Origin of the sequence: Brucella pseudintermedia (assembly GCF_008932435.1) — a bacterium.
GTDB classification, from domain to species: Bacteria; Pseudomonadota; Alphaproteobacteria; order Rhizobiales; family Rhizobiaceae; genus Brucella; species Brucella pseudintermedia.
Genome location: NZ_WBWE01000010.1, coordinates 173015 through 213883 on the forward strand (window position 1 = coordinate 173015; position 40869 = coordinate 213883).

Below are 40869 nucleotides of genomic sequence, written 5' to 3' on the forward strand. Positions count from 1 at the left end.
CGCGGGCAAGTTCGACGTGGTCGTCGGCAGCATGAGCATCACCCCGGAGCGTGAAAAGGCCGTCGATTTTGCTGGCCCATACTACCGCGGTGGCCGAGGAATCTTCGTGGCCGAAGCTTCGCCAGTCAAGACCATGGACGAACTGAAGCAGGGCAAAACCATCGCCGTTACACTTGGCGAAACCAGCGACAAGTGGGCGCGCGAGCAGGGCGGCTGGACGGTTCGCACCTATAAGGGCATTCCGGAATTGCTGCTCGAGCTTCGCTCGGGCCGTGTAGACGCCATTGCTTCGGATGATATCCCGATCCTGATCGCCATCAAGGAAAGCGGCGAAAAGGTTCGCCAGCTCGACACCCCCGAGCTTCAGGGCACCGACAATGTCGGCATTGCTCTGCGCAAGGGGAATCCCGAACTGAAGGATGCGATCAACAAGGCCCTCGACGACATGAAGGCCGACGGCACCTACGAGAAAATCTCCATGAAGTGGATCGGTCGCGACATCCGCTAACCCTATGGAACCCTTGCCGGGGCGACAGTTAGAATGAACGTCCCGGCAACATATCTTTCCGGCTTGGTTGTCCAGACAGGAAAGGGGAGATGATGAATTTCTCTTTGATGGCGGAGGTCTTTCCATATTTTCTGGAGGCCGCCCTGATTACCGTCGAAATCTCGGTGCTCGCCATTCTTATCGGTTTGAGTGTCGGTGCACTTGCCACTGCCGCGAAACTGTCACGCTTCTGGCCATTGCGTTTCATCGGAACGGCTTACGTGAGCGTGTTTCGCGGCACACCGTGCCTGTTGCAACTTTTCGTTCTTTATTTCGGCGGACCGCAGATCGGCATCAACCTTGAGCCCTTCGCTGCCGGTGCCATCGGTCTCGGACTCAATATCGGCGCCTATTACGCCGAAGCCATGCGAGGCGCCATTCTGACGGTGGATGGCGGCCAGAACGAAGCTGCTCGCTCCATCGGCTTCAGCAGCGGGCAGTCCATGCGCTTTGTGGTGCTGCCGCAGGCAGCCCGCCTCATGATCCGCTCTCTGGGGGTCAACACGGTGATGCTGATCAAGGGTTCCGCCCTGGTTTCGGCGATTTCCGTCGTTGAATTGACCTATACGGCCCAACGTTTCATCGGCTCGACCTATCGTCCGTTTGAGATTTTCGGCATCGCCGCCGCCATTTACATGGTCCTCATCTATATCGTTGCACGCTTCGTCGATTTTCTCGAAGCCCGCTATGCGCTCAAATAGGCGGTGATTTCATGCAACTCGATTTTTCCATCGTCCCGCCCTATACCGAACTCCTGATGACCGGCGTCTGGTGGACGCTTATCATTGCAGTGTCGTCATCGATCGTCAGCTTCTTCGGCGGCATCGCCTTTGCCTTGCTTGTTCTCTACGGACACTGGCTGGTGCGTTATCCTGTCCGCTTCTTCATCTGGCTTTTCATGGGAACCCCGCTGCTTTTGCAGCTCTTCCTGCTCTATTACGGCCTCTCGCAGATCGGCATCAACATTCCTGCCGTGTGGACCGGTATTATCGGCCTTGGCCTGCATTTTGCGGTCTATAATTCCGATCTGTTCCGCACGGCGATCCTGACTGTCGATCCGGGGCAGAATGAGGGCGCACGTTCGTTGGGTTTCGGCAGCGCCCAGACCTTGCGCTACATCATCGTGCCACAAGCCGTTCGCAATGCGCTGCCGCAGGTGGGCAATAATCTGATTGCTCTTCTGAAAGACACGGCGCTTGTGTCGGTAATCGGCATTACCGAGCTGGTTCACGCATCGCAGCAGGCGATCAGCGAAACCTACAGCCCGTTTGAATTCTATATCACTGCCGCAGTGATCTTCTACGTACTCAATCTCATCCTGGAAGCCGGATTGCACTGGATGGAAAAGAAAGTCGAGGCTTACCGATGAGCAACAGCAAACCCATGGTGGAAGTGCGCGATGTCCACAAGGCTTATGGCGCACTCGAGGTTCTCAAAGGCATCAACCTGTCGGTTGAACGCGGCCAGATCATCGCCATTATCGGTCCTTCCGGTTCCGGTAAAAGCACGCTGCTTCGCTCGATCAATCATCTGGAAACAGTCAATTCAGGCCAGATACTGCTGGATGGTGTTCAGGTAAACCAGCCATTGAGCGGACGTGCCTTCGAGCGGCATATCAATGCCGTGCGCCAGCAAATGGGCATGGTTTTCCAGCACTTCAACCTGTTTCCGCATCTCAATGTGATGGAGAACATCACGCTTGGGCCTATCAAACTGAAGGGCAAGAGCAAGCAGGAAGCACAGGAACTGGCCGTTTCGCTTTTGAAGAAAGTCGGTCTGGCCGACAAGGCTTCAATGTATCCGTCGCGTCTGTCAGGCGGACAGAAGCAGCGTGTGGCAATCGCCCGCGCGCTTGCCATGCAACCGAAGGTCATGCTGTTTGACGAAGCGACTTCAGCGCTCGATCCGGAGCTGGTCGAGGAGGTCAATCAGGTCATGAAACAGCTCGCGCAGGAGCATATGACCATGCTGATCGTGACCCATGAAATGCGCTTTGCCGCTGAAGTTTCCGACAAGGTGCTGTTCATGGACAAGGGCGTGGTGGTCGAGGAAGGCAAACCGGACGTGATCTTCACCAATCCGGAAAATGAAAGAACGAGAGCGTTCCTGAGAAAGCATCTCAACCAGTAAATCGACGCTAAACCAGATTGTGAAGATCCGTCTGTGCCTTGCCCAAGGTACGGAGACGGAGAACTATTGAGCGAGGAAAGACCGTGGCAAGCCCCAATGAATGGAATCCGACGGAACGGGTGCGAGAACTCTCCTATCGCATGGTGAAATGGCCAAGCGAAACCGGAACACCGGACGAGGCAGCGTTCGGCCCGAAGCTTGCCGAGCTCTTGCGCGAGATTCCCTATTTCCAGAAAAATCCCGACGATATTGCCGTCATCGACAGTCATGGTTTCCCGATGACCAAAAACGTCATCGCGGTCGTTCGCGGCAGGGGACGGCGGACTTTGGCGCTGGCTGGCCATTTCGACGTGGTGGAGACCGGCAATTATCGCGATTTGAAGCATTTGGCTTTTGAACCGGACGCCTTGCTGGAAGCGCTTCTGGCAGATCTTACCAGTCGACCTCTCGCACCGAACGAGGAAAAGGCTCTCGCCGATTTTCAGAGCGGAAACTATGTCCCCGGACGCGGCATGCTCGACATGAAGAGCGGGGTTGCCGCCGGTATCGCTGTATTGGAACGTTTCTCGCAGCAGCCGGATCGGGAAGGCAATCTGATCCTGTTCGCCACCCCTGACGAAGAGCGCGGGTCGCGCGGAATGCGCAGTCTGCGCGACGCCCTGCCGGAACTTGCCGAACGCTGGGGCCTCGATATCGTTGCCGGTATCAATCTGGATGCAACAAGCGATCAGGGTGACGGCGCAGAAGGCCGCGCCATCTATCGTGGTACCATCGGCAAACAGCTTCCCTTTGCTTTCGTGGTCGGGCAACCGTCCCATGCGAGCTATCCGTTCGAAGGTGTCAGCGCGCATCTCATCGCGTCGGAAATCATGCGAGCGGTCGAAGCCAATGCGGCTCTCTGCGACGCGGGTGACGGTGAGGTTTCGCCGCCTCCTATCTGCCTTGAAGCGCGGGATTTCCGTGGTGGTTATGAAGTGACCACGCCGGAACGGACGTGGGTTGCATTCAACTGGCTGACCCATTCCGTCTCGCCCGACGCATTGTTCCAGCGGTTCAAGGCGGTTGTGGGCGAGGCTCTGGATCGTGCAATCACCCATTTCAATGTCGAGGCGAGCCGGTTTGCAAAGCTGGTCGGCAGCGAGGCGAACGTCAATCACAAGGGCCGAATTCTGACCACAGCGGAGTTGCGCGAGGAGGTTCGGCGCGTCGGCGGCGATGCGGCGCTGGAACGGATCGCGGTGCTTGAGGCTGAACTTTCAAGCAGCGACAACCCGCTTCTCATTACGCGGGAACTTGTGGACCGTATGGTCGCTGAGGCGCGTGTTACCGGCCCGACGGTGATTATCGGCTTTGGAAGTCTCGTCTATCCGCATGTTCGCATGGGAGATGAAACGGCAGAGGAACAGCGTTTTGCTGAAGCTCTGGAAACCGCACGTTTGGAGGCGGAGCGTCAGTTCGATACGACAATCCGGTATCGTGAAATCTTTGCCGGTATTTCCGATATGAGTTTCTTCGGTCATATGCCGGATGCGGCGGATAGTGAAGTCATCGCGGCCAACACACCGGCAGCGCAGTTCATAGACCGCGCCAATCCGAAGGCGCTTTCGTATCCTGTGGTGAACATCGGTCCATGGGGCCGCGAGTATCATCAGCGGCTGGAACGGGTCTACGCTCCCTATGCCTTCACGGTGCTGCCGCAGTTTCTTTATGACATAGCCGCACGCTTCCTAAAGGCCGGCGGATAAACCAGTGTGGGGCTACCCGAAGGATATGGATTCCGACAAGCTCGTATTGAGCTGCGTGAAACGGCGTGCTGATCGAGTCCGGCGCGCCGTTTTTCTGAAGCGACGGCCGTCCATGCCGCCTGTTCCGCCCGCGTTGCGGAAGGTATAGAGCTGCTGGCCCGGCGAATGTGGCAAATCTTGTAATTTTCGGAACGCTTGGGTTCAGCCTGAGTTCATGTGGATTACGATAACGGATTTGTGAAGTCGCCGGAATTTGTCCCAATTCAGTGGGTACCGCTGGCGGCGTGCAGTGTCTTTGCCTGCGAATCCGGGGCAGACGCACATCAATTCTGCCTTCCAGAAGGAGAAGGATATATGTCTATTCGTTCGAAGCTTCTTGCCACGGTGGCGGTGCCGGTTCTCTCGGCCTCCATTCTCGCGCAGCCCGTGCTCGCGGATACCCTGACGGCTCCAATCCTGTTGGCACAGGAGAACGGAAACCAGCCGTCCGATGAGCAATTGCTGCAGCAACAGCGCGAGGCCGACGAACAGCAAAAGGCGGCGGAGGAAGAAGCGCGCCGGGCTGAGGAGCAACAGCGTGCTGCCGAGCAGGAAAACCGTCGGCAGGAGGAAGAACAACAGCAGAAAGCGGCTCAGGAAGAAGCCCAGCGTCAGGCGGAAGAGCAGAAGCGTGCTGAAGCAGAGGCTCAGCGCCAAGCAGAGGAACAACAGAAGGCAGCAGAGCGCGAGGCGCAGAAGCAGGCCGAAGAACAGGCCAGACAGGCTTCCGAGCAGAAAAAAGCCGAGGAAGAGGCGCAACGTCAGAGCGAACGGCAACAGAAGGCTGCGGAAGAAGAAGCGCGGCGGCGCGCCGAAGAACAGAAGAAGACCGAGGAAGAGCCTGCTCGCAAGGCCACTCAGTCTCAGGAACAGGCCGCGCCCGTCGAAAAGCCGGTGAAGGAAGCTCCAGCAGTTGAGCCGGAAGTGAACCCCGAACAGCCTGCACCCGAAAAGCCGAACAATGATACTCCGGCTCCGCAAGCGGAAAAGCCAGTCAAGCAACCGGCAGAAGCATCTCCGGCGGTGCCTCAGCAGAAAGAACCGGTAGAAGAATCCATCGTTGAACATCCCGAAGAAGTTCCCCCGCAGGAACCGCAAGCAACAGAGTCTCCGCAGAATGATGCTCGGCCCGCACAGCCGGTTGAACAGCCACAACCGGCCAAGGACCAGCAAAAGCCAGCGCCGGAAATAGTCGACCAGCGCTCGACCGAAGAAAAGCAAGAGATTGCCAAGGATCCCACGAAAACCGACGACACGGTTGTCTTGCCGGTTGAAAACGGCGCCGCCATTCTCGACAGCGACAAGGATGCCGACAATTCCGGGGGAAGCCAGTCGCGTGAAGAGCGCCGCAAGCAGCGCGAGCAGCAGCGCTCCGCTGAGGAAAACACACCGCCGCCCGCAAACGATGCGGCTGCGCAGGTCGCTATTCCGGAAGAGGTTAAGGCAGCGCTGCCGCAGAAGATCGAGGCAAATCTCAAGGAAGAGGGCACTCGTATCAAGGACGCGCCCGTCTTTGCCGTGCCGGAAACCACCAATATCGTCAACAACACCGTGGTCAACAATACGGTCGTCAACAATACGACAGTGAATAACGTGACGAATAATGTCACGAATGTCAAAGTAATCGAGGAAGTGGATAATCGCGTTATCCTCGACGTGGGAGACCGCATTTTCGTGCGCGGCGATGATCGCCCGAGGCTGCGCCGCGACGCCGAGCAAACCTATTATGATGAATTGCCCCGCGGACGCACCCGCGAAACCATAGTTCGCCCAGGCGGGAACCAGATCGTCACGATTTATGATCGTTACGGCGATATTCTTCAGCGCTCCCGTATTGATCGCGACGGCAACGAATATTTGATGATCTATGCGCCTGAATATGATGAGAATCCGCGCGCTTCGATCATCGATGTTGGCTATGAACTGCCCCCGATGCGCCTGACCGTGCCGGTAAGAGATTATATCATTGACGTTGCGGACGATCCGGACCGCGATTTCTACGACTTTCTCGCCATGCCGCCGGTGGAGCGCGTGGAGCGGGTCTATACAATAGATGAAGTTCGTCACTCTGCCCGTTTGCGTGACAAGGTGCGCCGCATCGATCTGGATACGATCCACTTCGCGACGGGCAGCGCCGAGGTTTCGATGTCGCAAGCCAAGACCTTGCGCAAGGTTGCGACTGCCATGCAAAAGGTACTGGCAAAGGACCCGGGCGAGACCTTCTTTATCGAAGGACATACCGATGCGGTCGGGTCGGATCGCTCAAATCTGGTCCTGTCGGACAAGCGCGCTGAATCCGTCGCCAGCCTTCTGACGGAAGTTTATGATATCCCGGCCGAAAATCTCGTGACACAGGGCTACGGCGAACGCTTCCTCAAAATTCGCACGCAGGCAGCAGAACAGGAAAACCGCCGCGTCACGATCCGTCGCGTGACGCCGCTTGTCCGCCCGGTTGCACAACGTTGAACAAAAATACCCGGATGCAGTCCTCGCGTCCGGGTATTTCCGTGGAATTGATGTGGGTCAGGCAGTCTTGGGCTGGGCCGCGCTTACTTGCGCGAGCAACAGTTCGCTCACCGGGCGCGGCTTGACTGCCTCAATCTGCACCATGAGTTCCGCGATTTTCTCCGCTTCGCAGACACCGCACTCGTAAATCTGTATGATTTCTCGTGCCATCTCGTCTTTATGGGGAGAGGTGATGGGGCAGCGCGCCAACGCTTCGCACGATTTCACATAAGCCGCTTGCAGCTTTTCCAATTCGGCGGGTTTGAAGCGCCCCAAGTAGTAGTCTCTCGTAAATGGCATGCTATGCATTCCGCATGTGGCTGGCTGACAGATCACTCCACCCGCCGCCTATAATCCGCGCAATCAACTCTATTAAATATAGCCGATTGCAAAACTTTATATGCAAGAATTGTTTACTTTATGTAAAATATTGATCTGTGGCAAGTGCGTGGGAATTACATAGCTGTCCTTCGTCCGGTCGTTTCAGACCGCAGACTGACCTCAAGTACGTGTGAGTTCGAGCTGGGCTACGATTTCCGCAATTTTTTCCGGATCGTATTCACCGGCTTCATATGTACTTATGATCACACGCGCCAGTGTTTCCTTATCATCGTGGGTGGTGGGACACCGATCCAGAAAAGCGCAACAACGATTATAGGCGGCCTGAAGCACCTGAAGATCGCCGGGCGCATATGTTCCTTGATATCTATTACCGCGAAATGGCATTGGGGGCCTCCCCGTTTTACTGATTGAACCGCTAATTTGAGGGGAAAGCAACCAATCGTTTTGTGACGGAGCTATCAGACGCATCACGATAGTTTTTTTTTGGCAAAGGCGCTTTTCCCGATACAAAGAACGATAAACACCGGTCCCCCTATCTCGGCTGGAAAAGCGCTGTAAGTTCGTTGAAAGCTGGTTGAAAGCTTGCCTGCGCTAACCATTCAACACCGATTGAGGAATCGGGATCAGGAGGAGCCCGGCTTTGCCGGGTCGACAAGAGCTCTCGGAGGAGCATAAATGAAAATCTCTATCAATTCATGCCGTCATCTGTTTGGCGCGGCCGTTATTGGTGGCGCGATGGTGTTTGGCGCAGGCGCGGCCCATGCAGAAAAGCTGACCGTGATCGTGGGCGGCATGGAAAAGCAGATTTACCTTCCCGCAGTGCTGACGGAAAAGCTCGGCTATTTCAAGGATGAGGGTCTTGATGTCGAGCTGATCAACAGCCGCGCTGGCGTGGATGCGGAAAACGAGCTTTTGGCCGGTGCGGCCCAGGCCGTCGTCGGTTTTTACGATCACACGATCGACCTCCAATCGAAAGGCAAGTTCATCCAGTCCATCGTCCAGTTCAGCCAGGCGCCGGGGGAGGTGGAGCTGGTATCCAGCAAATATGCCGACCAGATAAAGTCACCAGCCGATTTCAAAGGGCATACGCTTGGCGTCACCGGTCTCGGCTCTTCCACTGATTTCCTGACCCAGTATCTTGCCATGCGCAATGGCTTGAAGCAGGGCGATTACACGCTGCTGCCGGTCGGAGCGGGCAATACATTCATTGCTGCTTTCAAGCAGGATGCCGTGCAGGCCGGGATGACCACCGAGCCGACCGTCGCCAATATGCTCAAAAGCGGCGATGCCAAGGTGCTGGTCGATATGCGCACGCCGGACAAGACCATCGAGGCGCTCGGCGGCCCCTATCCGGCAGCATCGTTCTATGTGCAGAGCGCCTGGCTTGAAACGCACAAGGAAGATGCGCAGAAGCTTGCCAATGCTCTGGTCAAGACCATGCGCTACATCGCTTCGCACAGCGCCGAAGAAATCGCCGACCAGATGCCCAAGGATTATTATGTCGGCGACAAGGACCTTTATGTGAAGGGACTTGCCGAGGGCAAGGCGCAGTACACGCCGGATGGCCGGATGCCGAAGGATGGCCCAGAAACCGTGCTCAAGGTTCTGGCAACTTTCAAGAAGCCGCTTCAGGAAAAGCAGATCGACCTGTCGAAGACCTTCACGACCGAGTTCGTGGACAAGGCCAACGCGACGCTCGACGCTGCGAAGTAAGCCGCTCGACTGACGTTCGCATCAACGTCAGTCCCGCTGCCTTCAACAAATTCAACTGCATTGCAGGCGCGCAATAACAAATTATTGCGCGCGGGCGGTGCCACGTTCCGCGAGGACCCCATGCTGATGGAAGCCCCTAAGACCATTGCGCGTGAGAAAGCTGCTGCAATCGCGCTCAACAATGTGACCCGCCGTTTCGTCACCCCCGATGGCAAGATGATGACGGCGTTGCGCGATTTCACGATGAATGTCGCGCAAGGTGAATTTGCCTGTGTCGTCGGCCCGACCGGCTGCGGCAAGTCAACGACGCTCAATCTTGTAACTGGTCTCGCCAAGCCAAGCGCAGGCGAGGTTCGCCTGATGGGGAAGCCGATCGAAGGCATCAGCCGCGATATCGGTTTCGTGTTTCAGGCAGATGCACTTTTTCCCTGGCTCAATGTCATCGACAATGTGAGCGCCGGTCCGCGCTATCGCGGCATGGGCAAGGAAGAGGCTTATGAAAAGGCACGCAGCTGGATCGCCCGCGTCGGCCTGGCCCGCTTTGAAAAGCACTATCCGCACCAATTGTCCGGCGGCATGCGCAAGCGCGTGGCGCTGGCGCAGACCTTTATCAACGAGCCGAAAATCCTGCTCATGGATGAACCGTTCAGCGCGCTCGACGTGCAGACGCGCACGCTGATGCAGGGTGAGTTGCTCGATCTCTGGCAGCAGTCTGGCGCATCTGTCATTTTCGTCACGCACGATCTTGAGGAAGCCATTGCGCTGGCTGACAAGGTCTATGTGCTGACCGCCGGTCCCGCCACGGTCAAGAGTGTCTATGACATCGATATTCCGCGCCCTCGCGTCATGGAAGACATCCGCTACGACAGCCAGTTTGTCGATATCGCCAAGGTCATCTGGGACGATTTGCGCGAGGAGGTGCAGATCGGCCAGAAGCGCGTCCTGGCGAACGGAAACTAGAGCGCATTTCGATCCGATAAATCAGATCGGCGCTCTAATGGTTTGTTTTTACGCGCATCTTGTCCGAAAACCGTTTCACACTTTTCGGGATGCGCTCTCATCGGAGAATACGATATGACAACACAAACTCTCTCCGCGTCAGTAAACTTGCAGGCGAATGCAAGTGGTGAAGAGCTTGCACGCACCGAAGCAAAGTTTCGCGCCGATGTGCGCCGCCGCCGCACGGTGGTTATTCTCGTGCGCCTGGCCATTCTCGTCGCCGTTCTGGGCGGCTGGGAACTGGGTGCACGCACCGGCCTGATCGATCCATTCTTCTTCGCAAGCCCCTCTGGCATTGCCGACCAGATATGGATATGGGTCACCGAAGGCACCTCACAGGGACCGCTTTCCGAACAGATCATCGTCACGCTTGAGGAAACAGCGCTCGGCTTCCTGATCGGCGCGGTGGGCGGCGTCATCTGCGGCATTCTGCTTGGCCGCAACAAGTTCCTTGCCGATGTGTTCTCGATCTATATCAAGATCGCCAATTCCATCCCGCGCGTCGTGCTGGGTTCAATCTTCATCATTGCGCTCGGTCTCGGCATGGCCTCCAAGGTGGCGCTCGCCGTCGTCATGGTGTTCTTTGTGGTCTTCGCCAATGCGTTTCAGGGCGTACGCGAAGCCGACCGTTCGCTGATCGCCAATGCGCAGATTTTGGGTGCATCGCGATCGCAGATCACGCGCACCGTCATCGTGCCGTCGGCCATGAGCTGGATTCTGGCAAGCCTTCATGTGAGTTTCGGTTTCGCGCTCGTCGGCGCGGTCGTCGGTGAGTTTCTCGGTGCCAAGAAGGGCGTCGGCCTGATGATTTCAACAGCACAGGGCACGTTCAATGCCAATGGTGTCTTTGCAGCCATGGTCATTCTGGCGGTCCTGGCGCTTGTGGTGGAATACATCATCACACTGGTCGAAAACCATCTGGTGAAATGGCGTCCGCAGGCGCTTTCCGAACAGGGAAGCTGATAGCCGGATAAAGCCAATTGCGTCAGGCGGCGGGCAAGGTGACAGTCACCGTAAGCCCGCCGCCTTTCGTTTGCGAAAGCGCGACATGGCCACCCGCTGCATCCGCGACCTCGCGCACGATGGCAAGGCCGAGCCCGCTTCCATCCGCGACCGTGCCTGGAACACGATAGAAACGTTCGAAAACATGTTCATATTCGCTCGTCGGGATGCCGGGCCCGTTGTCTTCGACCCGGATATGGATTGTCTGCCCATCCTGATCGACCGCAAGTGTTACCCTGGCGCCTTCGGGCGTATAGGTGAGGGCGTTGTCCACCAGATTGACGATCATCTCGCGCAGCATCGTGCCATCGCCGGAAATGATCGGCTTGGTTCCCTTAAGCTCGAACCCGAGATCGATCTTGCGGTCGAGTGCCTTGCCGGCGAGGCTTTCCAGAATTTGCGGTCCCGCTTTGGCAAGATCGACACGATCGGCGCGCGGGCGCCTGCTGCCGGGTTCCGCACGCGACAGCGTCAGCAATTGTCCGGCCAGCCTGGATAGCTGCATGGCCGTTTTCTTGATGCCCGCCAGAACCTCCTTGCGGTCATGTTCATCCGCTGCCCGTTCAGCAAAGCTGGCCTGTGTAGAGAGCGTCGCAAGCGGCGTGCGCAACTGATGGGCCGCATTCTGGATGAAACGGTGCTGTGCCGACATTTGCCTGCGCACTCGTTCCATATATTGGTTCAGCGCCGTGACGAGCGGTCGAAGTTCGGTCTGGACCGTCCGCGGATCAAAAGGCTCCAGTTCGGAAATGCGATTGCGGACTTCATTGCGAAGCCGGATCAGCGGACGCAACACAAAGCGCAAGCCCAACAGCGACAGGGCTCCGGCGACGACGATGAGCAGCGATTGCTCCAGCACGGAGTTCAGCCACAGTTCCCGCTGCATGGCTGTATAGCCCGCAAGCGTCACGCCCACGACGACATCGACCGTCTGCGGCAGATCGGGCGGCGCTGCAACGGGATGGCGCAGAACGACCAGACGCAATGGATGATTGCGATAGGTGCCCTTATAATGAAGCGGATCGTAATTGGCGATCTCGGTCGGCTTCGGCAAATCGGGAAACCCCGCCAGCAGATGCCCATCGGACGTCTCGACACGATAATAGACCCGGTCGCCATATCCCGTTGAAAACATCTCCAGCGCCACTGGCGGAATGACGGCATCGATGGCATTGTGTGAAGCGGCGGTTGCTTCGCCGATGGCGCGGGCAGAAGCCGTCAGCATCCGGTCGGACACGATGCCTGCCATGTTTTCCGCGGCGCGCCATGCGGTCCACAGATTGATCCCGGCGACAACAAGCAGCGGGATCACGATCCATGAAACGAGTTGCGCGCGCAGGCTTTGGGAGAGGCGCGTGAACAGCTGTTTCATCTCAACTCGCTTCGCGCAAAAGATAGCCGAGTCCTCGCAAGGTTACGATTTCGGCTCGGCTACCCTCCAGCTTCTTGCGGAGCCGATGAATGTAAATCTCGATGGCGTTTTCGTCGGTCTCGCTGTCGAAATCGTAGATACCTTGAACAAGCGTTGTCTTGCTGACAGTGGTCCCGATGCGCCGCAAGAGCTGTTCCAGAACTGCATGTTCTTTAGGCGCAAGCGATAGCGGATCATCTCCAAGCGAGAACAGCCGGGTATTGGTGTCGAAACGTAAGAGGCCGCAGGTGACGACGGGCGCGGTTCGCTGGCTCGCGCGGCGAAGATGGGCACGGATACGCGCTTCGAGTTCGCTTAGCTCAAAGGGTTTCGCCAGATAGTCGTCAGCACCGGCATCCAAACCGCGGATACGACCGTCCAAACTGGCATTGGCCGTGAGGATGATGACAGGTACTTCGTTGCCCTTGCTGCGGACTTGTTCCAGCACATCGAACCCGGTTTTGTCAGGCAGACCGAGATCGAGGATCACCAGATCGTACTGGGTGAAGGCGAGCGCCTGTTCCGCATCGGCCCCATCGTGCACCGTATCGACGTTATAGTTCGACTGCTGCAGGCTTTTTGCCAGCCAGTTTGCGAGGGTGAGATTATCTTCGACGAGCAGGATGCGCATGGCTGACGATGATAGTGATTTCAGTCCCAGGTCAAGAAGCTTCGCCGTTGAATCGATGGATGAGGTGAATATCTTCCGGCTCGCGCTCGAAAAGCACAGGATCGGGCCTGGCTGCGATTTCCGCGCCCTGCTTCATATAGAAATCGATTGTCCGCCGCGTCGGCGTCGCAGAGATATAGAAACCTTTGGCACCTGCTTCCTTCGCTGCGGCCATGCTGTTCCGATAGAGTTCGCCCGCAAGGCCAAATCCACGGACTGCTTTGTCGACATGCATAAAACCGAGCTGATGGAATTCCGGATAGAGGCCGACGGGACGCACATCGGTAATCGCTATAGCAACCAAAGCACCATCCACTTCGGCACCCAGAAAAATGCCGTCGTGATCGTAGCAGTCGAGCAGGATCGGCGTGTAGATTTCCGCTTCGCCTTCCGGCCAACCGCGCACATCGTAGAACCTAGGCTCCAGCACAAGCTGACCGTCTTGCAGGCGATACATTTCCTCAATGATCTCGCTGCGATCGATATGCCAAATGTCCATCACTTCGCTTCTTCCAAGCGGACGTATGATAAAATTTGCGAGCTTCTTTGTCTGCACCATGGACGCTGCCCCGAAAGTTCAATTCGCGCACGCACTATCGCTTCATTCATCAATACTCAAGGGAAGCGTGCAGCCAGGATCAGACTTTCCAATTTGCAGTATGAAACATGCCATATTGCAAAAACTGGCGATAATTTTGACCACTATCGGGGCTACTCCTCGCCATTCGTCTCGGGTACTGCTCAGTACAGGTGCGAGGAGTATTGAGGCGTGCGGGAGGCGGAAGCCAACTTCGATCGGGAAACTGGACCGGAACGGCAAATAGAGGGCGGCAAACCGCCTGAAAATGTGCAATTTTGCTTCAACTTTCCGATCTGCCCTTGCAGGAGCAAGGCCCGAGTTCTATCAGCATCATCAAAAATTGCAGCCCAAGGGAAGGATCGGCAACCTTGATGCCGAAACCTGCAGCCGGCCACCATCTGGTGCGGCCGCGGTAAATGAGCGATGGAGCCAAATTGAAGAACCATCACGATATCTGGGATATCGTCGACGCCAAGAGCGCCGCATATTTTGAACTGAGCGATACGGTTTGGGATAATCCTGAAACAAACTACGAAGAATATAGATCGAGCGATGCCCACGCCGCAATGCTGGAAGCTGAAGGATTCCGCGTCGAACGCGGCATTGCAGGACTGCCAACGGCTGTCATGGGCGAAGCTGGTGAGGATGGGCCCGTCATCGCCATTCTGGGCGAATTCGATGCCCTGCCGGGAATGAGCCAGGTATCAGGGCTGACTGAGGAGAAACCTGTCGAGGCAGGCGGTCACGGACATGGCTGCGGCCACAATCTGCTTGGGGCGGGGTCGCTGCTCGCCGCATCAGCCGTGAAGGAATATCTCGCTGCACGGGGCATAAAGGGCCGCGTGCGTTATTATGGCTGCCCGGCGGAAGAGGGCGGTTCGGCAAAGGGTTTCATGGTTCGCGAGGGGCTGTTCGATGACGTCGATATCGCCTTCTGCTGGCACCCTGCACCATTCGCCGGCGTAAACGATCCGGTTTCGCTCGCCTGCAACGAGATCAATTTCCATTTCAGCGGCCGTGCAGCCCATGCCTCGGCATCGCCGCATCTTGGGCGCAGTGCGCTTGATGCGGTCGAGCTGATGAATGTCGGCGTGAACTATATGCGCGAGCATATGCCATCGACGGCTCGCATTCATTATGCCGTGACCGATACGGGCGGCTTTGCACCGAACGTCGTGCAGGCCAAGGCAACCGTGCGTTATCTCGTGCGCGCCCGCAGCCTGCCGGAAATGCAGACGCTTCTGGAGCGCGTCAAGAAGATCGCCGAGGGCGCCGCGCTGATGACCGAAACGACGGTCCGCAGCGAGATCGTTAGCGGCGATGCCGATCTGATCGGCAATACGCCGCTGGAGCAACTGATGCAGATGCAGCTTGAGCGTCTTGGCCCTCCGGACTTTGACGACCAGGACCGCGAAACGGCAAGCCGGTTCCAGAAAACGCTTTCAAAGGAAGACATTTCCGATGCCTTCCGCCGCTTCGGTGTCGAGCCCAAAGAGGGCCTTTCGCTTTGTGAAGATATCTATACGCCCTATAAGGGCGACAATACTCTCGTCGGCTCCACCGATGTGGGCAGTGTCAGTTGGGTTGTTCCGACAGTGCAGATGCGCGGTGCGACCTGCGCGATCGGCACGCCCCTTCATTCGTGGCAGATGGTGGCCCAGGGCAAGCTCCCGGCAGCGCACAAGGGCATGGCGCATGCCGCAAAGATCATGAGCAGCACGGCCATCGAACTGTTCCGAGATCCGGCGCAGATCGAGAAAGCAAAGCAGGATCACCAGAAACGGCTCGGCGGAACCGTTTTTGTCAATCCGATTCCAGACAGCGTTCAACCCGCTCTGCCCGAAAACGCGAAATAATGCAGACAGGCAGGCAGTTTTTGACATTCGAAATGACATTTAATCCCTCTATTCCCACAGGGCCTGACGCATCATGAAGCAGATGGGCTTTCTCGATATTCTGAGTTTCGGTCCGGATGGCTGGGGCTATGTGCTGATGATGGGCGCGCTTGTGAGCGTGGCGCTTGCGGTTCTGGGCTTTCTGCTCGGTGCCGCCATCGGCGTGTTTGCCGCCTGGGCGAAGATTTCCGGCGGGCGCGCTCTACGCGCGGTCGCTGACGGCTACACCACGATCATTCGCGGCATACCGGACCTTCTCGTCATCTATCTTTTCTATTTCGGCGGCAGCGCTGCCGTTACCGCTCTCGGCAAATATTTCGGCGCGGAAGGTTTTGTCGGCTTTCCCGGTTTTCTGGCGGGTGTGCTGGCCATCGGCATTTCCTGCGGTGCGCATCATACCGAGGTATTTCGCGGTGCATTCCGCGCCGTCTTCAAGGGCGAGATTGAGGCTGCAACAGCCTGCGGCATGGGCCGGATGCTGAAATTCCGCCGCATCATCGCGCCGCTTGCGCTGCGCCACGCATTGCCGGGGCTTGGGAATGTCTGGCAGGTTTCACTCAAGGAATCCGCTCTGGTGTCCGTTGCCGGAGTGGTAGAGCTTCTGCGCCAGGCGCAGATTGGCGCGGGCTCGACAGGCCTGCCCTTCAACTTCTTCCTCATTGCCGGGGCGCTCTACCTGCTGATTTCGTCGGTTTCCGGCGGGCTTCTGCAACTGGCCGAGCGCCACTTCTCGCGCGGTGTCAGGAGGGCAAAATGAACCTTGAATTCTATTCCGATGCGTTCTTCCAGATGGTGGGCGGCGTGCCGCTAACGTTGAAGCTTGCGGCAACGTCCATCGTGCTGGGCGCCGTGCTGGCCCTGTTTTTTGCCCTGATGCGCCTGTCAGGCATCACGGTGCTGGACTGGATCGCCCGCATCTACGTCTTCGTGTTTCGCGGAACACCGCTTCTGGTGCAAATATTCATCATCTACTACGGTCTCAGCCAGTTTCCGGCCATTCGCTATTCGTTCCTGTGGCCGATCCTGCGCGAACCCTACTGGTGCGCGATCATCGCGCTGACATTGAACAATGCGGCCTATGCGAGCGAGATCATCCGCGGCGGCCTGCTGTCAGTGCCGCACGGCCAGATCGAAGCTGCAAAAGCCTGCGGCATGTCGTCCATCACCTGCTTCCGCCGCATCGTCATGCCGCTTGCGATCCGCCAGGCGCTGCCCGGTTACGGCAATGAGATGATCTCGATGATCAAGGCGACCTCGCTTGCGTCGATCATCACGCTCATGGAAGTGACCGGCATCGCGGCAAAGCTGATCGCTGAGAGCTATAGGGCCATAGAAATCTTCGTGATCGCCGGTGCGATCTACCTTGCCATCAACTTCGTACTGACGCGCTTGCTGATGTTCGCGGAATACAGGCTCACCCCTTATCTGCGCCAGCCAGTCGTCAAGGTCTCATCCGAAGGACAAACATCGTGAGCAAAAACGTTTCCCCCAATGCACCGGTAGCGCTGAAAGTCGAAAACCTGCGTAAGAGCTTCGGTACGAATGAAGTGCTCAAGGGCATTTCGCTTGAAGCACGCGAAGGTGAGGTCATTTCGATCCTCGGTTCTTCTGGTTCCGGCAAGTCGACTTTTCTGCGCTGCATCAATCTGCTGGAGACACCTTCGTCAGGCACGGTCACGGTTTCGGGCGAAACCATCCGGATGGCGAAAAATGCGAAGGGCGAAGCCTATCCAACGGACAAGAAGCAGGTTTCGCGCATTCGTTCGGAACTGGGCATGGTGTTCCAGAGCTTCAATCTGTGGTCCCACAAGACCATTCTGGAAAACATCATCGAAGCGCCGATCTATGTGCAGGGTCGTCCGCGCGCGGAATGCGTGGCGGAAGCAGAAGCTCTGCTGGCGAAGGTTGGCATTGCAGACAAGCGTGATTTCTATCCGGCCCATCTTTCGGGCGGACAACAGCAGCGCGCCGCGATTGCCCGTGCGCTGGCGATGAAGCCGAATGTCATGCTTTTCGATGAGCCGACTTCTGCGCTCGACCCGGAACTGGTCGGTGAAGTTTTGCGCGTCATGCGCGGTCTGGCCGAAGAAGGCCGCACCATGCTGGTGGTGACCCATGAAATGGGCTTCGCGCGCGATGTTTCCAACCGGGTCGTGTTTTTCCATCAGGGTCTGGTGGAGGAAGACGGCAAGCCCGAAGACGTGTTCGCCAACTCGAAGTCGGAACGCTTCCGCAAATTCATCAGCCACGAGAACGCTGCCTGATTACCGAAATTCTGCATTCCGGCACAAGCCGGACAGAAACACCCGCAATAGGATAAATGTCATGAAGACCATCGGACTTTTCAAAGCCGTGTTCATTTCCGCCCTTGCTCTGACAAGCATTCCGGCTCATGCCGAGGAAAAGAAGTGGACGAAGATCACCATCGCCACCGAAGGCGCTTTCCGCCCTTACAACTTCACCAAGCCCGATGGGTCGCTGGATGGCTACGAAGTCGAACTCTACAAGGACCTCTGCGCCCGCATGAAGGTCGAGTGCACGATGGTTGCGCAGCCTTTCGACAGCATCATTCCCGCGCTCAATGCCGGCAAGTTCGATGCAATCATGGCTGGCCTCACGGCAACGCAGAAGCGCGAAGAGACCATCAGCTTCTCGGTATCCTACGGCCTGACGCCCCAGACCTTTGCAACGCTGAAGGACAGCCCTTACGCAAAGCTGCCGCATACCGGCGAAACCCTTTATCTCGCCAAGGATGAAGCTGCCGCGCAAAAGGCAATCGATGACGTATCGGCTGAAATCAAGGGCCGTACCGTCGGCGTTCAGACCGCTTCGCTGGGCCTGACGCTGCTCGACAAATACTTCAAGGACAATATCGACATCCGCGAATACAAGACCACCGAACAGCACGATCTCGACCTGAAGTCGGGCCGTGTCGATCTGGTTGTAGCTTCGCTCGCTTATCTCACCGACGCTGCCAAGAAGCCGGGCAATGAAGACATCGTCATGACCGGTCCTTTCTTCAAGGGTGGCATTCTGGGTCGTGGCGTTGCCGTCGGCTTGCGCAAGGACGATGCCGAGCTGAAGAAGATGTTCGATGAAGCCATCGAAGCAGCAAAGGCTGACGGCACCATCAAGCGCCTGTCGGAAAAGTGGTTCGGCTTCGACGTTACGCCGTAATTTCTATACCATATGCAAAGCGCCGCCCCCGGGCGGCGTTTTCATGCGTGCAAACCTTCACATCAAACCGGCGAGCGCTTATAAGTTCGCCAGAAATTTATAAGAGCCACAATGAGCTGTGAGAATGTGATGGTAAAGATCGGTTTCGTGACTGTTTCCGACCGTGCAAGTCGCGGTGAATACGAAGATCTGAGCGGCCCAGCCATGGAAGCATGGATAAAGAGCGCCGTCGTCACACCTTATGAAACAGTCCGCCGCGTCATTCCCGATGGCTTGGAATCGGTGCGCGACGCGCTTACCGATCTTTGCGACAACGAAGCTTGCGATCTCATCCTGACCACAGGCGGCACGGGCCCAAGCCCGCGCGATGAAACGCCGGAAGCCATGCAGGCCGTCCTGCATAAGGAACTGCCCGGTTTTGGAGAACTGATGCGCCGCGTCAGCCTTGAACAGACCCCGACCGCGATCCTGTCCCGCCAGACGGCAGGCAGTCGCGGCAAGAGCTTCATTCTCAATCTACCCGGCAAACCGGCATCTATCGCCATGACCTTGCAAGCGATTTTTCCGGCGGTGCCTTATTGTCTCGACCTTATTGGAGCGGGGCGTATCGATACCGATCCGGCGGTCGTAAAGGCTCATCGGCCGGGTTGAGACACCACCCGCAGCCATTTTGCGCCGCTATTAGAATACATCATATTCCTGCTGTCGCGACGAAAATGCGCAACCCAGCTTTGCGCTTTTGCATGATTTCCTGACTTGCTTTTCCCTCAGCCCGGACTGAATAATAGGGAAAAAGAAGGGGAATTCAGTGAAGCCATTCGACGAGATGCTCAACCATGGCGGGAATATCCGCCAGCCTTATGAATTTCTCAAGCAATGGCTCGACCAACAGGACCCGCACAAACTTCTGCAGAAAAGCGATGATGCCGAAAGCGTTTTCCGCAAGACGGGCATAACCTTTGCCGTCTATGGCGATCAGGAAGCGGGTGAGCGCCTTATTCCATTCGACATCATCCCGCGCATCATTTCAGGGCAGGAATGGCGGCGTCTGTCGCAGGGCATCGAGCAGCGAGTGATGGCGCTCAATGCGTTTCTCGATGACATCTACCATCGTCAGGAGATCGTCAGGGCAGGGCGCATTCCTAAAGAGCTGATTTCCAAGAATGAAGCCTTCCTTCCGGAAATGATCGGCTTCCGCCCGCCGGGTAACGTCTACACCCATATTATCGGCGTCGATATCGTGCGCACAGCCGAAAACCAGTTTTATGTGCTGGAAGACAATGCCCGCACGCCATCCGGTGTTTCCTATATGCTCGAAAACCGCGAGACGATGATGCAGCTCTTTCCGGAGCTGTTTCAGAACGTCAAGGTTCGCCCGGTCGAGAATTATCCGCAATTGCTGCGCCAGTCACTGGCAAGCGTTGCCCCTCCCGGCACGCAGGATGTTCCGACCGTCGCGGTGCTGACGCCGGGCATCTACAACTCCGCCTATTTTGAACATGCATTTCTTGCCGACCAGATGGGTGTCGAGTTGGTCGAGGGAAGCGATCTGCGTGTCGTGGATGGGCGCGTTGCTATGCGCACGACCCAAGGTTATCGCGCTATCGACGTGCTTTATCGGCGAGTGGATGATGCGTTTCTCGACCCGCTGACATTCAGACCGGATTCCACACTCGGCGTTGCCGGTATCATGGATGTCTACCGGGCAGGGAATATCACGATTGCCAACGCACCGGGAACCGGCATCGCCGACGACAAGGCGATTTATTCCTACATGCCGGAGATCGTGGAGTTCTATACCGGTCGCAAGGCCATTCTCGAAAACGTTCCGACATGGCGTTGTTCCGAGCCGGACAGCCTCGCTTATGTGCTCGACAATCTTGCCGAGCTTGTGGTCAAGGAAGTTCACGGCTCCGGCGGCTATGGTATGCTGGTCGGACCGGCTTCGACGAAGGCCGAACGCGATATATTTGCTGAAAAACTGAAGGCAAAGCCGCGCAATTACATCGCGCAGCCAACTCTGGCGCTTTCGACGACGCCCATCTTCACCAAAAGCGGGCTCGCGCCGCGCCATGTCGATCTGCGCCCCTTCGTTCTGGTCTCCGACCGCATCCGCATCACGCCGGGCGGGCTGACGCGCGTGGCATTGAAGGAAGGATCGCTTGTCGTGAATTCCAGTCAGGGTGGTGGCACAAAGGATACGTGGGTACTCGACGACTGAAACAATTGGATTGACGTGCTGCAACTGACGGCAAGATCAGGGCGCGCAAAGGGGAATGATTTATGCTTCTTGGCCGTACGGCAAACGGACTTTACTGGATGTTCCGCTATATAGAGCGGGCCGAAAACATGGCGCGCCTTGTCGATGCGGGGCTTCGCATGGCACTAACCAAAACCTCCGATGCGCCTGAGGAATGGTCATCAGTGGCGGTCTCTGCGGGTGCAAGCCAGGGGTTTTCCGCAAAATACGATGTTTATAACGCTGCCAATGTCGCCGATTTCCTGTTGCGCGATACGGATAATCCATCAAGCGTGATGACATGTTTTGAAACCGCCCGCTCCAATGCCCGCATGGTGCGCACGGCACTGACACGCGAAGCGTGGGAAAGTGTCAATGAAGCATGGATGTCGCTGAAAAAATCCTTGTGCAAGCCATTGAAGGAAAGCGATCTTCCGCAACTTCTGGATCAAATAAAGCGCGAAACGGCGCTTATTCGCGGCTCTTTTCACGGCACGATGCTGCGCAATGAAATCTTCGATTTTGCAAGCCTCGGTACTTTCATCGAACGCGCCGACAACACGGCCCGCATTCTCGATGTGAAATATTATGTTCTGCTGCCTGCGATTTCCTATGTCGGCACGACGCTCGACAATTACCAATGGGAGTCCATTCTCCGCTCTGTGTCCGCGCATCGTTCCTACCGTTGGGTCTATGATGGCGACTATCGTCCGGCACAGGTCGCGGACTATCTGATCTTGAACGGCCGCATGCCGCGTTCGCTTCATTATTGCTATCGCAGCATCGCGGAGCATCTGGATTACCTGTCGAAAGATTATGACAATCGCGCTGCCTGTCACGAGACAGCGGACAAAATCTATGCAAGCCTGCAAAATCAGGACATATCTGTAATCTTCGATATGGGCCTGCATGAATTCCTGACCGAATTCATCACGCGCAACAACAGGCTCGGCAACGAGATCGCTGAAACCTATAATTTCTATTGAGGTCTTCGCTTGCTGCTCAATATCCGGCACGTTTCGCATTATCGCTATGAACATCCCGTCCCCTATGCGGTGCAAAGGTTGCGGCTGCGTCCTCAGACGGTGCCGGGACAGGTTGTGAAACACTGGGAGCTGAAAATCGAAGGCGGCGAGCCGGAGGTTTCCTATGTGGACGGATTTGGCAACAAGACCGATCTGGTCCAACACGCCCGCAATGTCAGCGAGATTGTCATAACGGCAAGCGGCAGCATCGATGTGGAAGACAGGGTCGGTGTGCTCGGGCCCGTCTATGGTTTTGCGCCGCTGTGGCTTTTCGAGCGCGAGACACCGCTGACGATGCCTGGCGAGCGGATCAAGACACTGGCTGGCGATCTCCCCACAGGGCAAGAACGGCTTGCCCTGATGCACGATCTGATGAATGTCATACACAAGGCTGTTGCCTATATGCCGGGAACGACGAGCGTTTCCACGGATGCAGAACATGCGCTGAACGACGGGCAAGGCGTCTGTCAGGACCACACCCATATTTTCCTGTCTGCAGCGCGGCTCATCGGGGTTCCAGCCCGGTACGTATCGGGCTACCTGATGATGGAAGGTGTCGATGAGCAGACCGCGAGCCATGCATGGGCTGAAGCTCATATTGACGGTCTTGGATGGGTCGGGTTCGATGCCGCCAATAATATCTGCCCGAACGACCGCTATGTCCGGATTGCAACGGGGCTCGACTATCGCGACGCGGCGCCGATCTCGGGCGTCCGGCTCGGTGGCGCTGCGGAAAGTCTTGCGGTTCACATCAATGTAGGGCAGTGATCCTTTCTGGATAGTGCGTTGCCTGCCGGATATTGCTTATGACCTATTGCGTTGGAATGAAAATCGATCGCGGCCTTGTGTTCATGTCCGATACGCGGACGAATGCCGGGCTCGACAATATCTCTGTTTTCCCGAAGATGCGAAGCTGGTCGGAGCCCGGTGAACGCGTGATTGTTCTGCTCTCGGCGGGAAACCTCGCGACAACCCAGGCCGTGGCAAGTCTTCTGGAAGAACGCATGAAGGCTCCGGCTGAGCGGCATCCGTCCATCTTTGATGCGCCCTCCATGTTCCAGGTCGCGCGTCTTGTCGGCGATACGGTCAAGGAAGTCATCCAGAATTCCGCTACCGGAGGGCAGAACGCCGATGCATTTGGCGCCTCGTTCATTCTTGGCGGGCAGATCAAGGGCGGCCAGCCGCGCCTTTTCTATATCTACCCGGAAGGTAATTTTATCGAGAGTTCAGCCGACACGCCTTTCTTCCAGATCGGCGAGAACAAGTACGGCAAACCCATCCTTGTGCGCGCCTATCAAAAGGAGATGAGTTTCGAGGAAGCGGTGAAGCTGCTGCTCGTCTCGTTCGACTCCACGCTAAAAGCCAATCTTTCGGTAGGACTTCCGCTCGACATGCATATCTATGAGTCTGACAGTTTCGAGCCTGGAACACGCAAGCGGTTCGAGGCTACCGATCCTTATTATCAGACCGTATCGGAAAGCTGGTCAGAGGCGCTGAAATCGGCGCTGGAGCAATTGCCACCTTTCAGCTTCGAAGATGGAAAGTGAGAAGGCCGGGCGCTTTTCCCCAAGCTGCAAGACAGTGGCGTCAGTGCGTTCGCAAGTATCCTGCCAGACATGCCGGGTGATGGTGTGGAGAGCCTTGGCGTTGGAGGTGCAGGATGCACACAGCGGTCGTGGCATGGGTGACCAATTGACCCTCGGGGGCGGCATCATGCCGTCCCGGAGCGGCATCGGGGTGCGGTAACCGGTGACACCTAATCGCCTGTCCGATGATGTGGTTGAAATGCCCTGGGCGACCGATGTGTCGTTAAAGCCCACCACCGGTTCTGCTCAGTGTCGAATCGTCGAACACACCATCGGTCAGCTTCATCCTCAGAAACCAGCGATAGGCGACATTGACCTTGATCTCGCGCACCAGCTGACGTTCCGAGCGGATGCCGAACAGGTAACCAATGAACAAAGCCTTGAACATCAAGGTTGGATCGAGCGCCGGGGGGCGGTTGTCGGCGCAGTAAAGTCCGGCAACGCGGTCGTGGATGAAGGAGAAGTCGATCACAGCATCGATCTTGCGAAGCAGGTGATCCTTCGGAACCAGACTGTCGAGCGTCACCATCTCGAGAGCCGTCTGCGACGGAGCGGGTTTCTTCAACATGACTCCATGAATCACAAACCCCTGAACAAGGCCAGGGTTTTGTCAGCAGTCTGAAGTCCGGCAGCAAGCCGGACCTGTTCGTTCGCACCCCGGCGCTAAGCCACCTGCTCTTGTTCCATCTCATCAAGACCAAGCAGGTGCCGCACATTCGGGCGCGCCTTGACGAGGTCAGCGATGCTGTATTTCATCAGCACGCCAAAGAAGGCATTGAGCGCTTCGCGCAGCGCCGAATTCAGCGCACAGCTATCGACCAGCGGGCATTCCGTGGCGTCATTTTCGAAGCACTCCGCCATGGCGAAATTTTCTTCCGTCACCCGCACGACGTCGAACAGCGAAATGTCCTGTGCCGCGCGACCGAGGCGAACGCCGCCATTACGGCCGCGCACCGTCTCCACCAGCCCATGCTCGACGAGAGGCTGAAGAATCTTGAACAAAAACAGTTCAGAAACGCCGTAGGCACGCGCAATTTCCGGAATGCGGCTAAGCCTGCCATCATTGGCGGCGCAGTACATGAGCATACGAACGGCATAATTCGTCTGGCGGGTAAGACGCATCACTGTTCCTTTCAATACGTCTCGGAGCAATACACCTCCATGCAGAGGTTGATGGTGCTCCAATCCTTCGGTTCGCAGTTCCAACCGAAAACGGTTCATCCCTGTTCAGGAACTGCTTCGAAATTCTGGTCTTGTCGCATTGGCAATCCGGAAGGTTCAAGACTCAATCGGATCATGCGCTAAAGAAGGGTATTCGTTTCTTAACCCACTTTAGAATCATTCTTAAAATATATGAAGTCTTTTCTCACCTTTAAAGTGGAAAAGTTGTTGCCTGTATCAATTAACTGCGAGTTCCCTCCAGGAGCCGCTGCAAAAGCCCATCGCTTTCACTGACAGACATCTATCCATTCGGCGCTGACCAGCTCAGCCATCCTGTCCGGTGCGATGCGCACCGCGCTGTTGGTAGCCCCGGCGGCGGGCACAACTTCCTCGAAGCTTTTCAGCGACACATCGCAAAAGACGGGCAGGGCGCTTGGCAGGCCAAAGGGGCACACGCCTCCGACCGGATGGCTGGTTTCTGCAAGGACAGTCTCGGCATCCAGCATGCGCGGCTTGGTTCCGAACTGATCCTTGAACTTGCGATTATCGATACGCGCATCGCCGCGGGTAACGATGAGAATGGTCTGGTCCTTGGCCGAAAAGGAAAGCGTCTTGGCAATCTGGCCCGGTTCGACGCCGTGCGCTTCGGCGGCGAGAACAACGGTAGCGGTGCTGGTCGGCAGTTCGATCACTTCGATTTCAGGCGCTTTGGCCGCAAAAAAGGCTTTTACGGAATCCAGACTCATCGCTTCCCTTCTTCTTATTTTGAATTTTCCACTCAAGTTTAGGCCGCAACACGGGAAAGGACAAGGCCGATTACCTGATTGCGGCATTTTTGCATGGAATCTTTATCAGATCGCCGTCCAAATCTGCAACGATTGAAGGGAGAGACCGGCGCGCCTCATAACACGGCAGCCAGCGGCTCCGTGTTATGAATTGGCGTTTAGGTGCGTTTCACAGATCGACCGGCCGGCCGGAAGCTTCTTCTTCCAGTGTCACCGCCACATTCGCGTTGGCGGATAGTCTTACCTTGTCGCCTTCCACGTCGGCAACGAAGCCAAGTTCGATGTAATGATGATGGTCGCTGTGCTGGCCGGAATTATCGGTCTTTTTGAGCTTGATGCGATTATCTTCTATGCGGTCGACTGTGCCGACATGCACGCCATCGGCACCGATGACTTCCATATTTTCTCGGATTTCGTGCTGCATGGGATTTCTCCGTGTTGAATTCGGCCGAAAACAATGGCGATCTGTGATAGGGACTGCTTGCAAGAACCTAGCGCGCATTCGATCGCCGGCCATGGCAATGACCTCGAAAGTTGCATTTGGAGCGCCGGATCGCGCTTTTGTCACCGGCGTTGCGCCGTTTTCCCTGATATCCAGAATGCTGACAAATGAAACAGGGCACGTTGACGTGAAAAGAAAAGCTGCTAAGAAGTCACTCGCTGAGCGATTGGTCGCAAATCGGTAGCTCGTTCCGGTTTGCTACTTTTCCTGAACCGGGAAAAGCACAATAATTCAATTGCGTGGAGGGGTGGCCGAGCGGTTTAAGGCACCGGTCTTGAAAACCGGCGTGCAGGAGACTGTACCGTGGGTTCGAATCCCACCCCCTCCGCCAACTGGCTGTTTTTCTCTGTTTCACGATGCTCCTTGAAGTCCTCGGAAACCCTTGCCTTTTAAGGCTTTTTCGCTCTTAATCGTCACATCCTGTATCACACCGTCTCCTCAAAGCGCGCTTCCGCAATTAGGGAAGGAATTAGGGAACGGCTTAAGGATGAACGAAGAAAGGGGCGAATATGGCGCGGCAAATGAACCGCCTCACTGCGCGAGCGGTATCAGCAATCACAAAGACCGGAATGCACGCCGACGGCGGCGGTCTATATCTGAACGTGACCGGGACGGGTCGGTCGTGGGTCTTTGTGTGGATCAAAAATAAGAAAAGGCGCGAGCTTGGCCTCGGAAGCGTGACGGCTGTAAGCCTCGCCGAAGCTCGGAAAAAGGCAGATGAAGCCCGCCGCTTAGTGGCGGCAGGTGGCGACCCCATTGAGGAAAAGAAGGCAGAAGCACGCGACGCCCGCATCCCGACCTTTGGTGACATGGCTGATCGTTATATCGAAGCGATGGGGCCAAGCTGGAAGAACTCGAAGCATCGTGACCAGTGGCGAATGACACTTGGTCGCACACGGGATGCCGAGGGCAAGTTGACCCGGACAGGCTATTGCCTCGGTCTGGCGGCAAAGCGGGTAGACGAAATCTCGACCGAGGACGTGCTTGCAGTCCTCAAGCCGATCTGGTCGAAGAAGCCAGAGACGGCGAACCGCATCCGGGGGCGTATCGAGATGGTCCTCGATGCCGCGAAGGTCGCCGGGCACCGGACGGGAGAGAACCCCGCAGCTTGGCGCGGCCATTTGGCTTTGATCTTGCCGAAGCGGAGCAAATTGAGCCGAGGCAATCATGCGGCGATGCCCTATTCGGACCTTCCTACGTTCATGGAGCGCCTGCGCGACGCCAAGGGCGTCGGCGCGGCGGCTCTGGAATTTACGATCCTGACCGCCGCCAGAAGCGGCGAAGTGCGCGGCGCGGTGTGGTCGGAGATCAACCGCGACGAAAAGCTCTGGACGATCCCTGCGGCCCGCATGAAGGCCGGGCGTGAGCATCGCGTCCCTCTTTGCGACCGGGCAATCGAAATTCTGAATATGATCGAACTCGTCCGCCGTCCCGTGGAGGGCGACGACGAACAAGCGCTCGTCTTTCCGAGCACGAAGGTAAGACGGCCGCTTTCGGATATGACGCTAAGCGCGGTCCTCCGTCGAATGGACCTCGGCCACTTTACGGTGCACGGCTTCCGGTCGAGCTTTCGAGATTGGGCAGGGGATGAAACCCATTTTCCCCGCGATGTGATCGAGCAAGCGCTCGCCCACACGCTGGAAAGCAAAACGGAGGCAGCGTATCGGCGGAGCGATGCCCTTGAGAAGCGTAAGAAGCTAATGGAAGCATGGGCGCGCTATTGTGAGGGAATGCAGGCCGATAACGTGACCGATCTCGCTTCCCACAGAGAGGCTGGCTGATGACAAAGAAGCCGATCAAGCAAACACGCGCCGAGGAGTTCCGGGCGAAAGAGGAAGCCCGCCGCGCGCCGATCCGAACGCCTCTCGGCGTCATTTTTGAAGATCGGACGCCCCGGCCTGCGGCTCGGCTCCTCGCCGACGAACCGTGCGCCGTTGACGTGCCGCTCGCCGAAGCGCTCCAGAAGCGCTTCCTCGTAGGCAGTGTCGCGACCCTGCGTCTTGACCTGACCGTGGTTGCCTCGAATGCGTGGGCCGAGGCAGCATCCGCTTATAGCGAGCATCTGGCTGCGCCTGCGGCGCGGGAACGACGGGAGAAAGCCGAACGGCTGGCCGCAATGCTCCGGGCGTTCGTAGACGACGCCGAGGATGAAGCCGATGCGATGGAACGGCTCGCCGATAAGGGCGAGGACGAAACGCTCCGCCCGGCCATAGCGACCCGGCAAGCGATTGCGGCGGCAGGCGGAGTGCTCCTGACGCACATCGGCCACTTGCTCGCCGAACCGCTTCACGTCGGTGGGGATGCGACCAATCAGGAGGAGCGAGCGTTTTTCACCGAGCTTGCCGAATGGTGGCAGCGATCCGCAACTGATCCGATCCGGCGCGGCGCTCCCGCTGTTCGTAACAGGATCGCCGTCGCACTCTGGCAGGACATTGGCGGGACCGCGCCTGACGGCATTGCGGAAAGTCGCGAGGAATGGGCGAAACGCAAGTTTCGAGAGCATGCCCGCTAATTGGTAGAAGTTGCCGCTCAAAATTTTCCGACAATCCTTCCTATTTCCACCATCCCGAAATCCGTAGCGTCCGATTGCGCCACACAGAAACGCAAACGAACAGGAAGCAATCGAATGTCACGTACCGAAAACACCGTCCAACCGCGAGCCTTTGGCGTCGCCGATGCCGCGAGATACCTAAGCGTTCACCGGTCCACGATTTATCGCCTCGCCAACAGCGGCGAGCTTGCTATCAGAAAGATCGCGGGCCGGGCTGTCGTCTTGAAAGAAGACCTCGACAAGTTTCTCGACCGCCTCCCGCCTGCCATCGGCTGACCTCTGCAAGTGAGACTTTCCTACACGCCCGCCTTTTGGCGGGCGGTGTTTTTGAAGTACAGATTTCCAAATTTCTATAGTTTCCAAATAATCGAACGCCGCTTTGGGCCGATTATCAACATATCGACAGGGCATTACGCTAAAAATCCTCCCGTTTGTTTTGATTTGTATTGACGTGTCCGGCATTTTTTGCTTCTATCCATGCACGGCCCAGAAAAATAGCCGCGAAGAAAGCATGGATCGAAATCGTTCTGGCGATTTCATGTTGACAATCTTCGCGGAGTACAAAAATGGCCGACAAGCCAGAAGTCCAAACCATTGCGGAAGCCTTGCGCCTTCCGGTTATCAACGTCCCGGATGCCGGTCGGCTTTTCCTCGGCCTTAATCGGACAGCCGCCTATCAGGCAGCAAAGCGCGGCGACCTTCCCACAGTCAAAATCGGTGGCCTGATCCTCGTCCCGGTCGCTCGACTGGCGGCAATGGTCGGTCTTGAGCATCACATCGTGGAGGCCGCCCAATGACCTCCCGCACCGAACTCGCCGCCGTTTGGCCCGTCACCCCTACCGCAGCGGCAGAAGCCGGACACGCGCCCATGAGCGCGGTCCAAGCAATCCGCCAAAAGTGCCGGGACTGCTCGGCAGGCAATGACGCCGAAATCCGCCGCTGCGAAGCCGTCTCATGCGCGTTGTGGCCGTTCCGGGTAGGTAAGTCCCCTTGGCACGCTCGACGCTCGTTTTCCGAGGGTAATACCCCGCTTCCAGAGGAAACGGAGGCGTTCGATGGCGAAGCGTGACTTCTCCCGCTCCAATGCCCGCAGTCTCATGCGCCAGCGCGGCATCGATAATATCGCTGACATGGCAATTCCGGGTGGCCTTAGCCGCCCGAAGGTCCAGCAGTCGAAGGCGGCCATGCGCGCAGAGCTTGAACGCCTCCTCGCCGAACACGCTGCAAAAGAAAAACCCGCCGCATCTGGCAATGCGACGGGCTTCAAAAAACCAAGCAACCAGCAAAGCTGAAAGGTTCGAGCCATGAACGCCAAGTTATTCGCAAATGTCAAGGCACTTCCCGCGTTCCCGATCATCTTCGCAGCGATGGTCGGTCTCAACATCGGCCTCGCGCTCGCACAGTTCGCGGGCTGATCCTCAAACGAAAAGGCCGGGCTGACGGCAATCAGACCGGCCTGAAAGGAAAGAAAATGACGAACCTGAATATGGCAGAGCCGCAGGAAAAAAGCAAACGCATCCGGCTAAACCTCAACCACATCGAGCGGAGCCGGTGGCGTCGAGGTATGGCGGCCGACCCGAATATTTCCTCCTCCGCGTTCCGCTTGGCTTCGGTAATCGAAGACTTGATGAACCACACCTCCGGCGAAGCGTTCGCCGGGCAGGATGAGCTTGCCGCCCTGTCCGCCGTATCGGCGAGGCAGGTTCGCCAGCACCTCGAAGCTTTGGCAGCGGCAGGTTGGATCATCGTTCTGTCGGGCAGGGATCGGACCCGGCCACGATCAAAGCGCGGGCTTCACTACCGTCCAGCGTGGCCGGACGAGGAGACCAAAGCACGCTGCATGGCCCGTGAATACGTCTCGGCGGCGGAAGTTAAAAGCGGCGGAAAACCGCCGGTTTTGAGTGAGCGTAAAACCGGCGATCCAGCGTCGCAAAACCGGAAATCCAGCGTATCAAAAGCGGCGGAAAACCGCCGGTTTCATAGTAACGACAGAATACCGACCAATACGGGCGGAGGCCGCTTGGGCGGCTCCGCCCAAGGAGATATCATCTCATCCGTTGATATCGGTGGCCGATATAAATCCTCTCCTCGCCGGGCCTTTGCTTACGCAGGCCCGGAGGAAAATGATGAAGAAATCATCCTTCCGTCGGAAGCCGGTGAGATCAATATCGAGGACATGCCCCCTCTCGATAGCCCGGACCATGAATTCTACAATGGACCAGAACGAGGCGATCTAGTCGGGATCGGATGCGGCGCTTCCATTCCTCTGTTGGCGGAAGCGGAAATCGACGCGGGGACACCCCGCGACCCCGACGCCCTGACGGGCGACCGGCGAGAGGACGAACCGGAGATCGCGACGCCTGATCCGGTCGCCGCATGGCTTCGTGAAAATGCTCACCTGATCGCGAACGCCCGAAAGCAGTCTCCGATAGCAGTTGCCAGAGCGTGGGCGATGACGGCGGCGAGAGAAATCGGCTTCGACGCTGAAACCGCGCGCACGATGCTTTCGGCAGCGCTCCAACAGGCAATCGGCAACTGCGATGACGACGATGCCGACTTCATCCACCTCCGCGACGACGCGCTCGACGCGGACCAGCACCACGCTTCCATCGGATTTTGAAGGAAAAAACGATGACGCAACTCGATTTCTTTGACAGCCTCGACCAGCCGGTCCCGGCTCCGGTCGCACATCAGCCGGAGCCGATGGCGGGGCCAGAGCCTCGCGGGCAAATAATCGCCTTTCCGATGACGCACCATGTCCTCGTGCAACAGACCGCAGCGGTGATGCGCTCGCTTCGCGACGATGATCTGCGGGAGGCGTATTTCAAACGGCGGATGGTCGAACTTTTCCGCGCCCGCCAGATGGACGGCCTCTCACGCGAGGAGGCCCGCGATGACGTGCAAGCGGCATGGCGAGCGATCCGCGCCGAATACCGCCGACCGAGCCCGCCGCCCGCGCGCTGGCGCGATCACAATTCCCTCGTTTCATTCCCGGAGAGAAGCCATGACCGACAAACAGCCTAACGCCGCGACAGCGACAATCTTTGATTTTGCGGCTGACGCCTTCCAGCCACTTCCGAGTGACGATTGGATTTGGTCAACGGCCACGATTTGCCGAGGCCGCGATCCGACGCCGGAATTTTTGCAAGGCTTCATTGCAGCCGTGCGATCCCGACCCGGCCAGACGGAAACCGAGCTTTGGAATGACCGGCAGACGCTGGCAGCATTCGCGACAGGTTATGAACGAGCTGTGCTCGACGGATACGAGACACTTCGTATCGCTGTTGAAGAGCGAACGGAACAGGCGCTTGCAGCGATTGAAGCCCATGCGAAGGCGATCATTGACGCTCACGTCGAGAAGATCGAAGGCGGAACGCCCGCGACCTCAAACAAACCCACACTGAATTAAGCGGCCCGGCCGCAACCGAGAGGATTTTGACCATGAAACGACCAAAACTCACCGCCGCCGATGTTCTGGCGCGGCTTGCGCCGACCGACATCCACCTTGCAGACGACGACGACCTGCTCGCTGGCGTCGAGCGTGCAATCGAGAACATCACCGACCCACAAGCTGCGCTCGCCTACGCGATTGCCTTCCGTTCCGGCCTCCGCTCCGGGCCATCGGCGAACGCCGCCGAGCCTGTCCCGGCACCGGCACCCGTCGCCCAGGCATCACCCGATCTCGGCGCGGTGCGCGCCGAGGCCGCGCAGGCCGGGGCCGCTGCAGAGCGCAACCGCATCAAATCGATCTTGACCGATCCGATCGCCCGCGAGCGCTTCCAAGCTGCAAAACATCTGGCCTTCGAGACCAGCATGACGCCATCCGAAGCCCTCGCGCTGCTGTTCACCGTTAAGCCCGGCAGCGCCGCCGAGGCGCTGCGCCGTAGCCTCCCGGCGAACGTCGCCCGCGCCTGTAACGCGGAAGGCGGCCTCGTTCGCTTCGATGCAAGCGCCGGAACTATCGCGACGGTCGAAGCCGGAGGCGCACCGGCAGGCGCGACACTCGGCTTTTGTCCGGCTCCCGATCCGTTCGTCAAGGCGGACCCGGCAGCGCAAAGCCGCGAGCGGTGGAAGAAAGTCACGGACGATCTGAACGCCGGGAAATCGGCGATCCACGTATGACGACGGCGCGGCGGCCCGCAACGGCCGCCACTGCCACAGACAAGAGGTGCGGACCATGCAACTTTTTGATGCGACCGACGAAAAATGGCCTGTTGATCCTGCCACCGTGGACCTTTCCACGGGCGAGTGGGTCACGGTCGGACAAGCCGCCAATCTTGCCCGCGTCGATGAACGGACCATTGCACGATGGATCAAGCAACGCGACATCTCGATTGTCGTTTTCGGGCGACGGTGGATCAACCGGCGGAGACTTTTCGGCCAATAAAGGGGCGGCCCGAAAGGCCGCCTTTTCGTTTTGTGTCATAGATTGCCTGTCTTTGTCGGGCGCGACGGCCACCCGGCGTTGCTATCATCCGAGCAGAAAACAAACCACCTTGCCGGAGCCGCCACATGCTCGACCTTCTGCCAGCAATTCTTGACACATTGCCCGCCACCTCCCGCCTCAAACTGGAACGGCTCGCATCCGACCGCGCCGCCGCCTATGCCGCATATCGCGCGGCAAGTGACCTCGAGCAGGCGGCGCGCATCGAGTTCGGCCAAGTTTCGGGGCTGGCGCAGCGGCAGGCGGAGGCCGGACAGGGCCTTTCATTTCAAGGCGACGGGCAGAAGGAAGACGCAGCGGCCGCAGAGGCGCGGCTTGACGCTCCGGTCGAGGCCGCGAAGCGTGCGCTGCAAGTCGCTGTCGATGCACGCGAACGAGCAGCGGAGCGACAGAATGCTTTCGGCTTTCTCGAAAACGTCGAGACGTGGCTTCGCCGGACGGCGACGCCGGGCGCATCATTCCGGGAAGCGAAGATCGATCCCGCTCTAGTGAAAGTCCGTGGCGATATTGCCACCGAGATCGCCAAGGTCCGCGCTCGCATTGAGCGGATCGAAGCCGACTTTGCGAAGGTTGAGGGCGCACCGACACCGGCTGTGGACCTCAAGGCACGCGCATTTGCGGAGATTGACCGGATCGCGGACGCAGGCGCTTTGAAGGTCCACCCAGCATCGCGCAGTGCCGAACCGCTCGGCCTCGCTCGGAAGCTTGCGCTTGGAACTGGAAGCGGCGGCTCGATAGTCGGAACAGGCGGCACCGATATTTTTGTCTGGTTGCTCCGCGACCAGATGAAGGCCGCTATAGCCTCGCAGATCGATCAGTTTCCGGCGAGCGGAGCGCTATCCGACGACGAGCGCGAGGCGGCTTTCCGCCAGATCGCAGAGCAGCGCCTTGAGCTTGAGCGGATCGAGGAACACCTGATCGCAACGGCAGCGGTGGACGGTCGACACATCGCCCGCCGCGCCGACGCCGATCCGCGAGCGGTCCTCGGCATCGAAGCTTGACCTAATCGTCCGGACCAAGGGTTCTTTCCATACCCTGTCCTTCCCCGGACGAAACCGGGAGGGGCGAGACCGCGCCCTCGTCCCTCCCAATCAACGCTAAGGGTGGCTCGACGTCTCACCCTCAAAACAGGCTATGCACGCGCTTGAGCGAAAGACGTACCCGACCAAGGCGAAGACGCTGAACGCGCGCCACAGGGCAAATGCAGGGCGAACAGGGGCGATCCCCAGCAACCGTGTAGGGACCGTATCCATAGGCCAAGGCCTGCGGGCACGCGGCCGCCCCGGATTTGGATGTTTTTTGGATTTCCAAATTCGCAGTTGGCTTTGCCGAAACTCCCTGAAAATTCAAAGAAACGAGGTTCCAAAATGCAAAAAGCGAAGGAAACCCAAATCAGCTTCATTCCAGCCCGGAGCCTCGGAGCGCTTCTCGGCCTATCACTCGAAAGACTTCGCCAGCTTGCGCGTCAGGGCGTGATCCCGACGGCCAACGGCGGGGCATATCCGCTTGTCGCGTCGGTCCAAGGCTACATCCGCTTTCTCCGGGACAGTCCCGGTCGCACGGACGGCGCGGGCGCGGCCCTAGCCGACGCCAAGCGCAGAGAAACCGAACTGCGGAACAGTCGAACGGCGGCCACGCTGATTGAGACTTCCGCCGTCGAACATTTTTTTGTTGACACGCTCTCAACGCTTCGGGCGGAGACTGTTGCTTCGATACAGTGTCTTGACAAACGAATTGCGCCACTCGCTCTTGCGGCTGCAAATCGGGCCTTCAATCGAGCAGAAGAAAAGGTCGCCGAGGCCATCGACAATCTGCGCAATGGGCGCGACCCGCTGGACGATCACGATGAAAATTAGAATTGTTCTCCTCGCCGCGCTGGCGATCTCGACCACTGCTTCCGCAGGCGATCTTGCGGACCTAACCGGGCGGGCTTCCGTCATCGATGGCGACACAATTGAAATTAAGGGTCAGCGGATCAGGCTCAACGGGATTGACGCGCCGGAAAGCTGGCAGACATGCATAAACGCCACCGGCAGAGTGTACGGCTGCGGGAAGGACGCTGCTTTCGCTCTTGCCGATTTCCTCAATGCATCGCAGCCCGTTACCTGCCTCGCTGTCAGCCGGGATCGTTACAAAAGAACGGTCGCTGACTGCTTTCGAGCAGATCATGAGCCGGTCAACGGCTGGCTTGTCCGGCAGGGATGGGCAGTGGATTGGGTTCGCTACTCGAAGGGCGAATACGCAAGCGAGCAGGCCGAGGCTCGCAGCGCCCGGCGCGGTATTTGGCAGGGCGATTTTCAGAAGCCTTGCGAGGCGCGGGCGGCGCGCTCGAAGCGCTCGCCCTCTTGCTGACCCCGGAAGGGATTGCAATCGAGGCCAAATGCCACCATATTGCAAGTAGCGCTCGCGTGACCACGGATGTACTGGCACGTTTGAGCAAGAGGCCCGGTTTCCGGGCCTTACTCTTTTCAGCCTGCATTGCTTCAACTACGAAAAGCCCGGCGCGAAGGCCGGGCGTGACATGATTTCGGCGTGTCGTGACACTCAAGCCATTGAACGCGACGCGGATTAACCGATTGTGTCGAGATCAGCGACAAGGGCGTCTATCGCCTTGTCGCCGCCTTCCATGACCTTCCGAACGATCAGCGCGGCCAGTTCCGCCGGGTCGCGCTCGCGCTTCGCCGCGTGCCTGTCGAGCAATTCGCGATCCGCCGTCTTCCATTTCATCATGAGAAAGCTGGCATTCCCGCCCCGTCGCAGCATCGGAATATCATGCTCATGCAGCATCGCTGTAACGCGGGCGGCCGTCGTGCCTCCGATGATCTTCGCGATCTCGTCGCCCGTCTTACCCTGTCCCGCGAGGAATGCGACGCGCAGCTTATCCGGCCCGTACCACACCCGCCGTCCCGCTGCCCCGGAGGCTCGCTTCTCGGCTTGCTTTATCCGCTTTTGAGCCTTTCGCTCGATCTCGGCGGTTCGCTTTGCGACCGCCTGCTCGATGGCGGCGCTGATGGCGTCGTCCGGTACCCCCGCGATGTTGTATCGCGGTTTCGGTGGCCGTCCTCGTCTGACAGGCTCATTCGGTTCCGGCTGCATTCTCGACCTCCATCGACAATTGTTTTTTGATCCGCTCCGTTTCGCCCAAGGGATCGAAAGCCATAAGCATGACCCGGTGCCGGTCGCCCCTTCGCCATGCTCGCCAGATGCCCGGTGCAATCCCTGATGCACGGGCCGCCTTAAAGGCGAGCCGTGCAATATCGTGACGCCGATCGGCAGAAAGTGGAGCGGATGAAATGAGCATATTATCTTCCCATTGAATGAGAAAGAAGAAATGCACGTTTTTGCGAAAGAATAAATTTGGAAATCCAAGTTGGAAGGCCAATTTCACGACCCGGCTTCTCTGTCAGTTCTTGTCAATCGACCGCGCCGCGCCGTCGTCTATACTTCCAATAATGCTTCTTGCATTTAACTTCATCGATGACAGGACGAATACCTATGACTTGGAAAACCAAAGCCGTTCCGTTGCAGCATCCTATCGCCGTCGGCGAGAAAACGGTCGCCGCAATCACGCTTCGCGAGCCGGACTTGAACGCATTGGAAGTCATCGAGGGGCTTGGCCTCGCCGATGGCGTCGCGCCGAAGCTCTCGCAGATTAGAGGGATTATCGCCGCGCTCGGCGACCAGCCGGACGAAGTTCTCGGCAAGCTCCACCGCGACGACGTAGCGACACTGACCGAGGCGCTTCTACCTTTTTTGTCCGGCGAGGAGACGACGGCGGCGGAAGCGACGACCGTTGTCTCCTGATCGAACTGATCGACTGGAAGCGCGGCCACGGCGACGAAATGGCCGCGCTTGTCGCTCACTTCCTTTCCACACCACTTCCCGCCGTCATGGCGATGCCGATCAGCCTATTCCTTCGGATGGTCGAGCAAGTACCGAAGATCGCGCGGATGAGGCAGCTATAGGAGAAAAGCCGTGTCTGCCATGGTTTCCACACTAACCGTCCGTCTTCTCGATCAGGTGACGGGTCCGGCGCAGAAGGTCGCCCGCTCGCTGCTCGGCATATCGTCCGCTTTCGAGTTAGGCGGCAAACGCGTGGGCTTCGGGGCGAGGCTGAACGCGGCGATCAGCAAGAACAATGCTGCGCTCGACCGCACGCGGGGGCGTCTCGTTGATGCCGCCGCAGGCTTTTACCTTCTCAAGTCCGCGCTCACGGCTCCGCTCTCCAATGCGGCGGAGTTTGAAAGCATCTTGCTCGATATCGCGCAGAAAGCCGACTTGAGCGATAGCGCAATGGCCTCTCTCGGAAAGCGGGTTTCGGGTCTGTCAAAAGACCTCGGCCGCTCGCAGGCCGAAATCGCCGGGGTTATGGATGACCTCATGGGTAAGGGCATGGACGAGAAGATCGCCGAGGCGGCCGTCCATCCCATCGTAAAGACCGCCGCCGCTTACCGCGCGGCGGCTGATGATGTGGCCTCCGCAGGCTTTTCGGTTGTTGACAACCTCAAGGTGCCGGTGAAGGAGCTTCCCAAGGCTCTCGACATTATGGCTCAAGCAGGCAAGGAGGGCGCATTCGAGCTAAGGGACATGGCGGCCGAGTTTCCCGCGCTCACGGCGCGGGCGCAGGCTCTCGGTATGACCGGGACGAAGGGCGTCGCGCAGCTTTCCGCAGCCTTGCAGATCGCCCGCAAGGGTGCCGGTACGTCAGCCGAAGCGGCGACGAACACCGCGAACCTCATGCAAAAAATCATCAGCCCGGAGACGACGAAGAAATTCAAAAAGGCCGGGATTGATATCCGCAAGGAACTGAAACAGGTTCAGAGGGAAGGCGGTGACGTTTTCGAGTTCATTGCCGGCAAGGTCATGCAGGCGACGGGAGGCGATCTCGCGAAGATCGGCGATTTCTTCGAGGATGCGCAGGTTCAAGCTTTCCTCTTGCCGCTGATCCAGAACATCGAGGAATATCGACGCATCCGGGACAAATCGGCCAAGGCGGATAAGGTCGTAGACGAGGACTTCGCCCGTCGCCAAAAGACCATGGCCGCGCAGAGCGCAAGGTTTTCCGCTTCTATGGAACGCCTCGCAAGCGCCGTGGGAACGGCGCTGCTCCCGGCCCTGAATGCAATCCTCGACAAGATCGTCCCCGTTGTGGATATGATCGGCCAGTGGACGGCGGCTAACCCCCGCCTCACAACCGCCATAGTCGGCGTTACAGCCGCCCTGATCGGCCTCAAGGTTGCGGCTATCGGCCTCCGCTTCATCGGCCTGCTCGGGCGCGGTGGCGCTCTTTCCCTCCTCGCTTCCGGGTTGAAGGCGGTAGGAGCGGGCGCAGCCGGTGCGAGGCTCGCGGGGAGCGCCCTTCGTGCCCTTGCTGGTATCAAGATCGCTCGCGGCCTGACCGACTGGCTCTCCGGCCTCGGACGCGCCTCGGACGGCATTGCAAAGACGGCGGCCTCATTGGAACGGGTTAATACGGCGGCGACGAAGGCCGGGGCCATTAAGGCCCCCGGCCTCTGGCGGGTATTGCCCGGCGTGGCGTTCGGAGCCAACGCCATGCTGAATGCTCCGCAGACGCCGGAGGAAAGCGCCGCCAATGGCGAACGGCTCGAAAAGTTCTTCAAGGAAAATCTCGGCACTCCGATGGACTGGCTCGGCATGAAAGAGCCGCTGATTGATACGATCATGCGGAAGGTCGGGCCAAGCGAACGGACCGGGCCGGAGGCGACGCCAGATCAGGCACGCGCCGCCGATCTTGCGGACATTCGGGCACGGCAGGCAGAAATCGACCGCCAGCTTGCCGAGATTGAAGCGCGAAAGCATCCGGCAATGCGGGATGCCCCCGACCCGCAGCGCGATCATTTGCAGATGCAGCGGGCCATACTGGACGCCGATGCGCGGCGCTTGGAGGCGCAGGCCCCGAAAGGGCCGGAAGTCGCTCTATCCGCGCCCACAGCGCCAGTTCCGGGCGATAAGCCCGCGAACGTCCCGATCCCGGAGCCGAAGCCGACGGAAGCCAGAGCCGCCGCAGACGAAACGATGGGCGCTTTCAATGCCGGTATTGATGCAGGATTAAACGCCGCAGAGGCACGGATGACAGCTTGGATGCAGCGTATGGTTTCCCTCATGGCAACCAGCTTGACGCCGACAATCCGGCCAAAGCTGGATATGTCCGGTATATCCGGCGTTCATGCCGACGTAGGCGTCGAGTGACGATCCGGGCGGCGGGCAAACGGCCGCCATAACTTGCGTTCAAATGAGAGTTCGTAGCGGAATATCTGAAATTACAACGCGGTTGGCGGCGTTTGCCACCCCCACTTTTTCAAGTGTATCCACTACGGCATCCCTTATCACGCCCGGGTAATTTGATGGACCAATGATCACACGTTTGACAATCGAGTTCGGCGATATATCGAACGCTCCTCGCTCGGAAGTATAATCTCTAAAGGCGATTTTATACACGCGTTGAGGGATACCAGATACAGTTACCGTAGCGCGCTCTAATGAAGACACAGAAACGCTTGGTGTATGAATAACGCGCCATTCCTTTTCTTCCTCGAAGCCTTTATGTTTCAAGCATATAATGCCAAACTTAAGCATGTTGAATACTTGTGACATTACCAAGAATTCAGGTAATGATGAAAGCCATTCTCTGTTCAATTCTATGTTGGAAATTATAGTCTCCAGATCGTCACCTAGTTCCCGGTCACCTATATAAGCAACCGGACTACTGACAGCCTCCAAGTAGTTTGTTTCTGAAAGGAAAGGCAATTTGTTCAAAACGACCGCTATACCGATGGAACCTTGTCCATACGCTCTCCACATTGAAAGTCTGCCAATATCGTCCTCTTTGGCTGCATCATGCTCTGATACGCAGGTAATATATGTATCCCTTAAGAACCCATGTACATGGTGCTGAAAGTAGCCAATCGAATTCTCGCCCAATCGATCATGGCACCCATTCAATGCTTCTTTTAGCCGACCAAGACGATTATTTTTGCTTAAAGCTAGGCTAATTCTACTAAGGCCGTGCTCAATTTCCGATACATCGTTCATACACTTCGCATTCCGCATCCAAATACTGGGAGCCGCAGCGTTAAAAATATTCATGAAATTTTCGGCGGATGTATAGTGGACAAAGTCCGGTCCATCCGGCCCCGCAAACCGATTGAGTTCTTTAATCGCTCGCGGCATGAAAATCGAAGCGAGCCGCAGATTATTTATAGTCATTATCCCCCCGATATAACGCGAGCGCGGTTACAATATTGGGACGCATTTTAAAGCGTTAAACCAGCCGATTGGCGACGCATAAAGTAGCTTATCCGCAACAATGTTGGTCAGGGGCACCGACTACAGCGATCTCGGCCATCTCTGCGAGAGCGCTATTGTCGGTGCTCGCGTCCGTCTGCGGGATTTCGACCGCCTCGCCGTGATCAGTAGCGCTGCCCCCGCCGCACGCCGAAAAAGTGGGGATAATTGGGAACGGGTGCGCCTGCGATCCGAATTAGGGACGGAATTAGGGAATGGAAATTAAGGCTGAAAAAATGATTGTATATTCAAGTCGATAGGCAAAAAATAATATAGACACCCCCTCCGCCATAAGGTTCTGAAAACATCATGTAAAATTTGTCGACGGATATGGATGGCTCCAATCGGTGCCTCAGAGACAGAACAACATGTCTCGCCGCTGCTTAAAAGTAACCGCCCGATTGTTACCGTGGAGAATATGTCTTGACGCGGGCGACGATTTCTTCGTCATCGACAAAGCATTCGAGGAATTCTTGCCATTTTTCGGCTGATTGACGCGCGTCGACCAGCATCTGT

Annotated in this window: 45 protein-coding genes, 1 tRNA gene and 1 pseudogene (1 of these 47 running past the window's edge); 35 read left to right on the forward strand and 12 right to left on the reverse strand. The window is 57.7% G+C overall.

Translation table 11 applies throughout. The annotated features are described in order from the left end of the window. From F9K78_RS14365 to F9K78_RS14390, 6 genes are all read left to right on the forward strand, one after another. A protein-coding gene (locus F9K78_RS14365) for an ABC transporter substrate-binding protein (protein WP_121985091.1) crosses the window boundary here: on the forward strand, nt 1-508 show its 3' portion. 269 nt of this gene lie to the left of the window's left edge; the window shows 508 of its 777 coding nt (coding positions 270-777); its start codon lies beyond the left edge, outside the window; the stop codon is at nt 506-508. Nucleotides 509-600: 92 nt separating this feature from the next. Then, nucleotides 601-1248 carry an amino acid ABC transporter permease gene (locus tag F9K78_RS14370; protein ID WP_121985237.1) on the forward strand — a complete coding sequence of 216 codons (648 nt, stop codon included), beginning with the start codon at nt 601-603 and terminating at the stop codon, nt 1246-1248. An 11-nt stretch (nt 1249-1259) separates the two neighbouring features. After that, nucleotides 1260-1916 (forward strand): amino acid ABC transporter permease, encoded by a 657-nt coding sequence (locus F9K78_RS14375; protein WP_121981562.1) that lies wholly within the window; start codon nt 1260-1262, stop codon nt 1914-1916. Then, complete coding sequence (locus F9K78_RS14380; RefSeq protein ID WP_121985090.1) at nt 1913-2677, forward strand: amino acid ABC transporter ATP-binding protein; 765 nt, start codon at nt 1913-1915, stop codon at nt 2675-2677. Before F9K78_RS14375 ends, F9K78_RS14380 begins: the two co-directional genes overlap by 4 nt. A gap of 140 nt (nt 2678-2817) precedes the next feature. Further along, nucleotides 2818-4422 carry a M20/M25/M40 family metallo-hydrolase gene (locus F9K78_RS14385; protein WP_121985236.1) on the forward strand — a complete coding sequence of 535 codons (1605 nt, stop codon included), beginning with the start codon at nt 2818-2820 and terminating at the stop codon, nt 4420-4422. 354 nt (nt 4423-4776) lie between these two features. Further along, a complete protein-coding gene (locus F9K78_RS14390) occupies nt 4777-6927 on the forward strand; it encodes an OmpA family protein (protein WP_121985089.1) in 2151 nt (716 codons plus the stop codon). 57 nt (nt 6928-6984) lie between these two features. Here the strand turns inward: F9K78_RS14390 and F9K78_RS14395 are convergent, their stop codons facing one another. Both F9K78_RS14395 and F9K78_RS14400 read right to left on the reverse strand, forming a co-directional pair. Further along, the gene (locus F9K78_RS14395) at nt 6985-7266 is read right to left on the reverse strand and encodes a hypothetical protein (RefSeq protein WP_121981559.1); all 282 of its coding nucleotides are present in this window, start codon (nt 7264-7266) and stop codon (nt 6985-6987) included. Between the two features lie 201 nt (nt 7267-7467). Next, a complete protein-coding gene (locus F9K78_RS14400; protein ID WP_121985088.1) occupies nt 7468-7692 on the reverse strand; it encodes a hypothetical protein in 225 nt (74 codons plus the stop codon). Nucleotides 7693-7995: 303 nt separating this feature from the next. Here F9K78_RS14400 and F9K78_RS14405 point away from each other — a divergent pair, with 303 nt between their 5' ends. From F9K78_RS14405 to F9K78_RS14415, 3 genes are all read left to right on the forward strand, one after another. Next, complete coding sequence (locus tag F9K78_RS14405; protein ID WP_390887000.1) at nt 7996-9021, forward strand: ABC transporter substrate-binding protein; 1026 nt, start codon at nt 7996-7998, stop codon at nt 9019-9021. Nucleotides 9022-9141: 120 nt separating this feature from the next. Continuing rightward, nucleotides 9142-9981: an ABC transporter ATP-binding protein gene (locus F9K78_RS14410; RefSeq protein WP_121985086.1), complete on the forward strand. Its 840-nt coding sequence runs from the start codon at nt 9142-9144 to the stop codon at nt 9979-9981. A gap of 114 nt (nt 9982-10095) precedes the next feature. Continuing rightward, the gene (locus F9K78_RS14415; protein ID WP_121985085.1) at nt 10096-10983 is read left to right on the forward strand and encodes an ABC transporter permease; all 888 of its coding nucleotides are present in this window, start codon (nt 10096-10098) and stop codon (nt 10981-10983) included. Between the two features lie 22 nt (nt 10984-11005). Here F9K78_RS14415 and F9K78_RS14420 read toward each other — a convergent pair whose 3' ends face one another. From F9K78_RS14420 to F9K78_RS14430, 3 genes are read right to left on the reverse strand one after another with little or no spacing between them, the layout of a single operon-like run. Then, on the reverse strand, nt 11006-12394 hold the full coding sequence (locus tag F9K78_RS14420; RefSeq protein WP_121985084.1) for a sensor histidine kinase: 1389 nt from the start codon (nt 12392-12394) through the stop codon (nt 11006-11008). A gap of 1 nt (nt 12395) precedes the next feature. Further along, the gene (locus tag F9K78_RS14425; protein WP_121985083.1) at nt 12396-13064 is read right to left on the reverse strand and encodes a response regulator; all 669 of its coding nucleotides are present in this window, start codon (nt 13062-13064) and stop codon (nt 12396-12398) included. 31 nt (nt 13065-13095) lie between these two features. Continuing rightward, on the reverse strand, nt 13096-13602 hold the full coding sequence (locus tag F9K78_RS14430; RefSeq protein ID WP_235925435.1) for a GNAT family N-acetyltransferase: 507 nt from the start codon (nt 13600-13602) through the stop codon (nt 13096-13098). Between the two features lie 497 nt (nt 13603-14099). Here F9K78_RS14430 and F9K78_RS14435 point away from each other — a divergent pair, with 497 nt between their 5' ends. From F9K78_RS14435 to F9K78_RS14480, 10 genes are all read left to right on the forward strand, one after another. Then, nucleotides 14100-15539 (forward strand): M20 family metallopeptidase, encoded by a 1440-nt coding sequence (locus tag F9K78_RS14435; RefSeq protein ID WP_121985081.1) that lies wholly within the window; start codon nt 14100-14102, stop codon nt 15537-15539. 73 nt (nt 15540-15612) lie between these two features. Then, nucleotides 15613-16335, forward strand: a complete 723-nt coding sequence (locus tag F9K78_RS14440) for an ABC transporter permease (protein ID WP_121985080.1) — start codon at nt 15613-15615, stop codon at nt 16333-16335. Next, a complete protein-coding gene (locus tag F9K78_RS14445; RefSeq protein WP_121985079.1) occupies nt 16332-17051 on the forward strand; it encodes an ABC transporter permease in 720 nt (239 codons plus the stop codon). Before F9K78_RS14440 ends, F9K78_RS14445 begins: the two co-directional genes overlap by 4 nt. Then, a complete protein-coding gene (locus F9K78_RS14450) occupies nt 17048-17842 on the forward strand; it encodes an ABC transporter ATP-binding protein (RefSeq protein WP_121985078.1) in 795 nt (264 codons plus the stop codon). Before F9K78_RS14445 ends, F9K78_RS14450 begins: the two co-directional genes overlap by 4 nt. Nucleotides 17843-17903: 61 nt before the next feature. Beyond that, the gene (locus tag F9K78_RS14455) at nt 17904-18755 is read left to right on the forward strand and encodes a transporter substrate-binding domain-containing protein (protein WP_121985077.1); all 852 of its coding nucleotides are present in this window, start codon (nt 17904-17906) and stop codon (nt 18753-18755) included. Nucleotides 18756-18884: 129 nt separating this feature from the next. Beyond that, on the forward strand, nt 18885-19406 hold the full coding sequence (gene mog / locus F9K78_RS14460; protein ID WP_121985076.1) for a molybdopterin adenylyltransferase: 522 nt from the start codon (nt 18885-18887) through the stop codon (nt 19404-19406). 157 nt (nt 19407-19563) lie between these two features. Continuing rightward, nucleotides 19564-20976: a circularly permuted type 2 ATP-grasp protein gene (locus F9K78_RS14465; RefSeq protein WP_121985075.1), complete on the forward strand. Its 1413-nt coding sequence runs from the start codon at nt 19564-19566 to the stop codon at nt 20974-20976. 62 nt (nt 20977-21038) lie between these two features. Then, nucleotides 21039-21980, forward strand: coding sequence for an alpha-E domain-containing protein (locus F9K78_RS14470; RefSeq protein ID WP_121981549.1), 942 nt, complete (start codon nt 21039-21041; stop codon nt 21978-21980). 9 nt (nt 21981-21989) lie between these two features. Further along, the gene (locus F9K78_RS14475; RefSeq protein ID WP_121985074.1) at nt 21990-22787 is read left to right on the forward strand and encodes a transglutaminase family protein; all 798 of its coding nucleotides are present in this window, start codon (nt 21990-21992) and stop codon (nt 22785-22787) included. A gap of 38 nt (nt 22788-22825) precedes the next feature. Then, nucleotides 22826-23566 (forward strand): proteasome-type protease, encoded by a 741-nt coding sequence (locus F9K78_RS14480; RefSeq protein ID WP_121985073.1) that lies wholly within the window; start codon nt 22826-22828, stop codon nt 23564-23566. Nucleotides 23567-23846: 280 nt separating this feature from the next. Here F9K78_RS14480 and F9K78_RS14485 read toward each other — a convergent pair. From F9K78_RS14485 to F9K78_RS14500, 4 genes and pseudogenes are all read right to left on the reverse strand, one after another. Further along, nucleotides 23847-24173 (reverse strand): annotated as a pseudogene (locus F9K78_RS14485) (transposase); the annotation flags it as partial. A 95-nt stretch (nt 24174-24268) separates the two neighbouring features. Further along, nucleotides 24269-24727 (reverse strand): iron-responsive transcriptional regulator RirA, encoded by a 459-nt coding sequence (gene rirA, locus F9K78_RS14490; protein WP_121985072.1) that lies wholly within the window; start codon nt 24725-24727, stop codon nt 24269-24271. Between the two features lie 326 nt (nt 24728-25053). Continuing rightward, nucleotides 25054-25512, reverse strand: a complete 459-nt coding sequence (locus tag F9K78_RS14495; RefSeq protein WP_121985071.1) for a YbaK/EbsC family protein — start codon at nt 25510-25512, stop codon at nt 25054-25056. A gap of 208 nt (nt 25513-25720) precedes the next feature. Beyond that, entirely contained in the window at nt 25721-25975 is a 255-nt protein-coding gene (locus F9K78_RS14500; RefSeq protein WP_121981794.1) for a DUF2171 domain-containing protein, read from the reverse strand. 319 nt (nt 25976-26294) lie between these two features. Between F9K78_RS14500 and F9K78_RS14505 the strand changes: the two genes are divergently transcribed. The 14 genes from F9K78_RS14505 (at nt 26295) to F9K78_RS14570 (ending at nt 35400) form a co-directional block, all read left to right on the forward strand. After that, a tRNA-Ser gene (locus F9K78_RS14505) sits at nt 26295-26384 on the forward strand. 190 nt (nt 26385-26574) lie between these two features. Continuing rightward, the gene (locus tag F9K78_RS14510; RefSeq protein ID WP_235925431.1) at nt 26575-27834 is read left to right on the forward strand and encodes a tyrosine-type recombinase/integrase; all 1260 of its coding nucleotides are present in this window, start codon (nt 26575-26577) and stop codon (nt 27832-27834) included. Then, nucleotides 27834-28565 (forward strand): hypothetical protein, encoded by a 732-nt coding sequence (locus tag F9K78_RS14515; RefSeq protein WP_151682251.1) that lies wholly within the window; start codon nt 27834-27836, stop codon nt 28563-28565. The genes F9K78_RS14510 and F9K78_RS14515 overlap by 1 nt, the downstream gene beginning before the upstream one ends. A 114-nt stretch (nt 28566-28679) precedes the next feature. Next, the gene (locus F9K78_RS14520; protein WP_151682252.1) at nt 28680-28880 is read left to right on the forward strand and encodes a helix-turn-helix domain-containing protein; all 201 of its coding nucleotides are present in this window, start codon (nt 28680-28682) and stop codon (nt 28878-28880) included. A gap of 290 nt (nt 28881-29170) precedes the next feature. Beyond that, complete coding sequence (locus tag F9K78_RS14525) at nt 29171-29401, forward strand: MerR family transcriptional regulator (RefSeq protein WP_151682253.1); 231 nt, start codon at nt 29171-29173, stop codon at nt 29399-29401. A 258-nt stretch (nt 29402-29659) separates the two neighbouring features. Further along, nucleotides 29660-29896 carry a hypothetical protein gene (locus F9K78_RS14530; RefSeq protein ID WP_151682254.1) on the forward strand — a complete coding sequence of 79 codons (237 nt, stop codon included), beginning with the start codon at nt 29660-29662 and terminating at the stop codon, nt 29894-29896. Between the two features lie 179 nt (nt 29897-30075). Continuing rightward, nucleotides 30076-31224, forward strand: coding sequence for a helix-turn-helix domain-containing protein (locus F9K78_RS14535; protein WP_151682255.1), 1149 nt, complete (start codon nt 30076-30078; stop codon nt 31222-31224). A gap of 11 nt (nt 31225-31235) precedes the next feature. Next, nucleotides 31236-31628, forward strand: a complete 393-nt coding sequence (locus tag F9K78_RS14540) for a DUF6074 family protein (protein ID WP_151682256.1) — start codon at nt 31236-31238, stop codon at nt 31626-31628. Beyond that, nucleotides 31609-32013, forward strand: coding sequence for a hypothetical protein (locus F9K78_RS14545; RefSeq protein WP_151682257.1), 405 nt, complete (start codon nt 31609-31611; stop codon nt 32011-32013). Before F9K78_RS14540 ends, F9K78_RS14545 begins: the two co-directional genes overlap by 20 nt. Nucleotides 32014-32045: 32 nt before the next feature. Then, entirely contained in the window at nt 32046-32726 is a 681-nt protein-coding gene (locus tag F9K78_RS14550; protein ID WP_151682258.1) for a hypothetical protein, read from the forward strand. A 55-nt stretch (nt 32727-32781) separates the two neighbouring features. Continuing rightward, complete coding sequence (locus F9K78_RS14555; protein ID WP_151682259.1) at nt 32782-32991, forward strand: MerR family transcriptional regulator; 210 nt, start codon at nt 32782-32784, stop codon at nt 32989-32991. A 125-nt stretch (nt 32992-33116) separates the two neighbouring features. Then, complete coding sequence (locus tag F9K78_RS14560; RefSeq protein WP_151682260.1) at nt 33117-34049, forward strand: hypothetical protein; 933 nt, start codon at nt 33117-33119, stop codon at nt 34047-34049. A gap of 366 nt (nt 34050-34415) precedes the next feature. Further along, on the forward strand, nt 34416-34904 hold the full coding sequence (locus F9K78_RS14565; RefSeq protein WP_151682261.1) for a hypothetical protein: 489 nt from the start codon (nt 34416-34418) through the stop codon (nt 34902-34904). Continuing rightward, nucleotides 34894-35400, forward strand: coding sequence for a thermonuclease family protein (locus F9K78_RS14570; RefSeq protein ID WP_151682262.1), 507 nt, complete (start codon nt 34894-34896; stop codon nt 35398-35400). Before F9K78_RS14565 ends, F9K78_RS14570 begins: the two co-directional genes overlap by 11 nt. Nucleotides 35401-35616: 216 nt before the next feature. On the opposite strand, the gene F9K78_RS14575 is transcribed toward F9K78_RS14570, so the two are convergent. Together F9K78_RS14575 and F9K78_RS14580 are read right to left on the reverse strand one after the other, a co-directional pair. After that, the gene (locus tag F9K78_RS14575; RefSeq protein WP_151682263.1) at nt 35617-36144 is read right to left on the reverse strand and encodes a hypothetical protein; all 528 of its coding nucleotides are present in this window, start codon (nt 36142-36144) and stop codon (nt 35617-35619) included. Next, nucleotides 36125-36436, reverse strand: a complete 312-nt coding sequence (locus F9K78_RS14580) for a hypothetical protein (protein ID WP_151682264.1) — start codon at nt 36434-36436, stop codon at nt 36125-36127. The genes F9K78_RS14575 and F9K78_RS14580 overlap by 20 nt, the downstream gene beginning before the upstream one ends. Before the next feature lie 107 nt (nt 36437-36543). Between F9K78_RS14580 and F9K78_RS14585 the strand changes: the two genes are divergently transcribed. Both F9K78_RS14585 and F9K78_RS14590 read left to right on the forward strand, forming a co-directional pair. Then, complete coding sequence (locus F9K78_RS14585; RefSeq protein ID WP_167518115.1) at nt 36544-36852, forward strand: phage tail assembly protein; 309 nt, start codon at nt 36544-36546, stop codon at nt 36850-36852. A 180-nt stretch (nt 36853-37032) separates the two neighbouring features. After that, nucleotides 37033-39258 (forward strand): phage tail tape measure protein, encoded by a 2226-nt coding sequence (locus F9K78_RS14590; protein ID WP_235925437.1) that lies wholly within the window; start codon nt 37033-37035, stop codon nt 39256-39258. Between the two features lie 39 nt (nt 39259-39297). On the opposite strand, the gene F9K78_RS14595 is transcribed toward F9K78_RS14590, so the two are convergent. After that, nucleotides 39298-40275: a DUF2971 domain-containing protein gene (locus F9K78_RS14595; protein WP_151682267.1), complete on the reverse strand. Its 978-nt coding sequence runs from the start codon at nt 40273-40275 to the stop codon at nt 39298-39300. Nucleotides 40276-40869: the final 594 nt, after the last annotated feature.

Coding starts and splice junctions, on each gene's coding strand:
- mog (WP_121985076.1), top strand. CDS start 18,885: ATGGTAAAGATCGGTTTCGTGACTGTTTCCGACCGTGCAAGTCGCGGT.
- F9K78_RS14590 (WP_235925437.1), top strand. CDS start 37,033: ATGGTTTCCACACTAACCGTCCGTCTTCTCGATCAGGTGACGGGTCCG.
- F9K78_RS14470 (WP_121981549.1), top strand. CDS start 21,039: ATGCTTCTTGGCCGTACGGCAAACGGACTTTACTGGATGTTCCGCTAT.
- F9K78_RS14560 (WP_151682260.1), top strand. CDS start 33,117: ATGCTCGACCTTCTGCCAGCAATTCTTGACACATTGCCCGCCACCTCC.
- F9K78_RS14530 (WP_151682254.1), top strand. CDS start 29,660: ATGGCGAAGCGTGACTTCTCCCGCTCCAATGCCCGCAGTCTCATGCGC.
- F9K78_RS14570 (WP_151682262.1), top strand. CDS start 34,894: ATGAAAATTAGAATTGTTCTCCTCGCCGCGCTGGCGATCTCGACCACT.
- F9K78_RS14565 (WP_151682261.1), top strand. CDS start 34,416: ATGCAAAAAGCGAAGGAAACCCAAATCAGCTTCATTCCAGCCCGGAGC.
- F9K78_RS14510 (WP_235925431.1), top strand. CDS start 26,575: ATGAACCGCCTCACTGCGCGAGCGGTATCAGCAATCACAAAGACCGGA.
- F9K78_RS14370 (WP_121985237.1), top strand. CDS start 601: ATGAATTTCTCTTTGATGGCGGAGGTCTTTCCATATTTTCTGGAGGCC.
- F9K78_RS14525 (WP_151682253.1), top strand. CDS start 29,171: ATGGCCGACAAGCCAGAAGTCCAAACCATTGCGGAAGCCTTGCGCCTT.
- F9K78_RS14500 (WP_121981794.1), bottom strand. CDS start 25,975: ATGCAGCACGAAATCCGAGAAAATATGGAAGTCATCGGTGCCGATGGC.
- F9K78_RS14430 (WP_235925435.1), bottom strand. CDS start 13,602: ATGGACATTTGGCATATCGATCGCAGCGAGATCATTGAGGAAATGTAT.
- F9K78_RS14385 (WP_121985236.1), top strand. CDS start 2,818: ATGGTGAAATGGCCAAGCGAAACCGGAACACCGGACGAGGCAGCGTTC.
- F9K78_RS14420 (WP_121985084.1), bottom strand. CDS start 12,394: ATGAAACAGCTGTTCACGCGCCTCTCCCAAAGCCTGCGCGCGCAACTC.
- F9K78_RS14575 (WP_151682263.1), bottom strand. CDS start 36,144: ATGCAGCCGGAACCGAATGAGCCTGTCAGACGAGGACGGCCACCGAAA.
- F9K78_RS14595 (WP_151682267.1), bottom strand. CDS start 40,275: ATGACTATAAATAATCTGCGGCTCGCTTCGATTTTCATGCCGCGAGCG.
- F9K78_RS14390 (WP_121985089.1), top strand. CDS start 4,777: ATGTCTATTCGTTCGAAGCTTCTTGCCACGGTGGCGGTGCCGGTTCTC.
- F9K78_RS14545 (WP_151682257.1), top strand. CDS start 31,609: ATGACCGACAAACAGCCTAACGCCGCGACAGCGACAATCTTTGATTTT.
- F9K78_RS14515 (WP_151682251.1), top strand. CDS start 27,834: ATGACAAAGAAGCCGATCAAGCAAACACGCGCCGAGGAGTTCCGGGCG.
- F9K78_RS14480 (WP_121985073.1), top strand. CDS start 22,826: ATGACCTATTGCGTTGGAATGAAAATCGATCGCGGCCTTGTGTTCATG.
- F9K78_RS14555 (WP_151682259.1), top strand. CDS start 32,782: ATGCAACTTTTTGATGCGACCGACGAAAAATGGCCTGTTGATCCTGCC.
- F9K78_RS14540 (WP_151682256.1), top strand. CDS start 31,236: ATGACGCAACTCGATTTCTTTGACAGCCTCGACCAGCCGGTCCCGGCT.
- F9K78_RS14375 (WP_121981562.1), top strand. CDS start 1,260: ATGCAACTCGATTTTTCCATCGTCCCGCCCTATACCGAACTCCTGATG.
- F9K78_RS14380 (WP_121985090.1), top strand. CDS start 1,913: ATGAGCAACAGCAAACCCATGGTGGAAGTGCGCGATGTCCACAAGGCT.
- F9K78_RS14520 (WP_151682252.1), top strand. CDS start 28,680: ATGTCACGTACCGAAAACACCGTCCAACCGCGAGCCTTTGGCGTCGCC.
- rirA (WP_121985072.1), bottom strand. CDS start 24,727: ATGCGTCTTACCCGCCAGACGAATTATGCCGTTCGTATGCTCATGTAC.
- F9K78_RS14435 (WP_121985081.1), top strand. CDS start 14,100: ATGAGCGATGGAGCCAAATTGAAGAACCATCACGATATCTGGGATATC.
- F9K78_RS14535 (WP_151682255.1), top strand. CDS start 30,076: ATGACGAACCTGAATATGGCAGAGCCGCAGGAAAAAAGCAAACGCATC.
- F9K78_RS14400 (WP_121985088.1), bottom strand. CDS start 7,692: ATGCCATTTCGCGGTAATAGATATCAAGGAACATATGCGCCCGGCGAT.
- F9K78_RS14440 (WP_121985080.1), top strand. CDS start 15,613: ATGAAGCAGATGGGCTTTCTCGATATTCTGAGTTTCGGTCCGGATGGC.
- F9K78_RS14415 (WP_121985085.1), top strand. CDS start 10,096: ATGACAACACAAACTCTCTCCGCGTCAGTAAACTTGCAGGCGAATGCA.
- F9K78_RS14495 (WP_121985071.1), bottom strand. CDS start 25,512: ATGAGTCTGGATTCCGTAAAAGCCTTTTTTGCGGCCAAAGCGCCTGAA.
- F9K78_RS14455 (WP_121985077.1), top strand. CDS start 17,904: ATGAAGACCATCGGACTTTTCAAAGCCGTGTTCATTTCCGCCCTTGCT.
- F9K78_RS14585 (WP_167518115.1), top strand. CDS start 36,544: ATGACTTGGAAAACCAAAGCCGTTCCGTTGCAGCATCCTATCGCCGTC.
- F9K78_RS14550 (WP_151682258.1), top strand. CDS start 32,046: ATGAAACGACCAAAACTCACCGCCGCCGATGTTCTGGCGCGGCTTGCG.
- F9K78_RS14395 (WP_121981559.1), bottom strand. CDS start 7,266: ATGCCATTTACGAGAGACTACTACTTGGGGCGCTTCAAACCCGCCGAA.
- F9K78_RS14425 (WP_121985083.1), bottom strand. CDS start 13,064: ATGCGCATCCTGCTCGTCGAAGATAATCTCACCCTCGCAAACTGGCTG.
- F9K78_RS14445 (WP_121985079.1), top strand. CDS start 16,332: ATGAACCTTGAATTCTATTCCGATGCGTTCTTCCAGATGGTGGGCGGC.
- F9K78_RS14410 (WP_121985086.1), top strand. CDS start 9,142: ATGCTGATGGAAGCCCCTAAGACCATTGCGCGTGAGAAAGCTGCTGCA.